The organism is Streptococcus sp. 400_SSPC (assembly GCF_001072745.1).
Taxonomy (GTDB): domain Bacteria; phylum Bacillota; class Bacilli; order Lactobacillales; family Streptococcaceae; genus Streptococcus; species Streptococcus xiaochunlingii.
In genome coordinates this window covers 1-57,671 of sequence record NZ_JVIQ01000007.1, presented here as the reverse complement: position 1 = coordinate 57,671, position 57,671 = coordinate 1, and the positions used below count along the sequence as shown (strand labels likewise).

The 57,671-nt window shown below is 41.3% G+C and carries 53 protein-coding genes, 2 pseudogenes and 1 riboswitch (1 of these 56 running past the window's edge); of the genes and pseudogenes, 19 read left to right on the top strand and 36 right to left on the bottom strand.

Annotated features, from left to right (window positions below; translation table 11 throughout):
* Positions 1–74 carry the 5' portion of a hypothetical protein gene (locus ADH49_RS10320; protein ID WP_001845478.1) on the bottom strand. 178 nt of this gene lie to the left of the window's left edge, so 74 of the gene's 252 nt are visible here — the first part of the coding sequence; it begins with the start codon at positions 72–74; the stop codon falls past the left edge of the window.
* On the opposite strand from ADH49_RS10320, the gene ADH49_RS01600 reads away from it, so the two are divergent.
* Both ADH49_RS01600 and ADH49_RS01595 read left to right on the top strand, forming a co-directional pair.
* A complete protein-coding gene (locus tag ADH49_RS01600; RefSeq protein WP_000814511.1) occupies positions 58–261 on the top strand; it encodes an excisionase in 204 nt (67 codons plus the stop codon). The genes ADH49_RS10320 and ADH49_RS01600 overlap by 17 nt on opposite strands.
* 81 nt (positions 262–342) lie before the next feature.
* Complete coding sequence (locus ADH49_RS01595) at positions 343–1,560, top strand: tyrosine-type recombinase/integrase (RefSeq protein WP_001291561.1); 1,218 nt, start codon at positions 343–345, stop codon at positions 1,558–1,560.
* 322 nt (positions 1,561–1,882) lie between these two features.
* Here the strand turns inward: ADH49_RS01595 and ADH49_RS01590 are convergent, their stop codons facing one another.
* The 4 genes from ADH49_RS01590 to ADH49_RS01575 all read right to left on the bottom strand — a co-directional run bounded on the left by ADH49_RS01590 (position 1,883) and on the right by ADH49_RS01575 (position 9,039).
* Positions 1,883–2,629 carry a hypothetical protein gene (locus ADH49_RS01590; protein ID WP_048688532.1) on the bottom strand — a complete coding sequence of 249 codons (747 nt, stop codon included), beginning with the start codon at positions 2,627–2,629 and terminating at the stop codon, positions 1,883–1,885.
* Positions 2,630–2,646: 17 nt separating this feature from the next.
* On the bottom strand, positions 2,647–3,288 hold the full coding sequence (locus ADH49_RS01585) for a hypothetical protein (RefSeq protein WP_048688529.1): 642 nt from the start codon (positions 3,286–3,288) through the stop codon (positions 2,647–2,649).
* Positions 3,289–3,292: 4 nt separating this feature from the next.
* On the bottom strand, positions 3,293–4,489 hold the full coding sequence (locus tag ADH49_RS01580) for a hypothetical protein (protein WP_048688526.1): 1,197 nt from the start codon (positions 4,487–4,489) through the stop codon (positions 3,293–3,295).
* A 104-nt stretch (positions 4,490–4,593) separates the two neighbouring features.
* On the bottom strand, positions 4,594–9,039 hold the full coding sequence (locus ADH49_RS01575; protein WP_048688522.1) for an SEC10/PgrA surface exclusion domain-containing protein: 4,446 nt from the start codon (positions 9,037–9,039) through the stop codon (positions 4,594–4,596).
* Positions 9,040–9,220: 181 nt separating this feature from the next.
* Between ADH49_RS01575 and ADH49_RS01570 the strand changes: the two genes are divergently transcribed.
* From ADH49_RS01570 to ADH49_RS01555, 4 genes are all read left to right on the top strand, one after another.
* Positions 9,221–9,529: a helix-turn-helix domain-containing protein gene (locus ADH49_RS01570; RefSeq protein ID WP_048688519.1), complete on the top strand. Its 309-nt coding sequence runs from the start codon at positions 9,221–9,223 to the stop codon at positions 9,527–9,529.
* Positions 9,530–9,954: 425 nt separating this feature from the next.
* The gene (locus ADH49_RS01565) at positions 9,955–11,310 is read left to right on the top strand and encodes a hypothetical protein (RefSeq protein ID WP_048688515.1); all 1,356 of its coding nucleotides are present in this window, start codon (positions 9,955–9,957) and stop codon (positions 11,308–11,310) included.
* Positions 11,311–11,448: 138 nt separating this feature from the next.
* Positions 11,449–11,709, top strand: a complete 261-nt coding sequence (locus tag ADH49_RS01560) for a helix-turn-helix domain-containing protein (protein WP_001048148.1) — start codon at positions 11,449–11,451, stop codon at positions 11,707–11,709.
* A 67-nt stretch (positions 11,710–11,776) separates the two neighbouring features.
* Positions 11,777–12,994 (top strand): tyrosine-type recombinase/integrase, encoded by a 1,218-nt coding sequence (locus tag ADH49_RS01555; protein WP_048688509.1) that lies wholly within the window; start codon positions 11,777–11,779, stop codon positions 12,992–12,994.
* Positions 12,995–13,104: 110 nt separating this feature from the next.
* Here ADH49_RS01555 and rpsI read toward each other — a convergent pair whose 3' ends face one another.
* From rpsI to rlmB, 5 genes are all read right to left on the bottom strand, one after another.
* On the bottom strand, positions 13,105–13,497 hold the full coding sequence (gene rpsI / locus ADH49_RS01550) for a 30S ribosomal protein S9 (protein ID WP_000075969.1): 393 nt from the start codon (positions 13,495–13,497) through the stop codon (positions 13,105–13,107).
* Positions 13,498–13,515: 18 nt separating this feature from the next.
* Entirely contained in the window at positions 13,516–13,962 is a 447-nt protein-coding gene (rplM, locus tag ADH49_RS01545; protein ID WP_002876943.1) for a 50S ribosomal protein L13, read from the bottom strand.
* Between the two features lie 153 nt (positions 13,963–14,115).
* Positions 14,116–14,979 carry a DegV family protein gene (locus ADH49_RS01540; protein ID WP_048688501.1) on the bottom strand — a complete coding sequence of 288 codons (864 nt, stop codon included), beginning with the start codon at positions 14,977–14,979 and terminating at the stop codon, positions 14,116–14,118.
* Entirely contained in the window at positions 14,976–15,491 is a 516-nt protein-coding gene (locus ADH49_RS01535; RefSeq protein ID WP_048688498.1) for an NYN domain-containing protein, read from the bottom strand. The genes ADH49_RS01540 and ADH49_RS01535 overlap by 4 nt, the downstream gene beginning before the upstream one ends.
* A gap of 29 nt (positions 15,492–15,520) precedes the next feature.
* On the bottom strand, positions 15,521–16,249 hold the full coding sequence (gene rlmB / locus ADH49_RS01530; protein WP_048688495.1) for a 23S rRNA (guanosine(2251)-2'-O)-methyltransferase RlmB: 729 nt from the start codon (positions 16,247–16,249) through the stop codon (positions 15,521–15,523).
* A 104-nt stretch (positions 16,250–16,353) separates the two neighbouring features.
* Between rlmB and ADH49_RS01525 the strand changes: the two genes are divergently transcribed.
* Positions 16,354–17,319: an aromatic acid exporter family protein gene (locus ADH49_RS01525; RefSeq protein WP_048688492.1), complete on the top strand. Its 966-nt coding sequence runs from the start codon at positions 16,354–16,356 to the stop codon at positions 17,317–17,319.
* A 170-nt stretch (positions 17,320–17,489) separates the two neighbouring features.
* Here the strand turns inward: ADH49_RS01525 and ADH49_RS01520 are convergent, their stop codons facing one another.
* The 15 genes and pseudogenes from ADH49_RS01520 to ADH49_RS01460 all read right to left on the bottom strand — a co-directional run bounded on the left by ADH49_RS01520 (position 17,490) and on the right by ADH49_RS01460 (position 32,520).
* Positions 17,490–19,157: an alpha-glucosidase gene (locus tag ADH49_RS01520; protein WP_048688489.1), complete on the bottom strand. Its 1,668-nt coding sequence runs from the start codon at positions 19,155–19,157 to the stop codon at positions 17,490–17,492.
* Positions 19,158–19,223: 66 nt separating this feature from the next.
* On the bottom strand, positions 19,224–20,354 hold the full coding sequence (locus tag ADH49_RS01515) for an ABC transporter ATP-binding protein (RefSeq protein ID WP_006595597.1): 1,131 nt from the start codon (positions 20,352–20,354) through the stop codon (positions 19,224–19,226).
* Between the two features lie 123 nt (positions 20,355–20,477).
* Positions 20,478–21,338 (bottom strand): helix-turn-helix domain-containing protein, encoded by an 861-nt coding sequence (locus ADH49_RS01510; RefSeq protein WP_048688485.1) that lies wholly within the window; start codon positions 21,336–21,338, stop codon positions 20,478–20,480.
* Complete coding sequence (locus ADH49_RS01505; RefSeq protein WP_048688481.1) at positions 21,338–21,733, bottom strand: Mini-ribonuclease 3; 396 nt, start codon at positions 21,731–21,733, stop codon at positions 21,338–21,340. The genes ADH49_RS01510 and ADH49_RS01505 overlap by 1 nt, the downstream gene beginning before the upstream one ends.
* Positions 21,726–23,069 carry a cysteine--tRNA ligase gene (cysS, locus tag ADH49_RS01500; protein ID WP_048688478.1) on the bottom strand — a complete coding sequence of 448 codons (1,344 nt, stop codon included), beginning with the start codon at positions 23,067–23,069 and terminating at the stop codon, positions 21,726–21,728. Before cysS ends, ADH49_RS01505 begins: the two co-directional genes overlap by 8 nt.
* A gap of 17 nt (positions 23,070–23,086) precedes the next feature.
* Positions 23,087–23,608 (bottom strand): dihydrofolate reductase family protein, encoded by a 522-nt coding sequence (locus ADH49_RS01495; RefSeq protein ID WP_048688474.1) that lies wholly within the window; start codon positions 23,606–23,608, stop codon positions 23,087–23,089.
* An 8-nt stretch (positions 23,609–23,616) separates the two neighbouring features.
* A pseudogene (locus tag ADH49_RS09635) lies at positions 23,617–23,781 on the bottom strand (phosphorylase); the annotation flags it as partial.
* Positions 23,759–23,854, bottom strand: a pseudogene (locus ADH49_RS10445) (bacteriocin); the annotation flags it as partial. The pseudogenes ADH49_RS10445 and ADH49_RS09635, both read right to left, overlap by 23 nt.
* Before the next feature lie 30 nt (positions 23,855–23,884).
* A complete protein-coding gene (gene cysE, locus ADH49_RS01485) occupies positions 23,885–24,502 on the bottom strand; it encodes a serine O-acetyltransferase (protein ID WP_048688470.1) in 618 nt (205 codons plus the stop codon).
* A 24-nt stretch (positions 24,503–24,526) separates the two neighbouring features.
* A complete protein-coding gene (gene pnp, locus ADH49_RS01480; RefSeq protein ID WP_048688466.1) occupies positions 24,527–26,743 on the bottom strand; it encodes a polyribonucleotide nucleotidyltransferase in 2,217 nt (738 codons plus the stop codon).
* A 380-nt stretch (positions 26,744–27,123) separates the two neighbouring features.
* Complete coding sequence (locus ADH49_RS10315) at positions 27,124–27,528, bottom strand: hypothetical protein (RefSeq protein ID WP_239681808.1); 405 nt, start codon at positions 27,526–27,528, stop codon at positions 27,124–27,126.
* Positions 27,529–27,588: 60 nt separating this feature from the next.
* Positions 27,589–27,714 (bottom strand): hypothetical protein, encoded by a 126-nt coding sequence (locus ADH49_RS10410; RefSeq protein ID WP_275043226.1) that lies wholly within the window; start codon positions 27,712–27,714, stop codon positions 27,589–27,591.
* Positions 27,715–27,972: 258 nt separating this feature from the next.
* Positions 27,973–30,564, bottom strand: coding sequence for an SEC10/PgrA surface exclusion domain-containing protein (locus tag ADH49_RS01470; RefSeq protein ID WP_048688462.1), 2,592 nt, complete (start codon positions 30,562–30,564; stop codon positions 27,973–27,975).
* A 65-nt stretch (positions 30,565–30,629) separates the two neighbouring features.
* Positions 30,630–31,520, bottom strand: a complete 891-nt coding sequence (locus ADH49_RS01465) for a hypothetical protein (RefSeq protein ID WP_048688459.1) — start codon at positions 31,518–31,520, stop codon at positions 30,630–30,632.
* 34 nt (positions 31,521–31,554) lie between these two features.
* Complete coding sequence (locus ADH49_RS01460) at positions 31,555–32,520, bottom strand: hypothetical protein (RefSeq protein WP_048688457.1); 966 nt, start codon at positions 32,518–32,520, stop codon at positions 31,555–31,557.
* Between the two features lie 357 nt (positions 32,521–32,877).
* Between ADH49_RS01460 and pepF the strand changes: the two genes are divergently transcribed.
* The gene (gene pepF, locus ADH49_RS01455; protein WP_048688455.1) at positions 32,878–34,674 is read left to right on the top strand and encodes an oligoendopeptidase F; all 1,797 of its coding nucleotides are present in this window, start codon (positions 32,878–32,880) and stop codon (positions 34,672–34,674) included.
* Between the two features lie 54 nt (positions 34,675–34,728).
* Entirely contained in the window at positions 34,729–35,520 is a 792-nt protein-coding gene (locus ADH49_RS01450; protein WP_048688452.1) for a DUF2785 domain-containing protein, read from the top strand.
* A 72-nt stretch (positions 35,521–35,592) separates the two neighbouring features.
* Here ADH49_RS01450 and trxA read toward each other — a convergent pair whose 3' ends face one another.
* From trxA to ADH49_RS01430, 4 genes are all read right to left on the bottom strand, one after another.
* Complete coding sequence (trxA, locus tag ADH49_RS01445; RefSeq protein ID WP_048688449.1) at positions 35,593–35,907, bottom strand: thioredoxin; 315 nt, start codon at positions 35,905–35,907, stop codon at positions 35,593–35,595.
* A 12-nt stretch (positions 35,908–35,919) separates the two neighbouring features.
* Positions 35,920–36,144, bottom strand: a complete 225-nt coding sequence (locus tag ADH49_RS01440) for a DUF4649 family protein (RefSeq protein ID WP_003010037.1) — start codon at positions 36,142–36,144, stop codon at positions 35,920–35,922.
* 515 nt (positions 36,145–36,659) lie between these two features.
* A complete protein-coding gene (gene rpsO / locus ADH49_RS01435; RefSeq protein WP_004193424.1) occupies positions 36,660–36,929 on the bottom strand; it encodes a 30S ribosomal protein S15 in 270 nt (89 codons plus the stop codon).
* A 175-nt stretch (positions 36,930–37,104) separates the two neighbouring features.
* Entirely contained in the window at positions 37,105–37,833 is a 729-nt protein-coding gene (locus ADH49_RS01430) for a pseudouridine synthase (RefSeq protein WP_048688444.1), read from the bottom strand.
* 171 nt (positions 37,834–38,004) lie between these two features.
* Here ADH49_RS01430 and def point away from each other — a divergent pair, with 171 nt between their 5' ends.
* On the top strand, positions 38,005–38,619 hold the full coding sequence (def, locus tag ADH49_RS01425; protein ID WP_048688441.1) for a peptide deformylase: 615 nt from the start codon (positions 38,005–38,007) through the stop codon (positions 38,617–38,619).
* A 27-nt stretch (positions 38,620–38,646) separates the two neighbouring features.
* Here def and ADH49_RS01420 read toward each other — a convergent pair whose 3' ends face one another.
* A complete protein-coding gene (locus ADH49_RS01420) occupies positions 38,647–39,498 on the bottom strand; it encodes a mechanosensitive ion channel family protein (RefSeq protein WP_048688438.1) in 852 nt (283 codons plus the stop codon).
* A gap of 149 nt (positions 39,499–39,647) precedes the next feature.
* On the opposite strand from ADH49_RS01420, the gene sstT reads away from it, so the two are divergent.
* Positions 39,648–40,865: a serine/threonine transporter SstT gene (gene sstT, locus ADH49_RS01415; RefSeq protein ID WP_048688436.1), complete on the top strand. Its 1,218-nt coding sequence runs from the start codon at positions 39,648–39,650 to the stop codon at positions 40,863–40,865.
* A 29-nt stretch (positions 40,866–40,894) separates the two neighbouring features.
* Here sstT and ADH49_RS01410 read toward each other — a convergent pair whose 3' ends face one another.
* From ADH49_RS01410 to zapA, 5 genes are all read right to left on the bottom strand, one after another.
* Positions 40,895–42,235: an alanine/glycine:cation symporter family protein gene (locus tag ADH49_RS01410; RefSeq protein ID WP_048688433.1), complete on the bottom strand. Its 1,341-nt coding sequence runs from the start codon at positions 42,233–42,235 to the stop codon at positions 40,895–40,897.
* Positions 42,236–42,391: 156 nt separating this feature from the next.
* Positions 42,392–42,482: riboswitch (glycine riboswitch) on the bottom strand.
* 136 nt (positions 42,483–42,618) lie between these two features.
* Positions 42,619–44,037, bottom strand: a complete 1,419-nt coding sequence (locus ADH49_RS01405) for a C69 family dipeptidase (RefSeq protein WP_048688430.1) — start codon at positions 44,035–44,037, stop codon at positions 42,619–42,621.
* Between the two features lie 80 nt (positions 44,038–44,117).
* Positions 44,118–46,454: an endonuclease MutS2 gene (locus tag ADH49_RS01400; protein ID WP_048688427.1), complete on the bottom strand. Its 2,337-nt coding sequence runs from the start codon at positions 46,452–46,454 to the stop codon at positions 44,118–44,120.
* A gap of 96 nt (positions 46,455–46,550) precedes the next feature.
* Positions 46,551–47,105, bottom strand: a complete 555-nt coding sequence (locus ADH49_RS01395) for a CvpA family protein (protein WP_048688423.1) — start codon at positions 47,103–47,105, stop codon at positions 46,551–46,553.
* A 10-nt stretch (positions 47,106–47,115) separates the two neighbouring features.
* Positions 47,116–47,406, bottom strand: coding sequence for a cell division protein ZapA (gene zapA, locus ADH49_RS01390; RefSeq protein ID WP_023024429.1), 291 nt, complete (start codon positions 47,404–47,406; stop codon positions 47,116–47,118).
* A 152-nt stretch (positions 47,407–47,558) separates the two neighbouring features.
* Between zapA and ADH49_RS01385 the strand changes: the two genes are divergently transcribed.
* The 4 genes from ADH49_RS01385 to ADH49_RS01370 all read left to right on the top strand — a co-directional run bounded on the left by ADH49_RS01385 (position 47,559) and on the right by ADH49_RS01370 (position 52,155).
* Complete coding sequence (locus ADH49_RS01385; protein WP_048688419.1) at positions 47,559–48,038, top strand: glutathione peroxidase; 480 nt, start codon at positions 47,559–47,561, stop codon at positions 48,036–48,038.
* Between the two features lie 55 nt (positions 48,039–48,093).
* Positions 48,094–48,984, top strand: a complete 891-nt coding sequence (gene rnhC / locus ADH49_RS01380) for a ribonuclease HIII (RefSeq protein ID WP_048688416.1) — start codon at positions 48,094–48,096, stop codon at positions 48,982–48,984.
* Positions 48,985–48,987: 3 nt separating this feature from the next.
* Entirely contained in the window at positions 48,988–49,626 is a 639-nt protein-coding gene (gene lepB / locus ADH49_RS01375; protein ID WP_048688413.1) for a signal peptidase I, read from the top strand.
* 93 nt (positions 49,627–49,719) lie between these two features.
* Complete coding sequence (locus tag ADH49_RS01370; RefSeq protein ID WP_048688409.1) at positions 49,720–52,155, top strand: ATP-dependent RecD-like DNA helicase; 2,436 nt, start codon at positions 49,720–49,722, stop codon at positions 52,153–52,155.
* A 28-nt stretch (positions 52,156–52,183) separates the two neighbouring features.
* Here the strand turns inward: ADH49_RS01370 and dinB are convergent, their stop codons facing one another.
* Positions 52,184–53,296: a DNA polymerase IV gene (dinB, locus tag ADH49_RS01365; RefSeq protein ID WP_048688406.1), complete on the bottom strand. Its 1,113-nt coding sequence runs from the start codon at positions 53,294–53,296 to the stop codon at positions 52,184–52,186.
* A 225-nt stretch (positions 53,297–53,521) separates the two neighbouring features.
* Here dinB and pflB point away from each other — a divergent pair, with 225 nt between their 5' ends.
* The 4 genes from pflB (at position 53,522) to ADH49_RS01345 (ending at position 57,545) form a co-directional block, all read left to right on the top strand.
* Entirely contained in the window at positions 53,522–55,837 is a 2,316-nt protein-coding gene (gene pflB / locus ADH49_RS01360) for a formate C-acetyltransferase (protein ID WP_048688403.1), read from the top strand.
* 140 nt (positions 55,838–55,977) lie between these two features.
* A complete protein-coding gene (locus ADH49_RS01355) occupies positions 55,978–56,736 on the top strand; it encodes a threonine/serine exporter family protein (protein WP_048688400.1) in 759 nt (252 codons plus the stop codon).
* A gap of 4 nt (positions 56,737–56,740) precedes the next feature.
* On the top strand, positions 56,741–57,208 hold the full coding sequence (locus ADH49_RS01350; protein WP_048688397.1) for a threonine/serine exporter family protein: 468 nt from the start codon (positions 56,741–56,743) through the stop codon (positions 57,206–57,208).
* 106 nt (positions 57,209–57,314) lie between these two features.
* A complete protein-coding gene (locus ADH49_RS01345) occupies positions 57,315–57,545 on the top strand; it encodes a hypothetical protein (RefSeq protein ID WP_048688394.1) in 231 nt (76 codons plus the stop codon).
* The last annotated feature ends 126 nt before the right edge of the window (positions 57,546–57,671 follow it).

Genomic DNA, 57,671 nt, shown 5'->3' with positions numbered 1-57,671 from the left:
TTGCTGGTAAAACAACTTTTATGAAATCCAAATAAGTGATTTGGAAAGGAGGATTTTATGAAGCAGACTGACATTCCTATTTGGGAACGTTATACCCTAACCATTGAAGAAGCGTCAAAATATTTTCGTATTGGCGAAAACAAGCTACGACGCTTGGCAGAGGAAAATAAAAATGCAAATTGGCTGATTATGAATGGCAATCGTATTCAGATTAAACGAAAACAATTTGAAAAAATTATAGATACATTGGACGCAATCTAGCGTCGCCAAAGGGTCTTGTATATGATAAAATAGTATTAAGTCGTATCAAGGCTCTTTCCATAAAGGAAAGGAGCAAATGCCATGTCAGAAAAAAGACGTGACAATAAAGGTCGAATCTTAAAGACTGGAGAGAGCCAACGAAAAGACGGAAGATACTTATACAAATATATAGATTCATTTGGAGAACCGCAATTTGTTTACTCGTGGAAACTTGTGGCTACAGACCGAGTACCAGCAGGAAAGCGTGATTGTATCTCACTTAGAGAGAAAATCGCAGAGTTACAGAAAGACATTCATGATGGTATTGATGTTGTAGGAAAGAAAATGACACTCTGCCAGCTTTACGCAAAACAGAACGCTCAAAGACCAAAGGTTAGAAAAAACACTGAAACTGGACGCAAATATCTTATGGATATTTTGAAGAAAGACAAGTTAGGTGTAAGAAGTATTGACAGTATTAAGCCATCAGACGCTAAAGAATGGGCTATTAGAATGAGTGAAAATGGTTATGCTTATCAAACCATCAATAACTACAAACGTTCTTTAAAGGCTTCATTCTATATTGCTATACAAGATGATTGTGTTCGGAAGAATCCATTTGACTTTCAACTGAAAGCAGTTCTTGATGATGATACTGTCCCTAAGACCGTACTAACAGAAGAACAGGAAGAAAAACTGTTAGCCTTTGCAAAAGCTGATAAAACCTACAGCAAAAATTATGATGAAATTCTGATACTCTTAAAAACAGGTCTTCGTATTTCAGAGTTTGGTGGTTTGACACTTCCAGATTTAGATTTTGAGAATCGTCTTGTCAATATAGACCATCAGCTATTGAGAGATACTGAAATTGGGTACTACATTGAAACACCAAAGACCAAAAGTGGCGAACGTCAAGTTCCTATGGTTGAAGAAGCCTATCAAGCATTTAAGCGAGTGTTAGCGAATCGAAAGAATGATAAGCGTGTTGAGATTGATGGATATAGTGATTTCCTCTTTCTTAATAGAAAGAACTATCCAAAAGTGGCAAGTGATTACAACGGCATGATGAAAGGTCTTGTTAAGAAATACAATAAGTATAACGAGGATAAATTGCCACACATCACTCCACATAGTTTGCGACATACATTCTGTACCAACTATGCAAATGCAGGAATGAATCCAAAGGCATTACAGTACATTATGGGACATGCTAATATAGCCATGACGCTGAACTATTACGCACATGCAACATTCGATTCTGCAATGGCAGAAATGAAACGCTTGAATAAAGAGAAGCAACAGGAGCGTCTTGTTGCTTAGTAGTACAAATGAATTTACTACTTATTTACCACTTCTGACAGCTAAGACATGAGGAAATATGCAAAGAAACGTGAAGTATCTTCCTACAGTAAAAATACTCGAAAGCACATAGAATAAGGCTTTACGAGCATTTAAGAAAATATAAAAAGATAATTAGAAATTTATACTTTGTTTAAAGATAAAAAAATAGTTCTATAACTTCTACACTTGATAAATTAAATGTAGAAATTATAGAACTTTTTATTTCAAACAAAATGGTTCATATAAACATAATACAATACTTTAAGAAATCTCTTATATAATACCTATTTAAAGGAAAAACTTAAGTATTTTTATTCTTTTTTAGAAATTTGATAATAACAACTACAGATAACAAAACGATTGAAACTATAGAAATAATGATTTTAATTTCATTGGATAGTTTTTTGTTACTATAATCATGTTCTTCAGTTTTATCAATTTCCTCTAAATCTGCCTTACTCTCTTTTGGGTCCGTTTCTTTATTTGTTATATTTTCTGTAGTTTCTAGTACTGTAGTAATAGTATTTTCTTTGTTGGAACCGAACATACCAGTCTGAGTGCCTATAGCTTCCTGGTAAAACTTATCCAGTTCATCATTAGTATAATTTCCCTTTAAGTAGCTTCCGTCTTTTCTCTGAAAATCAACTAGACCATAATAAGTAGATATAAATTTCTTATCTCCCTCTATAACAACAAAACAAGGTTTTTCATGTACTGAAGGATTCTTTATAACTTTTTTAACCATATATGTTGCCTTAAGTTGTGTTATTGATCTAGCAACTAAGCCTTCACCGTATACTCTCATTTTATATTCGCCTAGTGGAACATTAGTCTCTTGAACCCAATTATTATTTTTATTGATTTTTAGAGTTTTTACGACTTCCTCTGTATCTGATTTTACTAAAAGTACTGTAATCTCTTGCGTGTAATTTTCTTGAACAATTGCTTGCACTACCACAGGGCCAGTTTCGTCAGCGTATACATTAGAAATATTGATAGCAAAGAATATACTCAAAAAGGTTATGAACATCTTAAAAAAAAATTTCATTCTGTTAATCTTTCTCTTTAATCGAAATCTCTCAATTGTTCTATAGAAATATCAATTTTATGTATTTCTTCAATTAGTTCTGCAAAAGGATCATCTAATCTAGTTTCTCTACTATTATAATATGCATCGCCCAATGCTAATAAGAGTTTTTGCCGTTTCTTATTTTCTGTATAAATCTGTGTATTTGCTTGTAACGATTTAGTTAATTCTTTGGTCTTTTTTCCAGCTATAGAACTAACTGTGAATAACTTTTCTGAAACATCTGATATAAAGGAATTCATAGTGCTAGAATTATTAACTCTAGAACCACAAGAAACACAGTAATCGCTTATTCTAAAATTCGGTTTACCACATTTGACACAAAAAATCTTATCTTCTTCTATTACTTTTTTATGTTCTTGCACATATTCCTCGTTAACAGTGATATTTTCAGAATCAGTTTTCTCTAAATCTTTTTTATCAAGATAAGTTTCGGATAACTTTATCTCACTATCAAGTGCATCTACTGATATGGAAGAAGATCCGACATTATTATACTCTATGTCTTTACTATTTTCTATATTAAACTCATTATTCTTCTTTGCTGCAATAAACTCTGCCGGACTTGGCTTTCTATTGTATTTCTCTTCAAACTGAGATAGCCATTCTTCTTTATTCATAACCTCACACCCCTGTATATCTTACATGATAATTATTTTGTAAAATACTAATTCGTTTATCTTTTGACGGGTATCCTAACTCACAAAATCCTTTAGCCAATGACCCATCTTGTTCAGATATGGTATCGATATAATAACAATGAATTTCGCCACATCCAATCGTAGCCATATACTGGTCTGAAAGATATACATCACGTTTTACAACCGATTTTACAAACATTAAAAAGAAACTTATTAATGCAACTATTAATATTATAGAACCATAAAATAGAATAGCTCCCTCTTTTGCTTCTGAACTTCCTGACCAAAATGAGTTTCTGCTGTCTCCATAATTTTTTTTAAAGCCTCCAAATAGTGTTGTTATTAATAAAATTAGTAAAACAAAAATTAAAATAAAATTTGAACCAACTAGTACAGGTAAAAGATTTGGAGCCATATTATGGATTCGATGGAGCTCAAACATAATTTTTGGTTCTAAAAAATATGGATTTTCCAGTAAACTATCAGTAACGATAATTTTGTTCATTCCTATAGCGTAAGCAGCAGGAACATCATTATGAATCATGCGAATTTCAATATTATCCGGTAAGTTTAAACCTTTTTGACGCGCCTTTTGAATAATCTCATTGACAGGTTGTTGAACTTTTTCTTGATAATCACTTCTTTCTATCCTCTTCGCTCCAATAATCCAACAAATTAATGATTGACCGGTATTTGATAATAAAAATACTGTAAATAATACAAATATTAGACCACCCAGTCCATTACCATAAATTGTTTCAAACAATATTACTATAGTGAAATAAATTATAATTCCCCATCTCTGAGTATCAAAACAGTGTTTTAGATATCTAAATAAACTATTATTTTTAAATGTAGAGTATAAAACATTGTCATTTGTCTGTTTTGAAGCTTTTTTACAATTCGTACATCGTTCATCATTAACAGAATTCTTTGTTCCGCATGAACTGCAAAAAGTATAATCATTACTGAACTCTTGTTTATCTTGTACATCTTCAACTCTTTGAGATAAATCTTCATCTCTTCTCGTTTGAGAGTCATATTGTGTAGATTCAAAAGAATTATCTATTTTTTCTGATTCTGTAATTTCTCCTTCCTGAAATCCAGCTTGTATCTCTTCTTCTGTTGGTACACGGCCATTAATTTCTGTAAATATTTCAATCCATTGCTCTTTATCCATCGTATACTCCTATTTTTATTATTAAATTAAAAGGCTGAAGTAGATTACCTTAAAAGGTTCTATTTCCTCCAGCCTATAAATTTATTTATAGATTACTCTTAATATTACTCACTTTTTCTGCGTAATTTTATTCCAGATAATCCCATGAGCATCGCTCCTAAGCCAATCAAGAACGAACTATTCTCTGAACCTGTATTTGGTAAAGTCGTATTGACACCATATCTAGGTTTATTTCCAACATAGATATAAGCTGGATTACTTTGAGCAGTTCTAAGTTTGTCTGTTACCAGTTTATGATCTAGATTCTCAACCTTAGAATCATGTCTATGGTTCAATGATTCTTGAGGTTTATTATACGCCTTCTGATATGCAAGTAGAACAGCCTCATACTGAGCTTTGGCATCCAATTGATTTTGGAGAAGAGCGTTTAGTTTCGCTTGTTCTGCTTCAAGAGTTTGAAGAGCTAGGCGGTGAGCCTCAAGAGCTTGGTCATAAGCTTCTTTTGCGATTTCGTAGTTCTCAGAAGCATGGATTAGACTATCAAGGAGAGTTTCCATCTCTTTGATGCTGTCTTCGATTTTAGCAATCTCTGCACGAACTGCCTCTTCTTGAGCTTTCAAGTCGTCTAATTGAGCTTGGATAGTTGCTAGAACTTCTTCCTCTTGGGCTTGTTTTGCCTTGAGTCCTTGAAGGACAAGCTCTTCTTGTGCAAGTTCAGCTTGTGCTTGTGCCAAAGCTTCTTGTTTAGTCTTGACATCAGCAGTTAGGTTCTCAACAGCTACTTTAGCATCTGACAAGCGTTTTTCTGCAAGTTTTTCAGCTTCAAGAGCTTGGTCATAAGCTTCTTGAGCATCAGGAGTTAAGTCCTTAGTTGCTTCTAGTGTCGCAATCACTTTACGAGTAGCTGTAAGTTCCTCGTCAGCTTTTTTGTAAGTAGCTTGTGCTACTTCCAATTCAGCTTGTGTTGTTTTAGCAAGACTTTCAGCATCTTTCAACGCTTTTACGGCAATTACCAAAGCTTGGCGTTTTACTGCAAGGTCAGCGTTTAGGTTAGTAACGGCTGTTTCTGCATTTTCTAAGCGAGTTTTAGCTGTCTTGTAAGCTAGTTCTGCTTGGTCAAATGTAGCTTGAGCTTCAGGAGTCAAGTCTTTAATCGCTTTTACTTTAGCTAGAGCATCCTTATCTTGTTCTAATGCTTTAGAAGCATTGTTCTTAGCAGAAATTGCTCTTGCAAGATTAGATTTTGCAGTTTTATCATCTTTTTCAGCCTGACTCAGTTCTGACTTAGCTTGTGCAAGCTTGTTGCTATTTGTGTTGATCTCGTTATTAAGGTCAACCAAAGCTTTCTCAGCTTTTTCATATCGTGTTTTGGCAGTTTGGTGTTCTGCTTTTGCAGTATCAAACTTAGCTTGTGCATCAGTAGTTAAGTCTTTAATGGCTTTTGTGCGTTTGATAACATCCTTAATGCTATTTAGCTTATCAACAGCATTGTTATGTGCAGTAGTCGCATCAGCAAGCGTCTTTTGAGCAACCGTATTTGCGATGGTTGCTTTAGACAAGGCATCTTTTGCCTGTTCGTGAGTTGCACGTTTTGCTTTAATCTCTTTTGTAAGATTTGTAAAAGCAGTACTTGCGTTTGTATTGCGCAATTCAGCTTTGTTTAATTCTGACTTAGCATTATCAAGAACACGTTGCGCATTAGGTGTCAAGTCTTGTGTATTAAGCAAGTTATTGAGACGATTTGTGGTTGTAGCAAGATTAGATTTTGCAGTTTCATCAGCACGTTTAGCAGAAGCCAAACGATTTTGAGCATTGTTGTTTGTCGCAACGGCAGAAACTTGAGTTTTCTTAGCTTGCGCCAAGTCTTTTTCAATTTTGCTGGTGTCAAATGGAGTTGGGAGTGGTTTTGCAATACCTTTGTCATAGTAGTCGTCAATGTAAACAGAAGTACGTTCCCCTGTTACATAATTAATGGTTGTTTCTGTATGAGCGTTTTCCCCTGCAAATTTAACAAAGTGTATCCGACCTGTATTGTCTTTTGTATAACTAACGTTGCCACCAACTGCGCTTGGATAAGTTGGTTTAACACGTCCTACCATTCCTTTCATGTGTCCAAAGTTGGCATGAATATCATTGGTCATAAAGGCAATGACAGCATCATAAACCTCACGATAGAGCTGGGACATGGTTGCTTTATGAGTTTTTTCTGTGTCAATAGCTTTTTCATAAGGAGATGTACTGCTTAATGTATTTGTGTAGTTAAGAACTTCTCCATCCCATGATACACTATCCACACCATCATTTTCTAAGGCTGGATGACTATGCCCGGTATTGTATGGTTTATTTTCGTTGGCGTAATTCTTAGCAATGTTTTTAATTCCTTGAACAGACTCTTTAGTAACGATAAAGTTATGCGTTCCCCAAACTTGGTCTTGGAGATTATTTGCTAAAAGAACGTAATAATGGCTTAAAGCTTTGATTTGTTCGTCTGTTGGGTTGTCAAGATTCACAACTGTGTCATCAATTGGTAGGACTATATTCTTATTCGTCCAACCTTTAAAAACAAGTTCTTGCCCGTCACTGGACCATCCAAATTGACGAGTCCCAAAATCGTACTTCCCATCCTTGTACCATGCCTGAATAGCATTGTTCAAAGCGTGTTTATTCGCTTCACTATCATCATTCAAGTAAGTCTTGTATGCCGCAATGACATTTTGTGGCAATTGAGGGATGGTCAAGTTCTTAATGGCAGAGATTTGTTTTTCAAGTGTGTCAACAGCTTTATCTACTTGTTTTTTAGCATCTTCAGCATTTTTAGCGGCAGATGTCGCGTCAGACAATTCTTGAGTTGTTGAGCGAATAGTGCTTTCTTGTTGACCTTTTAGAGTCTTCAGGTCTTGAATATCAGAACGTTTTTTAGCATCTGTATTTTTAGCATCCTCTAATTTACGTTCAGCATCATCTTTTTTAGATTGCTTAGTAGCTAAGTCAGCTTTGGCATCGTCACGTTCACTTGTAACTCCTGACAAACGATTTTCAGATGAAGCAAGACTGTCTTTTGCCTCTTTTTCAGCTTTAGTTGCTTCTGTAAGTTTTGTTGAAGCTTGTCTTGCGCCACCTTGGGCTTTCGTTTGAGCATTTGCGGTTTTAGATTCTTCAGCTTCAGCTTGAGTTTTTGCTTCATTTAGCAAGTCAAGCTGTTCTGCTTTTTTAGCATCTGCTGTTTTGGCATCAGCCAACTTTTTCGTAGCATTCCCAAGAGTCGCTTCTTTAGTAGCTAAGTCAGACTTGGCGTTGTTGCGTTCATTTGTGACACCAGCTACTTTCCCTTTAGAAACATCCAAGGTTGATTGAGCTGTCTGTTCCGCTTTTTTCTTCTTCTTCAAGTCATCAGAAGCTTGGTTTGCGGCAGTTTGAGCGTCAGACAAGTTACTTTCTGCTTGCTTCAGCGTAGCAGTAGCTTGGTCCAAGTTAGTTGTGGCTTGTTCCAATTGCTCTGCTTTTTGAGCATCTGCACGTTTAGCAGCGTTTAAAGCTTCAGTCGCATTTTTAAGAGTCGCTTCTTTAGTAGCTAAGTCAGATTTGGCACTGTCACGCTCATCCAAGATGGCTTTTTCACCAGTTCCATCCAAAACAGTTTGAGCATTGTCTTTGTTTTGTTTAGCAACTTTAAGTTGAGACGTAGCTTCATTGTGAGCGTGCGTTGCTTTTGAAAGAGTATCAGTGGCTTGGTCAAAAGTGTTTTTTTGTCCTGCTTCAAGTTCTTTTGCATCACTCAACTTACGAGCTTTTGTAGCGTCTGCATTTTGTGATTGTTCAAGAACTTTCTTAGCATCTTTCACAATAGCTTGTTTAGCTTCTAAGTCTTTCTTAGCATTTTTTTCTTCTTTGATAACTTTATCAGCACCAGTTCCATTCAAAACATCTTGAGCGTTCTGAACTTTCTTCTTAGCATCAGCAACTTTTCCAGCTTGGATGTTTGTAGCTTCCGTAGCATCTTTAACAACAGCTTCTTGTGCATTTTTCTTTTCTTGCACTTGATTTTGTTGTTCTTTTAAAGAATCAATTTTTTCTGTTTGCGTAGTCACTTCTTTCTTAGAAGCGTCAATCGCATTTTTTGTCCCTTCAATTGCTTCAGGAGTTGCACCATTTTTCTTCTGTTCAGCTTCTTCAAGCGCTTGTTTGGCATTACTTTCTTTTTCAGAAGTTGTAGCTTCTTGTTTCTTAGCATCTTCAACAACAGGAGTTTGAGCTTCAACAACTTGGTCAGCTTGTTCTTTGATTCCTTTTGCTTGTCCAACAACTTCTTCAGTTGGTGTTTTCGTTACAAGAGCAGTTCCATTTGAAACTTCAACACCCTCAACTTGAGTGATAGATGTTGTAGGCGAATTTTGTAGATGTTTTTCTTCAGCTACTGTATTATCTGTTGGTTTTACATCAACCTGTTCATCTGCTTTTACAGATAGTGTTGAAAAACTTGTTAAAGCAACTCCTGCCGCTAAAGCAAGAGTTATTTTTTTCTTATTATTTTTACTTTTTCTTGATTTCATTTTTACCCACATAAACTTAAAGCGTATCTGCCCTAAATCCAAGTCCTTCACATAATATTACAAACGCTCTCATTATACCATTTTTATTTACTATTGTAAATGAATACGTATATTTCAAATACTATTGTTTATATAAATATCAACAAAAAATATATACAATAATTAAAAGGAGAATTTGTAAATGAAGATTGGAGAATTAGTCAGGGAATATCGACTAAGTAAAAAGCTAACACAACAAGAGCTTGCCGAAAAAAGTGATCTTAGCTTGCCTTTTATTAATTTAATTGAAAACAATAGAAGAAACTTATCTGTCGATACTCTACTAAAAATTTTATCTGCTATGGATATAGATCCTTCTGATTTTTTTAGACCACTTTCTGAAACTTCAGATAATAATCTTCAACTTTTAATCGAAAAAATTCAACTAAATAAAAATCGTACTGAAATTATTGATCTTTTTCTCAACATCCTAAATTTAAATGAAAAATAAAAAAATTTTTTTTAAAAATAAATAAAGTAGATAAAAACTTACTTTTTCCTTCAAAACCTTGTCACATCAATAAAAGATCGTACTGAAAGTATTGATTTCTTTCTTAACATTCTTGTTCTAAACTAAAAAAATTAAATTAGGTAAGAACCTAATTTTTTTCTTCAAAACCTTGTTACGACGCGTTTTTAAAGCACTCATAATTGAGTGTTTTTTTATTTTTAAAAATTTTTTCCATTTTTTAATTTATTTTTCCTAAAAATGGGCGATTTCTTAAAAATTTGTGGCATACTTTTAATACGCGAAAAAATGAATATGTAAATTGAATTACAAATGCGGTTAAAATAATTTAACTGCTTTTTTTCAATCTCTAATACTTCCTAACATAATTCGTATCAAAAATAATAGTAAAAAGGAAACGTTAAATCATGAAAAGTCAAACTAAAGTTTCTACTGAACAGATGCATTTAAATGAGAAAGAAATTCAATCTTGTTTTACTTTAATGAATTCCTTCTGGGGGTTTGATCGTATGGTTTTTAACTTAGGTGAAAATCTAATTGTTGACATTGAAAAACTGATAGAATTCAAACAAAAGAATCCTGATAAAGTTAAAAAATTTAATTACAATTCAAATCAGATAGAAGATTTAATTATCCAATCAAGGGAATTCGGAAGACTTGAAATTGGAAAAATTTATAAAAAAGAAAGCGGAGATACTGTTAATTATTGCTTACTCCAGCTGAATCATGGAGGTCTAAATTTTGAAACTCTCTCTATTTCAGCAATACGAAAGAGACTTATAAATGTTATAACAGGAATCAAACAGCAAACTGGTATTTGGATTATCCCAACTATTATTAGGGTTCTTGAAATGGAAATCGCATTTACATTTGCTACTGATTCGATTATTCATTTTCAAACAAGAAATTTATTGTTGAGGAGTCTATCTAAAACATCTCAAGTAGATAAAAAAGTTTATACAAAAAGTTCAACTCCTGAAGATCATCATATTCTTTCAAGTAAAAAAAATGAAAACTTGTTGCATGTTCTTTACGATAAAATAGCAAAAGCTGAACATAGTAGACAGATCGAATTAAACGTATCTCGTAAATACCACATCTATAGATACGAAATGACACTGAATGAAAAAAAAATTAAAAGTGAATTCAAGACTACTGACTTAGATAAACTACACAATGATCAGCTCTCTTCATTTGTGTATAGTGTGATTAAGAAAGGAATATCCAACTTTAAGATAATTGCTCAAACTTCAGTAAGAGATACCCAAAATAAGTTAAAAGCATTGTACGTGGAAAAAGGTAAAGATGGATATATAAAAACATTTTTTGAAACTCAACTAAATCATGCTATGGATTACTTATATCCATTAACATTGGATGAATCTATTTTCTTGTTTATTGATGTGTCTGAATTTGTAAATCCAAAAAACTCTGCAAGAACTAAGAATAATCTTATTAAAGAAAGTAGAGGGAATGACTTAAAAAATGAAAGTTATTTTCTTTCTATTATGATTACATGGCAAGTACTATATCTCTTTTGCTTAATGCTAAATACTCTATATCTTGTTACTTTCCTTGATTTTGGTTGCTACAAAGATAACCAAAATAATGAACTCTTTTCTTTTAAAATCCCTAGTTTTACAAATGAAGAAAAAAATCCATTTTTTAATGAAATTATTCAAAGCAAGGATAAAGACATAGGTTCATTCCTAGATTCTTTTTTTAATAGAATTTGGAAAAATATTTATACCATTTTAATATAAATTCTGATTAAAAAATTGAAAAAGTATTAATACAGCAACGTTTTCCTGTTTTTTAAGTCTTCAACCCTTGAAGACTTAAAAAATAAAATACAAACTAATAAAATTTAAATCTAATAGAAAGAAATAACGGGACTATTTATGAATTTATTTATTCCAGACGAAGTGATTCGGCAATTTAAATTACTAATATCAGATACTGTTAAGAAAGAACTGGATAAATTTTTGGATATTAATGAAAATACCAACCAATTTTTAAATAAAAAGCAGACTTGTGAATACTTGAATATATCCAACAATACTTTAGACAACTGGATTAAGCAAGGCTTACCTTGCATTAAGGTTGGAAAAACTGTTCGCTTTAGCAAAACAGAAATCAATCGCTGGTTACAAAAGCAGTAGAAATTCTATGGTGGTTTGTTATAATGTAACCATGGTATTTTCTAGCTCAATTCAAAAGGAGAATACTATGTCTATTACAAAAACTAAAAACGGAACCTATCGCTTACGTGTTTATATTCGTGAGGAGGTTAAATCTTCGTTAGGTATTGATAAGAAAGTGATTGAAAAACGGTTCAAATCAAGGGATGAAGCAAAAAGATACGAACGAGAACTTCAAAATAAGATTGATAAAATTCTTAGTGGCGGATCTGCTTCATTAGAGAATAGCGGTTCTATTCTCTTTTCGGATTTCTATCAAAACGTTTGGTGGGAATCCTACAAAGCAGGTCAGACTACTTCTACTGCTAAACCACCTTCTCAAGCAACTATAGTTGGAACAGAAATTGCTTTTAGAAAACACATCTTACCCTTACTTGGGAATTATTCAATAGACTTTCTTAATCAAAATAAACAAGTTGTACTAAATCTATTGACTCAAAAGGCTGAAGAATATGCAAATTTCAAAGTTATCAGGAGCTACGTTAACTCTATCTTTGACTGGGCAGAAGAGTTAGAGTATATCGAAACTAATCGCCTATCAAAAACGATAAGCCGTATCAAAGCCACTAAGAACATCAAGCTACAGGAATCAAAAAAATATGAAGATTTATCTCTATCTCAAGAAGAACTTCAAGCATGGTTTACAGCTTTTGAAAAAGATTTAGAGACTGAAAAGATTCTATTCAAAGACTATGTTTTATTCTATACTACTTTTTTCTTGGGAGATAGAAAATCAGAGAGTTACGCTTTGCAATGGAAGCATATCAATACACAGGAACAAGAAATTCAGTTAGTCCAAGCTTTAGATAAATACAAAAATCCAAAGTCTACCAAAGGAAATAAGAAGACAACTTTTCGAATTCCTAATGAGTTAACTAACTTACTTCAGGAATGGAAAAAACAACAAAAAATTGAACTGACTAAATTCAATATTATCCAAACTCCTGATCAGTATGTATTTACGTATATTGATACAAAGGGAAATGTAAACAGTTGTCTCCATGCTGATTATCTTAACAACAAGATGAAATCTGTTAAGCGTCGTCATCCAGAACTTGCACATGCAACCCCTCATAAATTACGACATACAGGAGCCACGCTCGCTAAGAAAGCTGGAACCTCTATGGAAGCTATTTCTGAAGCACTCACTCACAGTGATACGATTACAACTAAGACTTATGTCAACACTTCAAATGTAATTCCAATGGCTGTTGGAGAAATTGCCTTTCGTAATCTTAAAAAATAATGGTGTGAATTTGGTGTGAAAAGTGGTGTGAATTTTGCTAAAAATAATCAAAAAAACACCCCATGGTGTGAACCATGAAGTGTTTCGAAACGTTGATATAATCGTGTTGATTAACGTTTTGAGAATTGTGATGCTTTACGAGCTTTCTTAAGACCTGGTTTCTTACGTTCAACTTTACGTGAGTCACGTGTAAGAAGTCCTGCGCGTTTCAATGAATCGCGGAAGTCTGGGTCTACTTGAAGAAGGGCACGAGCGATACCATGACGGATAGCTCCTGCTTGACCAGCGTATCCACCACCTACAACGTTAACGAAAACGTCGTATGAACCTACAGTTGAAGTAACTGCGAATGGTTGGTTGATTACAAGACGAAGGTCAGCGTGTGGGATGTACTCTTCAACATCTTTTTTGTTAACAGTGATTTTACCAGTTCCTGGAACAAGGCGAACGCGTGCAACAGCGTTTTTACGACGTCCAGTACCTGCATATTGTGCTTGTGACATACTTTATTGTTCCTTTCCTTAGATAAGTCCTGAAATATCAAGAACTTCTGGTTGTTGTGCAGCGTGAGTGTGCTCAGCTCCAACGAATACTTTCAATTTCATACCTTGAGCGCGGCCAAGAGTATTGTGTGGAAGCATACCTTTAACTGATTTCTCGATCAAACGAACTGCATTTTTAGAACGAAGTTCACCAGCAGAGATTGATTTCAATCCACCTGGGTGGTTTGAGTGAGTGTAGTAGATCTTATCAGTTGCTTTTTTACCAGTCAATTTAACTTTTTCAGCATTGATAACGATTACGAAGTCACCTGTATCAGTGTGAGGTGTGAATGTTGGTTTGTTTTTTCCGCGAAGCACGCTTGCAACAACTGCTGAAAGGCGTCCAAGAGGTACATCAGTTGCGTCAACAACGTACCATTTGCGTTCTACTTGGCCTGGTTTAGCCATGAATGTAGTTTTGTTCATGATTTCTCCTATTATGAATATCGTTTTTGTTTACAGGGCGGATGTTCCGGTCCGCGAGTTATTTGAAAGGTTCCGGGGCCTTACAAATGGGGTAAACAATACCGCCTACTATTGTATCAAATTTTTTAAATAAAAGTCAACCGATTTGAAAAATTATTTGCGATTTTCTTTTCCGATAACAAAGCCGATGAGAGAATTAGGACCGACGTGGGCAGCAATGACGGGACCTAGTGGCATAATCAAGACTTGAGAGATAGCTGGATTCTCCAACAATTGAGCCTTGAGCTCTTCTGCTCCTGCCAAATCATCTGTATAGGATACCAAGGCTGTGCTGTGGCCGATATCTTCCTGGATCAGAGAAAGCATTTCCCGCATAGCTTTTTTACGTCCACGTACCTTAGCGATAGGAGCTAACTTGCCTTCTTCATCAATCCAAAGAAGGGGTTTGATATTGACCAAACTTCCGACGATGGCTGAACTCTTAGAAAGGCGTCCCCCGCGCATAAGATGGTAGAGATCATCCACCAAGAAATAGGTCCGCAACTTAGGAGCCACTTCCATCAGTTCTTCCTTAACTTGATCCAAACTCTTGCCGGCATCACGCGCCTCAACTGCTAGCATAGACAAGTAGCCTTCTCCAATCCCTGCTGCTTTTGGATTGATGATTTCAATCACAGCTTCTGGGTAGTCTTCAAGGACCAAGTCTCTTGCCATAACCGCACTCTGGTAGGTCCCTGACAAGACTGAAGAAAAGGCGATATAAAGGAGATCTTCCTTGCGTTGAGCGTAGCCTTTGAAAATCTCTTGGAACTGTCCAACATTGACCTGACTGGTCGTTGGTTTAGCACCCTTTTGCATCTCTGCTAATAATTGGGGGCTGGTGAGTTTGTCTGGACCTACTGTCTCATAATGAGTCCCATCAATTTGGATCGACAAACCGACGATCTCTACATCATGCTCCTTTGCCCATGTTTCATCTAAATCTGCAGTTGAATCTGTTAAAATTTTAAAGGTCATTTACTTGCTCCCATCTCTTTTTGTAGTTGACGTAGGCCCTCTTGGTCAAAAGGCCGTATCGGTGGTTTTTGATCGTTGACGGCTCCTCGCGCCTGGTTCAAGTCGGCTTTGACAACAGCAACCCGTTTCTCCAACTCCCGCGCTGAAACACGGAGCGCTCCTTGAGCAAAGACCGTCCATTGCTCATTCAAGTCACTCGTCGCGACTGATACTTGGTGGAGGGGTGTATTGAGCTCTGCTGCCAACCGTTCAATGTAGTCATCGGCGGTCTCCTCCTCTGCAGTGAAGACCACTTGGACCTGAAATTCTTCATAGGTCTGGCGAATCCCTGGCATGTATTGGGCATCAAAGACACAAATCACGCGAATGTCTTCAAAGCTAGCATAGTGACTTAGCTTCTCTAGGAGGATCGTTCGTGCAGCATCGAGCTCACTTTTCTTAAAGAGCTGTCGGGTCTCCTGCCAGAAGGCAATCATGTTGTAGCCGTCCACTAACAAAATCTTTTCTTTCATGGATTGCCCCCTTCCTTTGATTTCTTCTATTATAATTTATTGCGAAAGACCTCATACATAAGGATCGCTGCTGCGACACTGGCATTCAGACTTTGGACATGGCCCTGCATGGGAATAGTAATCATTTCATCCACTTGCTTTTTAATATTGGCCGAAATGCCCTTGCCTTCGTTGCCAATAATGAGGGCTAGCTTCCCACTGGTATTCCATTTGTGAGAGGGCGTTCCATTCATATCGGTTCCAAAGATCCAAAAACCTGCTTCTTTAAGCTTGTCCAAGGTTTGGCTAAGGTTGGTCACTCGAGCAATAGGGACATGCTCCACTGCCCCAGTTGAGGTCTTGGCAACAACAGGGGTCACCCCAACAGCACGGTGCTTGGGAATGATGACTCCTGCTACCTGAGTAGCATCGGCTGTTCGCAGGATGGATCCCAAGTTATGCGGATCGGTCAAGCCATCCAAAATCAAGAGCAAGGGATTGTCTTGATTAGCTACCTGGGTCAAGATCTCAGTCAAGTCCGTATAGGCAAATTCTGAAACCCGTAAGACAAAACCTTGGTGGACAGCTCCTTCTGTCATTTCTTGCAAGGTCTTCTTAGGGGTCCAAGAAATGGAGACCTTTTTTTCCGCTGCTAGATCTTTGATTTTTTCTACATTTTTTCCACGCAAATCATCCTGGATATACAATTTATTTCCTGTATTTGCGACTAGTGCTTCTGTAACGGCATGAACGCCATAAACAATATCGTTTTTTTCCATGAAACTAGTATAACACAATTGCCATATCTGGTGAAACATTTGAAGTAGGGCACTTTGCTTGTGGTATAATGAAACTAGTTTAGAAAAAGGAAAGAATCAGCATTATGCCACTTATTCACCGAACCATCAAGATGGTTCTCGCCACCTGTTTAGCCATCTTGCTTGCAGAGTTTTTGGGTCTGTCCTACGCCACCTCTGCGGGGATCATTGCCATCCTCAGTATTAGCGATACCCGTCGAAGCACCGCCAAACTAGCCTATAATCGCTTTATGTCCATGCTTCTTGCCCTCCTCCTTGGAAGCTTAGCCTTTCAGATTCTCGGCTTCAATCTCTGGGCCCTTGGTTTTTATCTGGTCACCTATGTCCCCCTTGCCTTCCTACAAGGCTGGGAAATTGGCATCACGCCCAGCTCTGTCCTGGTTACCCATCTCCTGCTAGAAAAATCCACTTCCCTTTCTTTATTGGGAAATGAAGTAGCTATTTTCCTAATCGGAACCAGCTTTGCCCTCCTAGCCAATCTCTATATGCCTTCTCGACAGGAAGAAATTGATCGCTATCATGAAATTGTCGAGGAGCAACTCAAGAAGATTCTCTATCGCTTTGCAGAGTTTCTAGGAAAAGGAGATGGGAGCAACGATGCCAGCTTGATTCGTGAGCTAGATACCATCTTAAAAGAAGCTCTCGATCTAGTCTATTTAGACCATTCCAACCACCTCTTCCATCAGACCAACTACCATATCCACTATTTTGAGATGCGCAAGCGCCAAAATAATATCCTGCGGGACATGGCCAATAATGTAAACAACTGCCAATTAGCTGCGAGCGAGAGTCTTATTTTGGCCCAACTCTTTGCTAAAACAGCCAGCCAGCTCAGTCAGGAAAATCCAGCTCAATTCCTACTTGACGAAATCAACCGCTATCTAGCAGTCTTTCGTGAGCGACCTCTCCCTCGATCTCGTCAAGAATTTGAAACCCGAGCGACCCTTCTGCAACTCCTCCGTGATCTTGAAACCTTCATCTCCATTAAGGTGGAATTCTATCAAACCTACCAGAAGGAACTTCAAGCATAAACCCTTCTTTAGAGACTGGGAAGATTTTCCCAGCTCTTTTTCTTTGCCATCAATCTGTAACGAATTTCAAGAGAAAAACTTCCTCCTCTTGAAAAAGAAAGAAGTTGAGTAAGTTCCAGGTGTAGACTTGGATGACATGAAAAGAACCTTCGCAGACGCGAAGGTTCTTTCTATTCTGCTAATTCTAGCACGATAGTTTGGTAAGGGGCCAATTCTAATACTTGGTCTCCTTCTTGGAATAATCCTACAGTATTATTTAAAATAACCGTTTTAATCAGAGCTGGCAACTCCAAGGTGGCCTGGCGATTTTGGAAATTGCTGATCACCAAGAGACGCTTGTCCCCACGACGTTCAAAGGCGATGATGTTCTCACGGTCTCGATAAGCTGGAATCATATCTCCAAACCGGATGGTATTTCCGTAGAGGTGATGGCGATACAAGGCCGTCAACTGGCGGTAATAATTCAAGATGGAATTTGGATCCTTTTCCTGGTCTTCCACATTGATAGCAACATCTGGTTTAGGACTGATCAACCAGGCTGGCCCATCACTAAAGCCCAGACCTGGCTCTGCTGACCATTGCATGGGCGTCCGCGCATTGTCTCGACTGTAATTAGCTATCGCCGCCAAGGCTTCTTCCTCGCTCAAACCAGCTTCTTTAGCCACATGGTAGCCATTGATGGTTGCGATATCATCAAAGTCCTCCACTGATTCGAAGACTTGGTTTTCCATCCCAATTTCTTGGCCTTGGTAGATAAAAGGAATTCCCTTACGCAAAACCTGAATGGTTCCTAGGGCTTTTTTACTGGTATCGTTTACTGGACCTTCTGCAATATAATGGGACACCCCACGAGGCTCATCGTGATTTTCGATAATGGTCGAGAGGACCCCAATACTATCTGCACGCTCATGGGCTTGGAAAATACTTTCCTTGAGTTCATCTGCTGTCGGAAGACTATGGTCAAACCAGCCTTTTCCTTCTTGCCCCAGCATGGTTTGTTTGAAGTCAAAGATGGAAGAGAAGACGCCATCTTTTCCAATGAAGAAATGCAGTTCATCATCGGTTTCATTGAAAACTTCCCCTACTGTGAAGGCATTGTACTTGGCAAAAGTCCGCTCCTTCAACTCTTGCAAGAAAGGTTCAATCGGTTGGGCATTGACCAGCGATTCCGGCACTGGGACCAGGCCATTGTCACGATCGGACGGAAGCGAACGCCATTCTAGGTCTTTTTTGATATTGATGATAGCGTCAATCCGGAATCCCGCAATTCCCTTGTCCAACCACCAGTTGATCATCTTATAAATCTCTTCGCGCAAGACAGGATTTTGCCAATTGAGGTCTGGCTGATCCTTGTGGAAAGAATGGAGATAGTATTTGTTGGTGCCAGGAACAGGTTCCCAGACACTGCCTCCAAAGTAACTTTCCCAGTTGTTGGGTTCCTTGTCGCTTTCGATGAAGTAAAAGTAGTCCGCATAAGGGCCATCTGGATCCGCTAGAGCCTTTTGGAACCACTCGTGATGACTGGAGCAATGATTGACCACCAAGTCCATGATGATGGCAATGCCCCGCTTCTTGCCCTCCGCGATCAGCTCTTCCATATCTTCCATGGTCCCAAAGAGAGGATCAATGGCATAATAGTCAGAAATATCATATCCCTGGTCAATAAACGGACTCTTGTAAACAGGAGATAGCCAGAGAATATCAATCCCTAAGTCTTGAAGGTAATCGAGTTTCTCCGTGATTCCTTTTATGTCCCCAACACCATCTCCATTGCTGTCTTTGAAGCTTTTTGGGTAGATCTGATAAGCGACCTTCCCCTTCCACCAGTCTTTTTCCATGTTTTGTCTCCTTAAAATGAAAGAGACCGAGACACATTGTCTCAGTCTCTAAAGCGTCAGTAGATATTAGTATACTGTCTTTTCAGTTTCTTTGTCGAAGAAGTGAGCTTTGTTCAAGTCAAATCCAAGCTCGATGGTTTCACCAGTTCCAAGATAGTCACGCGCATCCACTTTTGCGATGAATTCGTTGTCACCAACTTGGCAGTACAAGTGAGATTCTGAACCGAGCAACTCAGATACAGAGATGGTAGCTTTTACGACTGATTCTGGGAAAGTTTCAAGGAAAGCAGCTTCTGTATTCACGTCTTCTGGGCGGATACCAAAGATCAATTCTTTACCATCATAGCCTTTTTCTTTCAAGACTTTCAAAGCACCTTCAGGAACTTTCAAATTCAATCCATTGGCAACGATGTGTCCACCTTCCAACTTCACGTTAATGAAGTTCATAGCAGGGCTTCCGATAAATCCAGCTACGAATTTGTTAACTGGGTTTTTGTACACTTCTTGCGGAGAACCAATTTGTTCCACACGTCCAATTGTACCAGTACCAGCTGGGTTTTTAGTAGCAGACATGATAACGATACGGTCAGCCAATGTCATCGCTTCTGTTTGGTCGTGAGTTACGTAGATGGTTGTAGCTCCGATACGGCGGTGGATTTTCGCGATTTCAGCACGCATGGATACACGAAGTTTAGCATCCAAGTTTGACAAAGGTTCGTCCATCAAGAACACTTTTGCATCACGGACAATGGCACGTCCCATAGCCACACGTTGACGTTGACCACCAGAAAGGTCAGCTGGTTTACGATCCAAGAATTCCTTCAAGCCAAGGATTTCAGCTGCTTCTTGTACACGTTTGTCGATATCTTCCTTGCTGTATTTACGCAATTTCAAACCAAAGGCCATGTTATCGTACACAGTCATGTGTGGGTAAAGAGCGTAGTTTTGGAATACCATGGCGATGTCACGGTCTTTAGGTGCTACGTTATTTACAACAGTACCATCGATTGAACATTCACCTTCTGTGATATCTTCGAGACCAGCGATCATACGAAGAGTTGTTGATTTACCACATCCTGAAGGACCTACGAAAACGATAAATTCTTTGTCTTTGATGTCCAAGTTGAAATCTTCAACTGAATAGTGTTCGCTGTTTGGATATTTTTTGTAAATATTTTTAAGATTTAATTCTACCATGATGGTACTCCTTTGATTTTTATAGTTCTATTGTAAATGAAAACGCTTTATAAATCTATGTCAGATCTCACAAAAAAGAAAAAGAGTTTTGTGCAAGTTGCACAAAACTCTCAATTCATTCCGTTAAATCACATCCTGTAGAACCAAATGGTAACAAAGGGCTAGATCCGTCAGATTCTTTAACTGGAGACCCGTTAGCTCTTCCCACTTGTCAATCTTGTATTGAAGGGAATTACGATGGAGATAAAGTTGCTGGGCTGCCTTGGTTACAACTGCCCCGTTGTCCCAGAGGGCGACAATGATATCCTGCAACTGGTCTTGACTTCCAATTAACTGATGCAAGGCTTCTTTGATAGGATGGAGATCCAAATTTGCCTGCTCGATTCCCCACAGGTAGAGTTGAGAAAAGCGGCAAACACCTTGATGGCCTTCTCGGATCCAAGATCGAAAGGCTGCCCGTTCTGCTCGGATGACCGGGGATACTTTCCCAGCTTTTGACTCGGTCCATACCTGCCCGACCATGATGGATAAACGAATGTTAAAATCATACTCCATGGCAGAAACGGTATCTTTTAAGATATCAGCCACTGCCAGTGACTTCTCTTGGTCTAGAATGAGTACGTAGTCCTGTCCACTCAGCTGCAAGACTGCCCGAAAGTTGGGCAAAAGCGTCTGCATCATCTCTAACCAGGAAGCCGTTCCTTCCGCTGTCGAGTGCGAGAGGTGGCAATAGACAAGTTGCATTTTTTTGATGACTTGAGGGGCTTCTCCCTTTCCATCAATCAAGTATTGGTACCAAGGATTGGGGTCAAAATCTTCCTCACTGCCCAACCAGGAAATCAATTGTTTCTCTCGCTCGGTTAGCTCTTCTTCCTTCAGTAGCAACCATTGCTGGGCCTGCAGGGGAATAGCTACATAACCAGCTGGTGGTTTGGGGTGATCCGTCACCTCTGCCTGAGGGAACCACTCTCTGATATTTTTCACTATTTTGTTCCTTCTTCCACTTTTTGGATACACCAAGCTACCATTTCCTCTAAGCGGCTGATTTCATCCGTCAGATGCAGGTAACCCATGACCGCTTCAAAACCCGTCGACATGCGATAGGTCACGACATCTGCATTTTTTGCCTTGGTATGGCTATTGGTATTGCGACCGCGCTTATAGATCTCGACTTCTTTCTCTGTCAAAAACTCATCTTCTAACATCATCGCAATCAGATTAGCCTGGGCCTTGGCAGAGACGTAGCGGGTAGCTGCCTGATGAAGTTTATTGGGCTTGGTCATCCCTTGCAAAATCAGGTGCTTGCGAATATACATAGAATAAACCGCATCTCCCTCAAAGGCCAGGGCAATCCCATTGATTAGATTGACATCAATCACGTGTCCACCTTACACCTTCTTTTGTATCCAAGAGCTTGATTCCTTGCGCAGCTAATTCATCGCGAATGGCATCTGCTCGCGCAAAATCTTTATTAGCCCGCGCTTCCTGACGTTCAGCGATCAAGGCTTCAATGTCCGCATCCAAGACTTCTTCGACAAAGACCACTCCAAAGACTTCTAACATCTTGGTCAAGGCATCCTTGACGTCTTGGTTGTAGTGACCTGAATTGATCCATTTAGCCAATTCAAAGACGACAGTGATGCCGTTTGCCGCATTGATATCTTCATCCATAGCCGCGATAAATTTGTCCACAAAGCCTTGCAAGTCTGCTGGATACACTTCTCCTGTGAACGGTTGCTCATAGGTATTTTTCAAATACTTGAGGTTGGTCTCCGCATCGCGCACCGCTTTTTCTGTGAAGTTAATGGGCTTGCGATAGTGCTGGGTTGCAAAGAAGAAGCGAAGCACTTGGCCGTCAATAGTCTTCAATGCATCATGCACAGTGATAAAGTTGCCTAAGGACTTGGACATCTTGACATTATCAATATTGACAAAGCCATTGTGCATCCAGTAATTGGCAAAAGTCTTGCCTGTTTTAGCTTCAGACTGAGCAATTTCATTAGTATGGTGTGGAAACTCAAGATCGGCCCCACCACCGTGGATATCAATAGTATCCCCTAAAATCCCCGTTGACATGACCGAACACTCAATGTGCCAGCCAGGACGACCAGGTCCCCAAGGGCTGTCCCAAGAAACTTCACCCGGCTTCGCAGCTTTCCAAAGGGCAAAGTCGACTGGATTTTCCTTGCGAGTTGTTTCTTCATCTGTACGACCTGAAGCTCCTAGCTCTAAGTCTTCCAGGGTTTTATTAGCCAATTTAGCATAGTTCTGGGATTTTTCCACACGGAAATAAACATCCCCTTGGCTCTCGTAGGCATAGCCTTTTTCGATTAAATCAGCGACAAAACGGATGATGTCGTCCATAAACTCGACCACACGAGGGTGGCGGGTTGCAGGTTTCACGCCGAGAGCCGTCACATCCTCACGAAAGGCCGCAATGTACTTGTCTGCCACTTCCTGAGGAGTAATACCTTCTTCTTTGGCACGGTTGATAATCTTATCATCCACATCCGTAAAGTTGGAAATGTAGTTAACCTCATAGCCGCGATACTCAAAATAGCGACGAATCGTGTCAAAGGCTACCGTTGAACGGGCATTCCCCACGTGGATATAGTTGTAAACTGTTGGCCCACAAACATACATGCGGACCTTTCCTTCTTCGATGGGGACAAATTCTCGCAAATCACGAGACATGGTGTCATAAATTTTAATCATGCGGTCCACTCCCTTCTCTATTTCTGACTTTTTCGACTGAAAACCAGCTCTGCAAAAGGGCCAAATTGTCTGAGGCTATCCAGTTGGTAAAAGCGCTGCCCTTCCTCTTGGGTAAAGAGGGGAACCCCCTTTCCTAGGATAAGGGGCGCTATCTGAATAATGAGGTGGTCGAAAAGATCCGCATCCAAGAGCGGTCCTACCAAGGAATTACCACCAATCACAAAGACATTTTTGCCTTTGTCAATCTGGCGAACAAAGTCCACCACATCCCCAGCTACTGGCTGGTAATTGCTGACAGGCAGGTGCCTATCATGCGTAAAGACATAGTTTTCCGTAGCTTGATAAAAACTTTCTACATCTTGCAAATCTTGGATTTCCTCAAAGGTCCGCTTGCCCATGATAGTGATATCCATTTGCCTGTAAAAGTCATCATAGCCTGTATCCTCTACAGAACCAAGCTGATGCAGCCAGTCTATCCTGTGCTGGCTGTCTGCCAAGTAGCCATCCATGGTGGTACAGCCGTAAAAATATACTGCCATTCTTGTAGTTACCTTTCTAGTTCCTTTGCTATTGTCAAAGCGATAGTGAAAAAAGTCATGGCATCAGCTGTCCGCTCTTCATGGCGGGTATCCCAGGTTCGGTTATGATGATCCACATAGTCAGCTGTGTAGAAGAACTGATAGACTTTACTCTTGCGAAATTGACTCCAAGCCTTCTTTCAGTTCAAGGACTACCTGGTTCAAAATAGCATCTGATAAATCTGACAGGTCGGTTCCTCCTGTCATATTTCACTTCGATAACTTTGCCAACCTTTTCTAAAGACTTGATGAATGGTGACTGGCTTCCTTGGCGTGCTCCATCTTATTCACGTAGTATTCACGCTTTTCTTCTTCCTGGTGAATGATTGGCTCATCCTTCTTACCGTGAACACGAACAATCTTGGCAGGGACTCCGACAACAGTCACATCACTCGGTACATCTGAGACCACGACAGCCCCTGCTCCTACTTTGGCCTTGGCCCCAATCTCAATCGGGCCGATGACCTGAGCATGAGCGGAGACCAAAGCTCCTTCACGAACCGTTGGATGGCGCTTCCCTGCATCCTTTCCAGTTCCACCGAGCGTCACCCCGTGGTAGAGCATAACCCCTTTTTCAATAATAGCTGTTTCCCCAATAACGAGGCCTGCTCCATGGTCGATAAAGACACCCGAAGCAATGGTCGCACCTGGATGGATTTCGATCTGGGTCCAAAAACGCCAGAACTGACTGTGCATCCGAGCTAGAAGCTTAAAGCCATGATTCCACAAAAAGTGAGAAACACGGTGAGCAGCTAACGCTTTAACGCCTGGATAGGTCAAGAGGACCTCCAGCGAGGTACGTGCTGCTGGGTCATTTTCTTTTACAATATCAATGGTTTCACGCCACCATCCCATACCGTGCTCCTTTCTTTTAAATGCTTATTCTTTCGTTGCTTCGCCTGCATCTTTGGCAAAATCTTTTCTAGGTTTGTGGTGACGAGGACGGTCGCCATGACGAGGACCCTTTTCACCTTTTTCTTCTGCATGTTCCGGTTTTGGCGGACGTGGCAAGAGTGCCTTCATTGAAGCATCTACACGACCTTTTTCGTCAATCTTGATAATCTTCACATCGACTTCATCACCGATGGCTACCAGGTCTTCGACACGGTTGGTGCGAGTCCAAGCCATTTCAGAGATGTGAACAAGGGCTTCTGTCTTGTCAAAGAGGTTGACAAAGGCACCAAATTTCTCGATCCGAACCACTTTGGCATGGTAGACTTCATCCACCTTGGCTTCACGCACCAAACCAGCAATGATTTCTTTAGCGCGGTTAATGGCAGCTTGGTCACTCGAGTAGATAGACACATTTCCTTCTTCGTCGATATCAATCTTAACGCCTGTTTCAGCGATGATCTTATCGATGGTTTCTCCACCCTTACCGATGACAATCTTGATCTTGTCCACATCAATCTTGATGGTATCAATTTTCGGAGCAGTTGGAGCCAATTCTGGACGAACTTCTGGAATCGTTGCTTCAATCACGTCAAGGATTTCAAAACGAGCTTTCTTGGCTTGAGCAAGCGCTTCAGTCAAGATTTCTGCAGTAATCCCTTGGATCTTGATATCCATCTGAAGGGCTGTAATCCCGTCACGCGTACCTGCAACCTTGAAGTCCATATCTCCAAAGTGGTCTTCCAAACCTTGGATATCTGTCAATACTGTGTAGTTGTTTCCATCTGAGATGAGACCCATGGCAATACCTGCTACTGGCGCCTTGATTGGCACACCACCAGCCATAAGGGCAAGTGTTCCCGCACAGATAGATGCTTGAGAAGATGAACCATTTGATTCCAAGACTTCTGCTACCAAACGAATCGCATATGGGAATTCTTCTAAGCTTGGCAATACTTGAGCAAGAGCACGCTCACCAAGAGCACCGTGACCAATTTCACGACGACCAGGCGCACCGTAACGACCTGTTTCCCCTACAGAATATTGTGGGAAGTTGTAGTGGTGCATAAAGCGTTTCTTGTACTCTGGATCCAAACCATCGATGATTTGCGTTTCACCCATTGGCGCCAAAGTCAAGACAGAAAGGGCTTGCGTTTGTCCACGAGTGAAGAGACCTGAACCGTGTACACGAGGAAGGTAGTCCACTTGCGCATCCAAAGGACGAATTTCGTCGACCTTACGGCCATCCGGACGAACCTTATCTTCTGTGATCAAACGGCGCACTTCTGCATGTTCCATTTGTTCCAAGATTTCAGCCACGTCGCGCATGACGCGTTCAAACTCTTCGTGGTCTGCATATTTTTCTTCGTAAACAGCCGTTACTTGGTCTTTCACTGCTTGAGTCGCAGCTTCACGCGCCAATTTTTCTTCAACTTGAACAGCTTTTTGAAGGTCGCTGTTGTAGGCTGCGATGATTTCAGCTTGCAAGTCAGCATCTACATGAAGCAATTCTACTTCTGCTTTTTCTTTACCAACTGCCGCTACGATTTCTTCTTGGAAGGCAATCAATTCTTTAACAGCTTCGTGTCCTTTAAGAAGGGCTTCCAACATGATTTCTTCTGACAATTCTTTAGCACCAGACTCTACCATGTTGATAGCATGCTTCGTACCAGCTACTGTCAATTCAAGAAGAGAGCGCTCAGCTTGTTCTTGCGTTGGGTTGATGATGATTTGGCCATCCACATAACCTACTTGTACCCCAGCGATTGGTCCGTCAAATGGAATATCTGAGATAGACAAGGCTAATGATGAACCAAACATAGCTGCCATTGGTGCAGATGCATTTTCATCATAAGAAAGAACTGTGTTGATCACTTGCACTTCGTTACGGAAACCTTCCGCAAACATGGGACGGATCGGTCGGTCAATCAAACGCGCTGTCAAGGTCGCATCTGTTGAAGGACGACCTTCTCGTTTCATAAAGCCACCAGGAAATTTCCCAGCCGCATACATTTTTTCTTCGTAGTTGACTTGAAGTGGGAAGAAATCCCCAGTTGCCATCTTCTTAGACATAACGGCAGCCGTCAAGACAGTTGACTCACCGTAACGTACCACAACAGAGCCATTTGCTTGCTTAGCAACCTGACCAGTCTCTACGATCAACTCACGACCCGCAAAAGTCGTTTGAAACACTTGTTTTGTCATTGTAATCCCCTTTGGATTGATAAAATTATACGACTTGCCTACAAAGATCAAGATATTTTGGACGATTCGGCTTGCCGAACATTTCTGTAGAAAAATAGAAAGGTGACGTCGCACTCGATGAGTGCTAGGAAGCTTATCTTTTTTCCTAAGAAATGAGGCCAAAATTCAATTACTCAAGATACTACGGCCTCCAACTCAAAGAGATAGGAATTGCAAGAGCCTTTCTATATGTTATATCCTCATCTTTGTATCCAAGCACGTATACCTTTTATTTTAACATATTCAAGCCCAAAAGAAAAAGGATTTGAGGGCCTTTTTCTTTGAATCTTCAGCAAGTTCTATATAAAAATTTTAGAGCTAGATATAGCTTCTGATTATTTTTACAATTTCACTAATTCTGTGCTGTCCACATAAAAGCGTGTTTTGTAGGCTCCTCCCTTGTAGTTCTTGTTGTTGCGTTTCAAAACAAAGCGTCTGTGAGGTTCAGAAGTCCCTTGGATGGTCGTTGTCACTTCAACCGAATCTTCATTGATCACCCATTCATCGGGTAAAGGGATTTCCATCGGTGGCATCGCTCCGCCACGACCACCAGGAACAACTTCGTAGAAGGCCTTTTCTTTTGTCGAATAGATCCAGCCGTCTTTCTTTTCATTTGTGAGCTGAATCAGCTTGTCTTTTGAAAGACTGCAGATTGAGTTCGATGTTTCTTCTGCGTCCAATTTTTCAATAATATCTTGTAAATTATAAATTTCCGGCGTGTAGGTATTGTAGTAATCAATGAACAAGTCTTGTGAGTATCCTTCAACTGCACTATGATCATTGTTCAACTTCAGTAAGCGAGTCGGTTACACCTGAAGGGAATAGGTCAAAGATGTACTATTTTCAATGATCGAATAGATATCCTCTTCGTCCGCTTTTGACAAGGTCCCAATGGCTTCTTTGTCATTTTCATCTGACTTAACTTCTTCCATCTTCTCTTTTTCTTGGGCCTCACCAGATGACTTTTAGACTGATGAAGACCCTACTGGGCCATGCTTACGCTCATACCGCTTCGGAGTACAAGCTACTAAAGAAAGCAAGAGGGTTGTAGCTAGTAGATAGGTTCCAATTTTTTCATGTTTGTCTCCTTATAAAACTTCTCAATATTATACTAAACCTGATCTAATTTAAAAAGCAAACATTTTTACATGTTTGCTTTAACTAAATTATAATGATTTTTCCTTATTTTATTATTTTGATTCGCGTTTGCGTTTCAATCCAGCAAGACCTAGAGCCATCATTGCTACGCCCATAATTCCAAGTGCACTAGTAGATTCACCAGTTGATGGCAATTCTTTAGTGTTTGCTTGATTAACTTGAGGTGCGACTGGTGTGATTGCACCAGGTGTTACTGTTGTAGTTGGAGTCGTTGTTTTAGTCACTTTGTTTTTAGTTGATTCACGACGAGTTTCTTCTTCGTGTTTGATGCGTTCTTGTTCACGACGAATTGCTTCTTCCAATTGTTTTGCTTTGACGAGTTTTTGATAAGCTTCGAAGACACGAGTGTAATCTTCTTGAGCCGCTTTAGCTTTCAATTTCAAAGCTTCGAGTTTTGCGATTTCTGTTTCAAGAGTTGCTTTAGCCTCAGCTGTTTTAGCCTTTGCTTCAGTCAATGCTTTTTCAGCTTCAGCAAGTTTTACAGGTGCGTTCTTGAGCAATTCAAGATAATCTTTTGCGTCTTGTACAGCTTGTTTAACGCGTTCAACTTGAGCTTTAGCTTCAGTAGTTGCAAGACCTTTTGCTTTCAAATCGTTTTCAGCATCGATTGCTGTTTTAAGAGCAACTTTAAGAGCTTCTTCTTGAGCAATCAATTTAGCTTTAGCATCTTTCAATTCATATTCGCGTTGTGCACGAACTTGTTGCAAGTTTGCAAGATTTGATTGAGCTGTCGCGAGTTCTGCTTTAGCTGTTTCAAGAGCCTTTTCAGTTTCGGCAACTTTGGCTTGAGCTGCAGGAGTTTGTTCTTTGACCGCAAGTGCGTCGTCGTAAGCTTTTTGAGCTTTAGCAATAGAGTTTTGAGCGGCATTCAATTTTGTTTGAGCGTCAACTTGAGCTGTTTTTGCAGAAGCAAGGTCGTTTTCAGCAGATTTAACCGTTTGGTCAGCAGTTGCTTTCTTAGCTTTAGCTACTTGAAGAACTTGTTCTGCTTTTTCAACAGATGATGTCAAAGATGCTTTGTATTCAGCGTCTGTGCTGATGTAATCACCTTTGTCTTGGTTTGTTGGAAGGCTTGTTGACAAGATGTGAACAGAACCTGAACTTACGCTAAATCCGATACCTGTACCTTCAAGCGAAATCAAGTGTTTAGTGTGACCGTTAGCTTGTTTTCCATCAGCGAACATCATTTTACGGATGTTTTGAGCGATATCTTGTTTTAAGTTCAACATAGTGTAACCGCCAAAGTTTTCTTTATGCCATTCAGGCAAAAGTCCACCGAGTGATTCGGATGCATAATATGGATTAAGCACTGCGTGTTGGTGTCCCCAGTTTCTGTTTGGATCGAATCCAAATTTATCAGGGGTTCCGCCTGTTTCATTGTAATATTTAGTGTATCCCCGCGCGATAGCATCCGCAAACTCTTGACCACCAACTGTCAATTGGATTGGAGTGATGGTTTTACCAGGTTCACGTTGAGACCAATATTGTTGGTTAAGGTCATTCAACATTTGAGATACGAATTCAGCGATTTCTTTACGTTGAGCGTTAGTGAGGTTTGCTAAGTCGAGGATTTCACCATTTACACCGATGCCTTTTTGACTATATGCATCCCAGTCGATTTCGGGTTGCAATTTCATGTATTCATCTTGATGAGCGATAAACCAAGTATAGTCAGTAATATCGTGTTTTGCGTATTCAGCGGGAACGACGATTTTACGGAGGGCTTCATCTTGTTTCAACTTAGCAACTTTTTCTTGATAAGCCGCGTTTGCTTTATCAAGAGCATTTTGAGCCTCATCAACTTCAGCTTGAGCGACACCTGCTTTAGCTTTTGTTTCAGCGAGAGCTTTTTCTTTTGCTTCTACGTTAGCTTTTGCATCAGCGAGACCTTGTTCGAGAGCAGGAACGTTCTTTTCAGTGCGTTCTTTATCGAGAGCTGATTTTGTTTCATCAATTTTTGCTTGACGAGATGCGTCGAATTCTTTTGCTCGAGTTAATTCGTCTTGAGCTGCTTTGTCAGTTGATTCCGCATCTTTTAACTTATTCCCTGCAATAGCTACTGTCTCTTGTGCTTTGGTTAATGTTGTTTCACTTAAAGCTTGCTCAGCTTTTTTAACTTCATCCTTGGCTAATGCGACTTTGGTTTTTTCATCTTCTACTTGTTTAGTAGTCTCTTCATAAGTTTTTTCTGATTCAGATTCCGCTGTTTCAGCAGATTTCACACCTTCTTCAGCTGTTTTCACTTCAGCTTCTTTTGCTTTGATAGTTTCTTCTGCTTTTGCGATTGTTTCAGGTGTTGCTTTTTCAGCAGCTTCTTTTGTTTTTTCATAGGTTTCAGCAGCCGTTTTTTCAGTAGCTTCAGCTTCCTTAGCTTTTTGATCAGCTGCACTGACAACCTTTTCTTGTTCAGCTACTGAATTAGCCGCTTCATCAGCTTTCTCTCTTGCTGTATCGACTACCTCTTTTGTAACCTCAGCAGTCTTATCGATATGTGAAGTAGTTACCGGTGTTTCTGTATGCGGTTGAGCAACTGTCGTTTCCTCAGCTTGTACAACTGAAGTTACAGCAGTTGCAGCAATAATAGTAGCACCGATAGCAATACTTCTCTTTGTTGATTTATTCATTTCTATATCCCTTCTAATGATTTTTCTATATATTTATATTGTCTCCAACATAAAATGATAGAAGATCAACCTTTCTCCGTAACATTTTTTGTACCAATTTTATCAAGGTCAAATCTTATATTTTTATTTACAAGTTGTCTACTCAATAACATGTCCTCAGTTCTAATACCAATCCATTGCTCCCCAGAAATGGTGTATGGCATGCTCTCATATATTGGTGTTGCTTCAAAATTCGTATCAACAGCATCAGAGTATTTCACCTCATTTTCAAGAGCTTCTTTTGTCCATTCGAAATCAACACTTAAATCCAGCATATCTACATAAGGTATATGTATCAAATTTTCTTGGGAGACATAATTTCCCGATGAATCAGTCCATACATCTGCTTTCAACTTAATATCTGAATTTGGTTTTCTAAATTGTTTATATGTTAGATTTGAGTAAAATTCTTTTGCTGCTTTATAATTTTCAAGAGAACTTTGTCCATAGTCTTCACTTTCATTACCAGAACTTATATTTTCCTCTGATTGTTTTATACCTTCATTTGCTGCGTTTATTTTTTTCTCTTTTCTCTGTTCAAAATATTCTTCATCATACTTTTTAGCGATTTTTAAAATTTCTTCATCAGATTTTGATTTTAAATCCGATAATGTATTACCTTTATATCCTTTCAGAATATATCTTGTCATTTTTCCTTTTTCAATTACGTATACTGCTTTAACCTCAGAATTTTTATTGACATCACTTCCTGAAATTCCATATAAAATTGTTTTAGGTGTACTATTAAAAAAATCAATTACTCCTACACCTTCATTCTCGTTCATTAGTTCTGTACCAGTCTTTTTTTCTGAAACTTTTGTGTTATCTTGTGATAAAGGGTGATTTCTTTGATTAAATGTACACCCACCAATAACTAGTAAACTAGAACACATCAACAAATATACTGCCTTTTTCATATTACTTTCCTTCCTAATAAACATCCTACATTTGTTATCTTCCATAACGAATATTCTCAAGTTCACTTGCTACCGCACGTGATGCAGCAGCTGCTTCTTGTGTTTCTGCAATTTGTCTTGCACTTAAAATATTTGCATGTTCTTGAAGCTTGATCATCCGTTCTTGATTAATAATCTGCTCTTTCTCAAGTTCGATCATCTCTGCCTCAAACGCTCGACGTGCTGCTCGGTCTAAATATGTATCGTATAAATTAATTGCTTCTTTTATGTTATCTGCTTTAAAGTTATTAAACGCGTGAATTAGATAATTCACTGCATCTAGTGCGTAATAATCCTTAGGGTACCATCCTTGACCAATTGCTACAGCTTGATTCCGGAAATTTTCCATCAAACGTCCCTCTTGCTGATAGGCCAATTCTAATCGTTGGTTTTCTGAAACTATTGCTTGGTAATCTCTTAAATGCTGTTCATTTTTACTACGAATACCTTTATTCACAAACGCGATCATTAATTCAAGCTTATTTTGAATAATAAAATAGGTAGCTATAATTGAGACTCCAAGTAAAATTAATGTTATAGGATTTGGGGTCAAAAGTAAGCGCAAAGGGAATAAAAGTAAGATTCCTCCCATAATCAGTGTTGCTGGATAAATCCACTTATCCTTTGATCCGTTCATTCTACGGTACAAAAGGAATAGAAATCCAGATAAGAATAAAACTTCAAAGAGGAGATCACTAATTAATCGATCCACTGCACCGAGTAATATAACATACAATAGATCCCCTAATAGTATTGCTATACTTGAAAATACCATAACTGAAAATGCAATTTTTAAAGATTTATGAGATATTGTGTCATCTTGATATTCTTCTTGTTGAATCAATTTTGCAGTTCGCATTTGATTGACAAGAAAAACCTGTCGTGAACGCGCCTGAATAAATCCTAAAATATTCTCTCGAATTAATTCCAATTTTGAAACAATTTCTTCTCTTGTTTCCATATTTTACCTCCCTATCACTAATTAGCAGTTTTTAACTAAAATTAAGAATATAAATGTCGATAAATAGTAGTTTATACAACGCTATATCCTTTAATGCTATTAGTGTTGAGTATTGCATAGAATGCAATACTCTGATGTACTTAGTATATCAGCAAAATTTCATTCATCTTCCTACCTAAATATAGTTTTAAATCTTGAATATTTATAAAAGTTGTCCATAATTATTAATTTCATTATGAATATCAAAAATTAAAGTTATTTCAAACATTTTTTACACAATCCTCTTCCCTCTTCTCTAGGTTTCTCCCCTATTTTCTGCTATACTGAGTATAGTTATTTGATCAAAAGGAGAACACTATGGAATTAAAAAAACGTTCTGAATTTCCTGAGAATGAACTCTGGGACCTCACAGCCCTCTACCAAGACCAGGAAGACTTCTTGCGCGCCATTGAAAAAACACGTGAAGAAATCAATGAATTTGTCCGCAACTACAAGGGCAAGCTCCACACTTTTGAAGACTTTGAAGCTGCCTTTGCTATCTTCGAACAAATTCAGATTCAACTCAGCCACATTGGCAACTACAGCTTTATGCCCCAAACGACGGACTTTGGCGATGAAGCTTTTGCGGAAATTGCCCAAGCGGGGATGGATTTCGAAACTTGGGCAAGCGTCGAACTTTCCTTCTTTGACGATGCTTTGGTAGAAGCGGATGAAGATGTCCTCGAACGCCTGGGGCAACTCCCTCACCTCACTTATGCTATTCGCCAAGCCAAAATCAAAAAAGCCCACTACTTAGGAGCTGACGTGGAAAAAACTTTGACCAACCTTGGTGAAGTCTTCTACGGACCGCAAGACATCTATACCAAGATGCGGGCAGGTGACTTTGAAATGGCTGATTTTGAAGTGGATGGAAAAGTCTACAAAAATAGTTTTGTTACTTATGAAAACTTCTACCAAAACCATGAGAATGCGGAAGTCCGTGAAAAAGCCTTTCGCTCCTTCTCAGAGGGTCTTCGCAAGCACCAAAACACGGCTGCTGCTACCTATCTAGCCCAAGTTAAGTCTGAAAAGCTGATTGCAGATATGCGGGGCTACGACTCTGTCTTTGACTATCTCCTAGCTGAGCAGGAAGTGGATCGTTCTATGTTTGACCGTCAGATTGACCTGATCATGAAGAGCTTCGCTCCAGTCGCTCAAAAATTCCTCAAACACGTAGCCAAGGTCAACGGTCTTGAGAAAATGACCTTTGCTGATTGGAAGTTGGACTTGGACAGTGCGCTCAACCCAGATGTTACTATTGATGACGCTTATGACTTGGTCATGAAATCTGTGGCACCCCTTGGAGAAGAATACTCCCGCGAAATTGCTCGCTACCAAACCGAACGCTGGGTCGACTTTGCGGCCAATGAAGGCAAGGATTCCGGTGGTTATGCGGCTGACCCTTACCGTGTCCATCCTTATGTCCTCATGAGTTGGACAGGACGCATGAGCGATGTCTACACCCTGATCCACGAAATCGGACACTCTGGTCAATTCATCTTCTCAGATAACAACCAAAGCTACTTCAACGCCCACATGTCGACCTACTATGTGGAAGCTCCTTCTACCTTTAACGAGCTCCTCCTCAGCGACTACTTGGAACACCAGTTTGACGACCCTCGTCAAAAACGCTTTGCCCTAGCTCACCGTTTGACTGACACCTACTTCCACAACTTCATCACCCACTTGTTGGAAGCAGCCTTCCAACGCAAGGTCTACACCCTGATTGAAGAAGGTGGTACCTTCGGCGCTAGCAAGCTCAACAGCATCATGAAGGAAGTCTTGACCGAATTCTGGGGAGACGCCGTTGAAATCGATGACGATGCAGCGTTGACCTGGATGCGCCAAAGCCACTACTACATGGGGCTATACAGCTACACCTACTCAGCTGGCTTGGTTATCTCAACAGCGGGATACTTGCATTTGAAGAACTCCGAAAACGGAGCTAAAGATTGGCTAGACCTCCTCAAATCAGGTGGCAGCAAGACCCCACTTGAGTCAGCCATGATCATCGGAGCAGATATCTCGACTGACAAACCACTTCGCGACACCATCCAATTCCTTTCAGACACAGTGGATCAAATTATTGCTTACAGTGCAGAATTGGGAGAATAAACTCCTCTACAGCTAACTCTAAAATAAGCTAGTAAAAATGCAGAGGTGCTAAGGATGTATCAAGAATTACAAAGTAAAGTGACAGAAGAAAAACCAAGCTATAACCGAGAAGAAATCCAGTGGTTGCTGGAACATTTAGGAGATCCCTCACCAGAAATTCGCGATGATCTTGTTTTTACAAGCTTGGCTAGAGGGATTCAAGAAGAACTCTTCACACAAGAACAGTTTCATTTCATTTCTGAGACGATTATATCCGATGAAGGAGTAGAAAAAGAGATTGACAAGATTGGACTATCGACACTTGATCGTTCTTTTAGAGCACTGATTTATGCCAATCTCTTGTCTGCAGATGCCAACCAACAATCGATTTTTTATCAAAGATTAAAAGCTGATATAAGATATATTTTACTGGATCAAGGCTTACACTATCTTTTAAAAGAAAAGGATACAACAGGTTTTTCCAGCCAGTATGGTTGGGTTCACGCTTTTGCGCATGGAGCTGATCTTTTAACAGAAGTAGTTTGTCATCCAGACCTTCCTAATAACAAAGTTCACGAAGGATTGAACATACTTGGCCAAGTCTTTAAAAGAATTTCAATTCGTTTTACCGATGATGAGGATTGGCGTTTAGCTAGAGTGCTCTATGAACCTATTTTGCAAGGGAAAATCGAGCAAGAACAAGTAGCTTCTTGGATAAAAACGCTTGACTTTCCAATAGAAGAAAGGGAAGATTTTTATAAATTTTCCAACCTTAGATCCTGTCTGTTAGAAGTCTATATTCAACTTGATCAGAGAGACTTTTTACAAGATGAGTTGAAAGAGGCTATTCAGTCTTTTCAATACTAACTGTTGCACTTATTCTTGCAATTTATCATATAAAAAAGCACTCCCATTTTATTAATGGGAGTGCTTATGCTTTTAACCCAACTCAGCCACAATAGCCTTGATTTGTTCTGCAGTGTGAACACCAGCAACTTGTTTAACCACTTGTCCATCTTTTTTGAAAAGAAGAGTAGGGATAGACATAATGCCGAAAGCACGCGCTGTATTTGGATTTTCATCAACGTCCATTTTAACGATTTTCAAGACATCTTCTGAAAGTTCTTCAGACAATTTATCCAAGATTGGACCTTGCATACGACATGGACCACACCAGGTCGCCCAGAAGTCTACCAAGACCAATCCTTCTTTTGTTTCTGCTTCAAATGTTGCGTCTGTAATTGCTTTTGCCATTGTTTTTCTCCTTTAGTTTTTGTATTGATCGAGGTCTTGCTTCATCAAATAGAAGAAAACATCTCCGTAAGTTCCATGGTAATCGAGTTCGTGCCCATTATAGGTCAATTTTTGTACGGGATAGTAATCCGCTACACCGATCAAGCAGGTCTGTTGGGAGCGCTCAAATTCTTCATAGGAATCAAAATGCATGACTCTTTCTTGTTTTGCACCATCTAGATATGTAATATCAATCATATCGATAACCTCTATTTCTTAAGATGTGTCTATTGTAACTCTGTTAATTACATCTGTCAAACAAAACGACTTACTCAGAATAATGAATCTTGTCCAAAAAAAGATAACAAAAAAGCCCTCTGAATTCAGAGGGCTCCATTCTTGCTGTATAAAACGTTTCTAGACAAGGCGACGAACCGAAGATTGTACTAGATTTCTTCTGAAAACAAAAAATCTCCCCGAAAGGAGATAAATCTGGTCTATTTTACCTCATGATGCTAGGAACCGCAGCCGGAGATTATACTATAATTCTAGTGAAAAAGAAAAGCTACTCTACAAATAGAGTAACTTAACTTTTTTGAATTCAATTGAACACGGCCTAAGCACTTGGCAAAAAATAACAGCCCTCTGAATTCAGAGAGCTGTTTTGAGCTCGGGCTAAAATCCTAGTGAAAAAGATGAAACTCCTTGTGTTCATCGAACACTGTGTCGTTTCCCTATTTTCATACGGATTTTTGGCGCCCTTAGCATCATGATTAACGACGAAGTCCAAGAGAGTTGATCAACTCACGGTAACGGTTAACGTCGTTCTTACGAAGGTAAGCCAACAAGTTACGACGGCGACCGATTTTCTTCATCAAACCACGGTAAGTAGCGTGGTCTTTTTTGTGTTGTTTGATGTGGTCGTTCAAGTGGTTGATTTCCCAAGTAAGGACAGCAACTTGTACTTCTACTGAACCAGTGTCACCTTCGTGACGTGCGTATTGTGCAATGATTTCATTTTTTTTCTCTTTTGAGATTGCCATGATAAGCTCCTTTTCTTTATGCTCTATCCGAGTGGCAGGTTTGGCATAGCCTGCTACCAAGAAAGAGTTAGTTGTCTATTCGACCTATTCATTCTACCAAGATTTCATCTTTCTGTCAAACACTTCTGCTTTTTCCAACAGAGTTCTTCAAACCCAAGACTACAATGACTTCTCATTATAGGTTGACCCGAAAGTCAGTTAAGAGCTTTATTTCTTCTGCTGTCAATCTACGCCACTCCCCTAATTCGAGACTAGGATCCAAGCTCAATGGCCCCATGGAAATCCGCTCGAGATCGGTGACTTCTTTGCCACAAGCTGCGACCATGCGCTTGACCTGATGGAATTTTCCTTCAGCGATGCGGATCTGAACCAAGCAACTATTAGCTTCTTGATCGACCTCCAATATTTCCAACTCCGCTGGCAGGGTGGTGAAATCCTTCAATTCTATTCCTTCTTTGAAGCGGTCGATATCTTCCTGGGTCATGATTCCAGCTACTTGAGCACGGTAGACCTTGTCCACATGCTTCTTAGGCGATAGCATGGCATGAGCCAGCTTACCATTATTGGTCAAGAGGAGTAAACCATGGGTATCAATATCCAATCGTCCAACTGGAAAGACTTCCTTGTGTCTGGCCGTGTCATCCAACAAATCTAAGACTGTTTGATGGCGGTCATCTTCCGTTGCTGAAATGACCCCTTTGGGTTTATTGAGCAGATAGTAAACAAACTCTTCATGGAATAAACTTTCTCCCAGATAGGTCACTTGATCCTTATCTGGATCAATATGAACCTTGGCAGAGGTTTCCACCTTTCCATTGACCTGAATCTTTTTTTGCTTGAGGACTTGCTTGACTTCTGTTCGGCTTCCCACTCCACAGTCCACTAAATATTTATCTAGACGCATGCTTGTCTCCTTCATTCTTCTTATCATTATACCATGAACCGGACTAGGATTCTTTCCTTTTCTAATTTACGGTCCGTCTGGTCCATTAGCACCCATCAATCAATTGGCAAACTTTCATTCTAAAAGGATTTATGATATGATGGTTTCTAGAAAAAAGGAGTGAATGAGAACATGTCTGCAATCGAAACCATTACAAAAGCTGCCCATCTAATTGATATGAATGATATTATCCGCGAAGGCCACCCAACTTTACGTGCTATCGCTGAAGAGGTCACTTTCCCACTGTCAGATCAAGACATCATCCTAGGGGAAAAAATGATGCAGTTCTTGCACCATTCGCAGGATCCTGTCATGGCGGAAAAATTGGGTCTCCGAGGTGGAGTTGGACTCGCTGCCCCTCAGTTGGACATTTCTAAGCGCATCATTGCCGTTCTCGTCCCAAATCCAGAGGACGAAGAAGGAAATCCTCCAAAAGAAGCCTACTCCATCCAAGAAGTCATGTACAATCCTAAAATTGTCTCCCACTCAGTCCAAGATGCGGCTCTAGGAGATGGGGAAGGGTGTCTCTCTGTAGACCGCAACGTTCCTGGTTATGTGGTTCGTCACGCACGTGTAACGGTAGACTACTATGACAAAACCGGAGAAAAGCACCGTATCAAACTCAAAGGCTACAACTCCATTGTGGTCCAACACGAAATCGATCACATCAATGGCGTTATGTTCTACGATCGGATCAATCCGAAAGATCCTTTCGCTGTCAAAGATGGCATGCTTATTTTAGAATAAGAAAAAAGACCAATAGGTCTTTTTTTGTTAGGGTGTGACAGAGAAAGTGGTTGGAATCTCGATGCCATTTTGTAAGAGGGCATCATGATAGAGTTTGTAATAAAGATGGTAAATGGCCACTTGGCTTCCCGACTGGACCATCATGGCGACGCGGAAGGAATAACGGCCTGTCCCCTTTTCGATTTGAGGGCCTAAAATCGTCGGACCATCTAAGATTTCTGGATGCTTTTGGGCTTGTTCATCGTTGACTTGCTGGAAGATTTGATAAATCTTGTCTAGGTCAGTTTGAGCTGAAATTGGCATATCGATGAGGACGCGCTGGTTCCCCCGAGAGAGATTGCTGACAACCATAATATTGCGATTGGGTACATAATGCAAGGTCCCATCTGCGTCTCGCACCTGAGTCGTCCGAATGCCCACACTAGAGACGGTTCCAGCGATGGTAATCGGACCATTGGTCAAACGAACGGTATCTCCGACGTCTATCTGACGTTCCAGAAGAATAAAGAACCCATTGACCAAGTCTGATAGGAAGCCCTGTGCTCCTAACCCAATGGCAACTCCGGCAATTCCTGCACCTGCTAAGAGACTGGAGACTGGTAAGCCCAAGATAGAAAGAATCCAGTAGATCAGGATAAAATAGAGGCAGTAATTCAACAGACTCTCTACCAGCCTTAAAATAGTATTCTTACGCGCTTCGTCTTGGCCTACATAATTCAGAGAAGGCTTCAAGATGCGTTTCACCAAACTATGGATTAGTTTTTTTGCAAGAAAAAATAAAACAAATAAAATAGCTAACGAAATCAATTTTGAAACCAATTCATCCATGATCTTGGTCCAATCAAACTGACTGACATAGCGGGAAAAAATATTCTTCATACCTTCTATCAATCTCCTTCTCTTTTTCTAATGGTTTGATTATATCAGATTTTAACCTTTAGAACCACTAACCTCCTCTTATGCTCACCTTGATTTTAAGACTTATCTATCGTATAATGGACGGTAAACTTTCAATAAAGGAGGTCCTTATGGTCAAACGACTCATTCAAACTTGGAACAAAACCAACCTGATGAAGCGGATTGCAATCGGAATCTTCGTTGGAGCCCTTTTAGCTCTGCTACTTCCTAAAGCATCTGCAATTGGTCTATTAGGGGAAATCTTTGTAGGAGGTTTGCGGGCTATTGCTCCTCTTCTAGTCTTCGCCCTTGTCGCTAACGCCCTCTCCCAGCACCAAAAGGGAACCCAAACCAATATGAAATCAGTCATTGTCCTCTACCTCCTGGGAACTTTTGCGGCAGCCTTGGTAGCGGTCCTGGTGAACTATCTCTTTCCTATTACCATTTCTTTAACAGGAACTAGTGCTGAAGGAACTTCTCCCGATGGACTAGGGGAAGTCATCAGCAACCTTCTCTTAAAAATCGTGGACAACCCGCTCAATGCCCTTATTCAGGCCAATTATATCGGGATTCTATCCTGGGCCGTCGTCTTTGGTGTTGCTATGAGAGAAGCGAGTGAGCACAGCAAGGACCTCCTTCAAACCCTGGCAGATATCACTTCCAAGATTGTCGAATGGATCATTAACCTTGCGCCATTTGGGATTCTTGGCTTGGTCTATACAACGATTGCAGGACAAGGATTTGATGGACTTAAGAGCTATGGCCTCCTCTTACTTCTCTTGGTTGGCACCATGTTCTTCGTCGCTCTAGTCATCAACCCGATTTTTGTCTACATCATGATTCGCAAAAATCCTTATCCGCTCGTCTTCAAATGTCTACGAGTCAGTGGACTGACTGCCTTCTTTACTAGAAGCTCTGCTGCTAACATCCCTGTCAATATGAAGCTCTGTAAGGAACTAGGTCTCAACCCTGATACTTACTCGGTCTCTATCCCTCTGGGATCTACTATTAATATGGCCGGAGCTGCCGTTACCATTAATACCTTGACCCTAGCTGCTGTCAACACCTTAGGCATTCAAGTCGATTTTGGGACTGCCCTGGTCCTCAGTATCGTTGCAGCTGTTTCAGCCTGTGGGGCTTCTGGAGTAGCTGGTGGTTCCCTCCTCTTGATTCCTGTCGCCTGCAGCCTCTTTGGTATCGACAATGATATCGCTATGCAAGTGGTTAGTGTAGGCTTCATTATCGGCGTTATCCAAGATTCTTGTGAAACAGCCCTCAACTCATCAACAGACGTCCTCTTTACAGCCATTTCTGAAATGAAAGATTGGCCCAAAGAAAAACGCTATTAAGACAGAAAGACCAGATCACACGATTTGGTCTATTTCTTTTTCTTAAAATATCGTTTGCTTTCCTTTAGAACAATAGGCGATAAGGCTAACAAGGCGATGAGATTCGGCAAGGCCATCAGTCCATTCACAATATCGGCAATGATCCAGACTAACTCCAACTGAAGAAAGCCTCCTACCCCCACCATCAGGATAAACAGAAGACGGTAATAGGGAATGAGTTTGACACCCGCCAAAAATTCGACACAGCGTTCACCATAATAAGACCAACCCAAAATGGTCGTCGTCGCAAACAGGACCAAACAAAGGGTCAGAATGATCCCACCGATGTGGCCAAAGGTCGAAATAAAGACCTGTTGGGTCAAATCACTCCCAACTTGCCCCACTGTTGTCCACTGGCCAGATACTAAAATAGCTAGACCAGTTAGGCTACAAATAATAATGGTATCGATGAAGGTCCCAGTCATAGAAATCAAACCTTGCTCCACTGGCTCTTCCGTCTTCGCTGCGGCTGCTGCAATCGGCGCAGATCCCAGTCCTGACTCATTGGAGAAAACTCCACGCGCCACCCCTTTTTGAACTGCCTCTTTCACCAAGGCTCCAGAAAAACCACCGATAGCCGCGGTTCTTGTAAAAGCACCTTGGAAAACTTGGGATAGAACGGTCGGCACTTGGTCCATATTCAAGACAATAATATAAACTGTCGCAAAGATATAGGCTGCAGCCATAAAAGGAACCACCTTTTCTGAAACCTTGGAAATCCAATGAATTCCCCCAAATATGACAGCCGATACAATTCCTGCAATGACCAGACTAGCGACTTGAGGAGAAAGTTGAAAACTAGTCTTCAAAGCGCCCGTAATGGCATTCACCTGGGTCATGGTTCCAATCCCAAAGAGAGCCACCAAGACACCTGTTAGGGCAAAGAAGATGGCAAGGGGACGCCACTTCTCTCCCATCCCGTGAAGAATGTAGTACATCGGACCACCAGAAATGTGACCATTGTCATCCTTGGTTCGGTAGCGAATGGCCAACAAACCTTCTGCATACTTGGTCGCCATTCCAAAGAAGGCTGCCATCCACATCCAAAAGAGGGCACCTGGGCCACCTGTCTGAATCGCTGTCGCTACTCCGACAATATTTCCTGTCCCAACTGTCGCCGCCAAGGCTGTTGCCAAGGCTCCGAAGCTAGAGATATCCCCTTCTCCTTGATCTTCTGTAAAAATGAGCCGAAAGGCTTGGGGTAAACGAAAAACTTGAAGCAAGCCCAAGCGTAAGCTCAGATAAATCCCAGTCCCCACCAAGAGGATCAAAAGGGGAGCCCCCCAGACCACATTATCTACTTGTTTAAAAAACGCCAACCAATTTGTCATCCTTATCTATTTCTCCTTTTATCATTTGTCTAGCTTTAGAAAGGGATAGCCATCCACTTCCTCCACATCATCCAAGCAATCATCCAAAGAGAAAAAGAAAGAGCACATGTCAAAACATGTACTCTGGTGCTCCAAATAAAAACCAAAAAGGCTTCTATCTTTTGCTCTGTCCTTTTACCTGAGAGTTTGAGTAGAATGCTCTACCTTGCCCCTTCGGTGCCTTTACGGTCTCTCCAGAGTTCCGTCCATTTCACAGTCATAGGAAGGCCCTACTTCTGAAAAACTTCATCCGGTATGATGTTCAATTTGTTCTATTTTAGCATAATTTGAAAAGAAAATCAATATTTTCAGAAACTATCATGAAATAGTACAACTTGGTCCAACTAGTCACTCAAAGAGAAATGGTTGGTCATCAGGTTACTAGCATCCAACAAGACCTTATCCAATAAGCAATCCGTCGCTTCTTGAATCTGATCACTCATTTCCTGATTTTCTCTTTCGAAATCAACGGTTTGTCCTGCTGCCAAGGCTTGATCCACTCGTCCAATCCGGGCATGCCCAAGGGCCATAGTGCTTTCTTGGTAATCTTCTAAATCTCCAACATGATGACTATAGTGGGCATCTGCCAGACCAGCAATGATTCGATTGGTCCAATAGAAGGAATCTGTCGTCACTTTTTCTGTCGTATTGGCAAAATAATCCGGTGTCGTATCGACCTGGGTAAAGAAAGGAACGGCCGTATTGAAAGGCATTGACCCATAGCAAAGCCATTGAATCCCGGTTGTCTCTTGAGGACGATTTGGCCGCAACTGGAGAATGGCCGTCTGGCTGGTCCGGTTAATGCCAATGGTACGGAAGGTCCGACGACTATGACTATCCCCTTCTAAAGCGTAAGGATCATAGGCTGAATCCTGGTAGTGACTGCTGAGGACATATTTGACATCTTCAATCGTAATCTTGCGGTAAGGTTTTTGACACCAAGGAAGGAAGAAGGAACGAGGATCTTGCTCCACTTCTGGGTTGAGGAATCGTTGAATATCCCAAGCCCGTGGCGTGTTGTAATGGCGGTCCTTATCTCGTTGGCTCCCAAAAGCATAACGAGGGTTAAAAGACGAACCGTCAAAATCCAAGGCCAGGTGATGGCGTTCCACAAAATCTTTCAAGTCTGGGTCACATAAAAACTCTTCCGGGCGATCAAACTCAAAGCGATCACTTCCCAATTGATTGGGATTGGTCACATAGGCATCGTCTGGCACACGGCGGGCCATCCAGTGATGACCACCGATGGTTTCCAACCACCAGATCTCATTGACATCGCTGATAGCTACTCCGTTAGACTCATAGGTTCCGTATTCTTCTAGGATTTTCCCCAAGCGAAGCACTCCTTCTCGGGCAGTCTGGACATAAGGAAGGACCAAGGTCAGCATGTCTTCCTCCCCAATTCCACTTTCCACCAGAGGGTCCGCCCCCAAGACTCGGCTATTGGTCGTAATGGTCTCTGTCTCACTCATAGCCACATTGTACCGATTGATCCCCGCTTCTCCCCAGATACCATCTTTTGGAATGGCATCTGGAACAGCTGTGTAACGAACAGGGTTATCTGGCAGGTCTATCTCAAAAGGAGATAGGACCGACCGATAATGACGGGGTTGATCCTCTGGCTGAACAACGATAAATTTCTTAGGAGTAAACACTCCGTTTTGAGAGTCTTCCGTGCGAGCTACAATGGTTGAACCATCATAACTGGCATCTTTTCCGACAAGTATGGTAGTACAAGAATCGGACGAACGATTAGGGGTCATATGCTTTCCTTCTTTCCGTTTAAACTGACTGTATTATAGCAAAAAGCGTGCCTGATTAAAAGGCACGACTGACTCTTTGCTTATTTAAAGGTCACAATTGTCGCTCCGCTTCCTCCTGCATTTTGAGGAGCGTACTCGAAGCTTTTGACATGCTTATTGCGACGGAGGTACTTGGTAACTCCTTCCCGGATGACCCCAGTTCCGATACCGTGGATGATATCGACTTGGGCCATATTATTGAGAAGGGCTTGGTCGATAAAGCTGTCCAATTCTTCCATGGCTTCCTCATACCGTTTGCCACGAAGGTCCAAGCGAGCCCGAGGTCCATTGGCATTGGAACGTTTGACTACGTGGACCTGGCGTTTTTTCGGTTGAGAAGCATCTTTTTCAGCTTTCAACAGATTAAATTCTTTTTCTTCCAAGGTCATCTTGATCAGTCCCACTTGGGCTTCCCAACGACCATCCTTGAGCTGCTTGGTAAGACTTCCTCTTTGTCCATAGCTGATGACCAAGATCTCGTCTCCGACTTTTGGAGCACGGGCTTTCTTAGCCTGTTTCAAGACCTTGTTTTTCGATAGATCGACTGTTTCTGGGGCCAATTTTTTCAACTGAGACTTGGCTTCAATAATTTCATGGGGCTTGAGTTGCGATTTGGCATGAAGACCTTGCAAAATCTGATCGCTTTCTGCTAGAGCAAGATCCACAATTTCTTGCGCTTCTTTACGCGCCTTGTTGAGCTCTGTTTCCCGCTCTCGGGTCAACTCATTGTACAATTTCTTGAGGACGCGGTTGAATTTCAGATTTTCCTGTTCAACATCTCGGATGGACTCGAGTCGTTTGCGACTTTCTAGGGTCTGAGCTTCCAACTTTTCAATGATGCGGTTGACATCCCGATCCTGATTGGTCAACCCCTGCGCTTGACGAACAATCACTTCTGACAAGCCTAGACGACGCGCGATTTCAAAGGCATTGGAACGTCCTGGTACCCCCTGCATAAACCGATAGGTCGGACGCAGGCTGTCCGTATCAAATTCCATGCTGGCATTTTGAACACCAAGTGTCTCAATCCCATAGGCCTTAAGTTCTGGATAGTGGGTGGTCGCCATGGTCTTGATCCCTCGTAAGCGGAGATCTTCTAGGATGGCGATCGCCAGTGAAGCCCCTTCCTGAGGATCCGTTCCAGCTCCCAACTCATCCAGCAAGACCAAGGATTCCTCATCGACCTGCTCCAAAATAGAGACAATATTGGTCATGTGACTGGAGAAGGTAGACAGGCTCTGCTCGATCGACTGCTCATCCCCGATATCAGAGAAGATTTGCGTGAAGACAGCTACCTTACTCCCAGCATCTGCTAGGATTGGCAAGCCCGACTGGGCCATTAATTGGGCTAGTCCCAGGGTCTTGAGCATGATGGTCTTCCCACCCGTATTCGGTCCGGTAATCACAATCTCTGTGAGGTCTTTGCCAAAGTGGATATCATTAGGAACAGCCTTCTCAATCAAGGGATGGCGAACCTGCAAGAGCTGAATCTCCCCTTGATCTGACAAGGTTGGAATAGTTCCTTTTCGGTCCTGTAAAAAGCGATGTTTGGCCCGAACGAGGTCAATATGACCGATCAGCCAAGCATTGTTTCGGATTTCCCCCGCATGAGGACGAAGGAGGTTTGAAATTTCTTCCAAGATCCGGAGCATCTCGAAGCGTTCATCTGCACGATGGTTGGCAATATCTTCATTAAGATTGACGACCGCTCGAGGTTCGATATAGACGGTATTTCCACTGGCTGAAATATCGTGCACCACACCGGCAATCCGATTGCGGTAGGTGTTTTTGACTGGCAAGACATTTCGTCCATTCCGACTCGCTACGACCTGATCAGCCAGCATTTCGGACTTGGTCTTCAACAATTCTTGTAAAATGTCTCGCACTTGGTGTTCATTCTCTTGAATCCGTCGACGAATTTTTGCCAAGGTTTCACTGGCAAAGTTTTCAATAAATCCTGCCTCATTAATGGCATGGAGACTTCCCTGCAACTGTGGAAGGTCGACTAGATTTTCAAATATCCGATCCAGTTTTTCCAAGCGGACATTTTCTAATTCATCATAAAAATTTCGCAATTCATGGGTCACGCGCAGGACTTTCTTGACCGCTAACAATTCATCGATATTGAGCGATGTTTCTAGTTCTAAACGCTTGGTCACTGGACGAATTTCTTGGATGGTGGGCACGCTAAAATGCGGATGCTCCACAAATATCTGAGCCATATCCGCCATTTCAAGAAAGGCGGTTTCAATTGCTTCTTTTTTTGTAAGTGGGGCTAATTCCTGCAACTCCACTTCGCCCTGCTCCGTTTGCAAATAGGGCTCTACTAAGTTTTTGACTTTTTGAAACTCTAAGGTTTCGAGAATTTTTTGATTCATGTTTCTCCACAACAGAAAAGGAGGCTGATTTTGGTTTGAGCCTCCCCTTCCTTTCTATAATAACTCTCATGAACTGTTAGACATGATGAGAAGTGATTACGCACCTAAGATTTTTACAACCCAAAGTTGTTTCAAGAGGCCTGCTGTAAGGGGGCTATGCTGCACCATAAATCGAATGAGGAAACTTCCATGAAGTCGATCTTGAATGGCTGCCATGGGGATGGTTGACAAAATCGTGAATCCCATTTGCAGAACAAAGTAGGTTACTAGGACAGCTAGCACACCACTGGCAATCTGAAACGGATACTCCTCCCATTTTTCAGGCGTTGGAATCAAGGGAATAAAGAGTCCAATCACTCGACCTATCGCATAGACTAAAACAAACAAGATGAAGTAAGCCAAACCAGCGTAAAAAACTTTGTCTAAGTGAAAGAGTTGGTCTGCACCATAAAAATAGCTTTTTGAAGCTTGTGTTGCACTCGAAAATGGAATCCATAGACTAATGGTTTTTGCCAAGGACTGATAGCCTGATCCTGCGACCAACATGGCCACAATCATGGTTAAAAAATAATATCCTTGAAGCAAAATCCCTCGTGAATACCCAATATAAAAACTCCAAGCTAGGATGAATAAAATCAGGATTGAAAACATGCAACTCCCCTTAATTAGATGATCTACCGACTAGGCCATCTAGGGCCTTGCGACGAAAATCTTCCAATTCTTTTTCCTTATCGTCAAACTCAATCTCACGACTCAATTGTGTTGACAAACTATTGATTGCTAGTAAAATGGCCAGGGTCTCATCATCAGCAGCTGGCATTTGTTCTTTAATCGCTTCATATTTTTCTTTCGCGACCCGTTCAACCTCTTCCATAAAGAGATTATCATGATTAGTTGTAAGAGTCAGCGATTTATTACCGAAAGTAAATTTGTATCTATTTAAGCTGGACATAAAAATCACCTCACGATATTATATCAAAATCTAGCCCGCTTGTCAGTAGGAAAATCCCCTTCCCATAGGAAATACCGAAGCACTAGGACCACGGTTTAACTTTTTTCGACTCAAGCGTGATACAATAGAGAAAGTAGGAAAGGACGTGTAAAATGACTATCTATGATTTCACTGTAATGGCCCAAGATGGGAGCCCCTTCTCCCTCGAAGCATACCGAGGCCAAGTACTCCTCATCGTCAATACTGCAACAGGTTGCGGTCTGACTCCTCAATACCAGGGATTGCAAGAGCTCTATGAGCGCTACCATGATCAAGGATTTGAAATCCTTGACTTTCCATGCAATCAATTTATGGGCCAAGCACCGGGAAGTGCGGAGGAGATTAATCAATTTTGTAGCCTCCATTACCGAACCAGCTTCCCACGTTTCGCAAAAATAAAAGTCAATGGGAAAGAAGCCAGCCCCCTCTACCAATGGTTAAAAGAACAAGCTAGTGGTCCCTTGGGCTCCCGCATTGAATGGAATTTCGCCAAATTCTTGATCAATCGCCAAGGCCAAGTCATCCACCGCTTCTCTTCAAAAACTGATCCTCAAGCAATTGAAGCTAGCCTAAAAGAAGTTCTTTCAGACTAAATTTGACTGGTCTTTTTCTGGCCTTTCATCTAGCTTTTATGATACAATAAGGGTTATGGAAACAATTACATTGTCCCCTCAAAACGAGGACATCCAAGCATTTGTTGGTCAGCACCAAGACCACCTGCTACCTTCAAAAAATCCATATATCCGATATTTTTTTAAGGCTCCTGGTGCAACCATTTCGATTTACACATCAGGAAAGGTTGTCCTACAAGGTAATCAGGCCACGCGCTATGCTGCCTTCTTCGGTTACCAACAAGATCCGATAGACCAAGCACTTGCTGGACAAGACTTCCCCTTAATCGGAACGGATGAAGTTGGGAACGGTTCTTACTTTGGAGGGCTTGCCGTCGTGGCTTCACTGGTCAGCCCGGAGCAACATGCCCGCTTAAAAAGTCTAGGAGTTGGGGATTCTAAAACCTTAGATGATCGAAAAATTCGAGCTCTCGCACCGATCCTCAAACAAGAAATCCCGCATCAGGCCTTACTGCTGACACCTAAAAAATACAATCAGGTCATCGCCTCTGGCTACAATGCGGTATCTGTCAAGGTTGCTCTTCACAATCAAGCCATTTTTTTGCTCTTGCAACAAGGGGCAAAAGCTCAAAAGATTGTAGTCGATGCCTTTACGACCAAGAAAAACTATGATCGCTATGTTCAAGCAGAAGCGAATCAGGTCCCACAAGTCGTCACCCTAGAAGAGAAGGCCGAAGGAAAATACTTGGCAGTAGCTGTGAGTTCCATTATTGCCCGTGACCTCTTCCTCCAAAATCTGGAAGATTTGAGTCAAGAACTCGGCTACACCCTTCCTAGTGGGGCTGGTGCGCCCTCAGACAAGGTAGCTGCTCAACTATTAAAGGCCTATGGCATTCAAGCCCTTGACTACAGTGCCAAACTTCATTTTAAAAATACAGAAAAAGCAAAAAAATTGATAGAAAGATAAAGCATGAAACGTTCAAAAAAATCAAATAATCCAGTCCGTTCTTTCCTGAAAGAATGGGCGCTCTTCGGCCTCATTATTGGAGGCATTATTCTCTCTCGTATTTATCTGTGGACGCCTGTCCGTGTCGATGGCCATTCTATGGATCCGACCTTGGCAGATAGTGAATACCTTCTCGTTATCAATAAACTGCCTATCGACCGTTTTGATATCGTGGTCGCTAGTGAAACAGAAAATGGAAAAACCAAAGAAATCGTTAAACGGGTCATTGGACTCCCTGGTGAGACCATCGAGTACAAAAACGATGTCCTCTATATCAACGGCAAAGAAACTGACGAGCCTTACTTGAAAGACTACATTCAAAAATTTAAAGAAGATAAATTGCAATCAACCTATTCTGGAAAAGGGTTCGAAGAAAATGGAGAACTCTTCCGCCAAATGGCACAGATTGCCGAAGCTTTCACCGTTGATAGAGATGGAAGTGCGACCTTCACGAAAAAGCTCTTGGATGATGAGTATCTACTCCTTGGTGATGATCGAATCGTTTCAAAAGATAGCCGCCAGGTGGGGGCTTTCAAGAAGGAACAAATCAAAGGGGAAGCCGTCCTTCGCCTCTGGCCACTCCTTCCATTCCAGACTTATTAACCCATGATGAGGTTGGGACTCTTGTTCCAATCTCTTTCAATATCTTCATGAGAGATAAGCTCTCTCAGACCATTACTTAAAAGGAAACTCTGCATGGAATACTATTTCTCAGGAACCATTGAGCGGGTCATTTTTGAAAATCAAAGTAGTTTTTTCCGTATCTTATTGTTGGATATCAATGATACAGATGCAGAGGACTATGATGACTTTGACATTATCGTCACTGGAACGATGGCAGATATCGTCGAAGGAGAAGATTATACCTTCTGGGGAGAACTGGTCCATCATCCGAAATATGGCCAACAGTTGCAAATGAATCGCTATGAACGAGCCAAACCCACTAGCAAAGGCTTGGTGAAATACTTTTCTAGCGACCATTTTAAAGGGATCGGACTCAAAACGGCCCAAAAAATCGTGGATCTCTATGGCGAGGATACCATTGATAAAATTCTGCAAGCACCTGAAAAACTGGCCTCTATCTCCGGACTTTCTAAAAAGAATCGCGAGGCCTTTGTCGAAAAACTACAGCTCAACTATGGTACGGAACGGGTCCTCGCCCAACTTGCTAACTATGGCATCCCTAATAAACTAGCCTTCCAAATCCAGGATTTCTACAAGGAAGAAACCTTGCAAATCGTCGAATCAGCTCCTTATCAACTGGTCGAAGATATTCAAGGAATGGGCTTTAAAATTGCCGACCAATTAGCAGAAGAATTAGGGATTGCCAGTGATGCACCTGAACGCTTCCGAGCAGGACTGGTTCATAGTCTTTTAACCCTCTCCTTAGAAACAGGGGACACCTACGTTGAAGCCAAAGAATTGCTCCAAGCCACCATCCAACTCTTAGAAGCATCTCGTCCAGTCGAGCTCGATCCAGCCAGCGTCGCCCAAGAATTGGCCAGTCTCATCGAAGAAGACAAGGTGCAAAACATTGACACTAAGATTTTCAACAACAGCCTCTTCTTTGCAGAAGAAGGGATCCGAAGCCATATCGGTCGCCTGTTAGAAAAAGGAAAGCAAGAATCTTTCGAAGCAGAAAAAATCGAACAAACGATCGATGACATTGAAGAAGATCTCCATATCCACTACGATCCCATCCAACGGAAGGCTATCCGGGAAGCCATCCAGCAAAAGGTCTTCGTGCTAACAGGTGGACCAGGAACAGGGAAAACAACCGTTATCAATGGAATTATCGGAACCTATGCCCGCCTGCACCAATTGGATCTTCGGAAAAAATCTCAATTACCAATCCTCTTAGCTGCTCCAACCGGTCGAGCAGCCCGTCGAATGAGTGAACTGACAGGTCTTCCGAGCGCCACCATTCATCGTCACTTAGGAATGACGGGAGACGACGACACGAGCCACTTGGATGATTATCTCGATGCGGATTTTGTCATTGTCGATGAATTCTCTATGGTGGATACTTGGCTGGCCAATCAGCTTCTCAGCAATATCTCCTCCAATACCAAACTCTTAATCGTTGGAGATGCCGATCAGCTTCCTTCTGTGAGTCCTGGGCAAGTCTTGTCCGATCTCCTACAGATCCCCAGCATCCCTCAAGTCAAACTGGAACACATCTTCCGTCAAAGTGAAGATTCGACTATCGTCACTTTGGCCAGTCAGATTCGCAAAGGCCAACTGCCTCCTGATTTCACAGAGAAAAAACCTGATCGTTCCTACTTTGAAGCACCGAGTGAGCTCATCGCTCCCATGATTGAAAAAATTACCAGCGCTGCTCTTCGCAACGGCATTCCGGCTCGAGACATCCAGGTCCTCGCTCCGATGTATCGAGGTTCTGCAGGCATTGACCAGATTAACAGTCTCATGCAAGAGCTCCTCAATCCATTAGAAACGGGTGCTCTATTCTTTCAAACACTGGATTGCCAGTATCGAAATGGTGACAAGGTCATCCACCTGGTCAATGATGCCGAAAGCAATGTCTTTAACGGTGATATTGGCTACATCACCGACCTCTTGCCAGCTAAGTATACCGAATCCAAGCAAGATGAACTCACCATCCAATTTGATGGCAATGAATTGGTCTACCCCCGCAATGAATGGTACAAGATTCGCCTGGCTTATGCCATGAGCATCCACAAGTCACAGGGAAGCGAATTTCCTGTGGTCATCCTTCCTCTGACCAATCAGAGCCACCGCATGCTCCAACGCAATCTGATCTACACAGCCATTACCCGTTCGAAAAGCAAACTCATCCTCCTGGGAGAATACACTGCATTTGACTTTGCGACAAAGAATACCGGAACCGCTCGCAAAACCTATCTGATTGAGCGTTTTTCGGATGGGGTTCCTCAACGTAGAGACTCTGCCTCACAGAGCCCTGTCCACCTGGAAGAGCCCATAAAAAAAACAGAGCCCCAAAGGGAGCTCTTCTCAGTTGAAAACCGCTCTGACTCACCTGCTTCCCAAGCTTCTCAACAAGGCTATCGATTAACAGAGGACAATTACTTAAGCATTGATCCCATGATTGGCCTCACCGAGGAAGAGATTCAACAGTTCTTCAAAAACTAGCTAAAAATTCCCCGTAGGTCAAGTATACCTACGGGGTTTCTTCTATTAGAGATCCTTCATGGGTTTCCCGAGACTCGGAAGAAAAATTAGTGAGGGTCACCCCTAAAAGGCGAATACCTAAGGAGTTACTTTCTAGGCTTTGGTAGAGCTCCTGGGCCAGTCTCTGAATGGCTTCAGGGTCTCTAGTTGCTTCCTCTAAACTTCGTCTCTTGGTCAAGGTCGTAAAATCGGCATAACGAATCTTTAGCACCAAGGTCTTACCAATTTTCTGATGCTTGGCCAAACTGCTCGCTACCTTTTCAGATAGGTTGGTTAATTCTTTTAGCACATCATCCTCGGCCACCAGCAATTTTCGATAGGTGCGTTCCTTCCCAATGGACTTGCGAATGCGATTGCTCTTAACCGGACTATTATGAATCCCCCGAGCCTTTCGATAGAGATCAAAACCAAAACGACCGAAGTGATCGATGAGAGTCATTTCCGGCACTTCTAAGAGATCTGCACCAGTATAAATTCCCAAATCATGAAGTCGCTCCACTGTCCGTTTCCCCACACCATGAAACTTAGCAACATCCAGCTGACTTAAAAAGTCTTGAGCTTGCTCGGGTAAAATGACGGTCAGTCCCTGAGGCTTCTGGTAATCACTGGCAATTTTTGCTAGAAACTTATTGTAGGAAACTCCGGCAGAAGCAGTTAGGTGCAATTCATTCCAAATAGCATGCTGAATCAAGCGAGCTACCTTGACAGCAGACTGAAGACCAAGCTTATTGTTGGTCACATCCAGATAGGCTTCATCAATGCTCATAGGCTCAATCAGATCGGTGTAGCGTTTAAATATTTCTCTGACTTGGAGACCGACTGCCTGGTACTTCTCGTAGTTTCCAGGGATGAAAACTGCCTGAGGACACCGTTCATAGGCCTCTTTGGAACTCATAGCCGAATGGACACCATATTTTCTGGCTTCGTAATTACAAGTCGACACCACTCCTCTTCCGCCAGACAAACGGGGATCATGGCCAATAATGACAGGCTTTCCCTTCAATTCAGGATGGTCACGCTCTTCAACGGACGCAAAAAAGGCATCCATATCGATATGAATGATTTTACGGCTCGTATCATTGACTAAAGGAAATATGAGCATGGGCAACCTCCTCTTTCATTATATCCCTATCAACGATTTTTTCCTACTAATTTTCACTTCTCCCAAGACAAAAATATAATACAGTTTATCCATATATCCCCTTCTGTATTATAAAAGAATCCAAAATCTTTTTGCTATTCCCTTTGTGAAACCGATTTCCATATGGTATACTACTATTGTAAGTGCAACAGATTTGTTGCTAGAAAGACAAAAGAGGATTTAAACATGGTTGTTAAAACAGTTGTTGAAGCACAAGACATTTTTGACAAAGCCTGGGAAGGCTTCCAAGGTGAAGACTGGAAAGAAAGAGCCAGTGTCTCACGCTTTGTACAAGCTAACTACACTCCATATGATGGAGACGAAAGCTTCCTAGCTGGCCCAACAGAACGTTCACTTCACATCAAGAAGATTGTTGAAGAAACAAAAGCACACTACGAAGAAACTCGTTTCCCATACGATACTCGTCCAACTTCTATCGCTGATATCGCAGCTGGATACATCGACAAAGAAAACGAAGTGATCTTCGGTATCCAAAACGATGAATTGTTCAAATTGAACTTCATGCCTCGTGGTGGTATCCGTATGGCGGAAACTACTTTGAAAGAAAATGGATATGAGCCAGATCCAGCTGTGCATGAAATCTTCACTAAATATGTAACAACAGTTAACGACGGTATCTTCCGTGCTTATACTACAAACATCCGTCGTGCACGTCACGCTCACACAGTAACTGGTCTTCCAGATGCATACTCACGTGGACGTATCATCGGGGTTTATGCTCGTTTGGCCCTTTACGGAGCTGACTACTTGATGGCTGAAAAAGCAAACGACTGGAACGCGATTACTGAAATCGATGAAGAATCAATCCGTCTTCGTGAAGAAGTAAACCTTCAATACCAAGCACTTCAAGAAGTTGTTAAATTGGGTGACCTTTATGGTGTAGACGTACGTCGTCCTGCCTTCGATACAAAAGAAGCAATCCAATGGACAAACATCGCCTTCATGGCTGTCTGCCGTGTGATCAACGGTGCTGCTACTTCTCTTGGACGTGTGCCAATCGTTTTGGATATCTACGCTGAACGTGACTTGGCTCGTGGTACTTACACTGAATCTGAAATCCAAGAATTCGTTGACGATTTCGTTATGAAATTGCGTACTGTTAAATTTGCTCGTACAAAAGCTTACGACCAATTGTACTCAGGTGACCCAACCTTCATCACAACTTCTATGGCTGGTATGGGTAACGACGGACGTCACCGTGTTACGAAGATGGACTTCCGTTTCTTGAACACGTTGGACAACATCGGTAACTCTCCAGAACCAAACTTGACAGTTCTTTGGACTGACAAATTACCATACAGCTTCCGTCGCTACTGTATGCACATGAGCCACAAACACTCTTCTATCCAATACGAAGGTGTAACTACTATGGCTAAAGACGGATACGGTGAAATGAGCTGTATCTCATGTTGTGTATCTCCACTTGACCCAGAAAACGAAGAACAACGCCACAACATCCAATACTTTGGTGCTCGTGTAAACGTTCTTAAAGCTCTTCTTACTGGTTTGAACGGTGGTTACGACGACGTTCATAAAGACTACAAAGTATTTGACATCGATCCTATCCGTGACGAAGTTCTTGAATTCGAATCTGTTAAAGCAAACTTCGAAAAATCACTTGACTGGTTGACTGACACTTACGTAGATGCTTTGAACATCATCCACTACATGACTGATAAGTACAACTACGAAGCTGTTCAAATGGCCTTCTTGCCAACTCACCAACGCGCTAACATGGGATTCGGTATCTGTGGATTCGCTAACACTGTTGATACTTTGTCAGCAATCAAATACGCTACTGTTAAACCAATCCGTGACGAAGATGGCTACATCTACGATTACGAAACAATCGGTGAATACCCACGTTGGGGTGAAGATGACCCACGTTCTAACGAATTGGCAGAATGGTTGATCGAAGCTTACACTACTCGTCTTCGCAGCCACAAACTTTACAAGAATGCAGAAGCTACAGTTTCACTTTTGACTATCACTTCTAACGTTGCTTACTCTAAACAAACTGGTAACTCACCAGTCCACAAAGGGGTATACCTCAACGAAGATGGTTCTGTGAACACAAGCAAATTGGAATTCTTCTCACCAGGTGCTAACCCATCTAACAAAGCGAAAGGTGGATGGTTGCAAAACTTGAACTCACTTGCTAGCCTTGACTTTGGTTACGCAGCTGACGGTATCTCACTCACTACTCAAGTGTCACCTCGTGCTCTTGGTAAAACTCGTGACGAACAAGTAGACAACTTGGTAACTATCCTTGATGGATACTTCGAAAACGGTGGACAACACGTTAACTTGAACGTTATGGACTTGTCAGACGTTTACGAAAAGATCATGAGCGGTGAAGACGTTATCGTTCGTATCTCTGGATACTGTGTAAACACTAAATACCTCACTCCAGAACAAAAAACTGAATTGACACAACGTGTCTTCCACGAAGTTCTTTCTATGGATGATGCATTGAGCTAAGATTCAAATAGATTTTTCAAACCAGTCGGAAACGGCTGGTTTTTTCTTGTCCTGTCTTGACTAAATCCGTGGTAACACTAGTACAAATCAGTGAAATTTTGATATAATGGAAGCAATCTATTAACAGAACAGGAAGAACAATGGAAGCGTCTAAAGATATGGACCGCGTGATTGATGTCCTCATGTTGGCAGGAACCCTCCTTTTAGAGAGTGGTTCTGAAATCCATCGGGTGGAGGATACCATGATCCGGATTGCTCATTCTCAAGGAATCGATGATTGCAATGCCTTAGCGATGCCAGTCGCTATTTTCTTTTCAATCGAAAATGCCAATATCACGCGGATGAAGCGGATCCTGCGGACCAATTACAATATCGAGAAGGTCTGTGATGTCAATCAGATTTCTCGCCAATTAGTCTCTGGGCACATCAATCTCGAAGAAGCCTACCAAGCCTTGATCCAATTGAAGCAGAAGGCAGTGCCTTATACCAATCTACAGTTAACCATTGCGGCTACTCTAAGTGCTCCTTTTTTCTCCATTATGTTTGGCGGGAATTTTTATGATGCGATAGGAGCAGGTATTGCGACTGTCTTTGCCTATGCTTTCTCTCTAGTAGTTGAGAAATACGTGCGCATCCCTTTTGCCACTGCTTTTGCGGCAGCCTTTGTCTTTGGCTTTTTGGCCCATATTTGGGCCCGCTATAGTGGTTTTCCTTCCAATACCGATCTCATAATTGCTGGTTGTGTCATGCCTTTCGTTCCTGGGATTGCCATGACCAATGCCGTCAGGGATCTGATGAACAACCACCTCAACTCTGGGATGAGTAAACTCTTTGAGACCCTGCTCATTACTCTTGCCCTTGGTGCCGGAACGACCGTCGCTCTTGTCCTTATGAAATAGAATCATGAATCTAATCGAATTTTTAATCCAAGCCGTGGCGAGTTTGATTGCCATCATTACCTTTTTAATCGTCCTCAACGTGCAACGTTCCATGCTACTCCCTGGAGGAATTTTAGGGATGGCTATTTGGTTGCTCTACTATATCTTGAAAGGACCTACCAATGTTATCATTGCGACTTTTATCGCCGCCATTGTCGGTTCTTGTATCAGTCAAATTTTAAGTATCATCTACAAGACGCCTGTCGTTGTCTTTATGCTAGCTATTCTCGCTCCTTTGGTTCCTGGATATATTTCCTATCGGACCACCTCCTTCTTTGTTAGTGGCCAATATCAGCAAGCCGTGACCAGTGTGACCCTAGTTGTTATTCTGGCCTTGGTTATCTCTATCGGGATGGCTAGCGGGTCTGTCGTCTTGAAACTCTACCATTCTTACCAACGCCATCAAAAAAGAAAAATGACCAATGCCAACTAGCATTGGTTTTTCAAAACTTATCTATGTAATCGCTTGCATTTTTGTTTAAAAGGAGTACAATGATAGTGAAAAAACAAATCCTTTAAAGTATGTGAGGTACTGTATGATGGTAAACAAGTATATCAAGTATCTTCCTTGGGTGATTCTAGGAGCCTTCTCCTCCTATCTATCAGCGACTTACTATGCCCGCAGTTCATTTGACTTGTTCTATCTGACTTTGATCTTTCTGATTGCGGACATCGCTATACTCGTCTTCTACGAAAAAGTTCTAAGAGACAAATGCAAAGAACTCTTCATACGGGTTATGAGTAACCCTAAGAAAGATAAGCAAGCATAAGAGTTGAAAAGGCTGGGACAAAAGTCCTAGCCTCTCAATTGTTTTTGGATTGTCGAGCAAGATGCAGTGGTTGAGTGGGCTCTACTACGCTGATTTCATCAGCTTTTACAGCCCTACTCAACTGTG

What these genes read in the sequence shown, in the direction of transcription:
- ADH49_RS01600 (WP_000814511.1), top strand. Translation starts at nt 58, where the DNA reads ATGAAGCAGACTGACATTCCTATTTGGGAACGTTATACCCTAACCATT.
- ADH49_RS01595 (WP_001291561.1), top strand. Translation starts at nt 343, where the DNA reads ATGTCAGAAAAAAGACGTGACAATAAAGGTCGAATCTTAAAGACTGGA.
- ADH49_RS01590 (WP_048688532.1), bottom strand. Translation starts at nt 2,629, where the DNA reads ATGAAATTTTTTTTTAAGATGTTCATAACCTTTTTGAGTATATTCTTT.
- ADH49_RS01585 (WP_048688529.1), bottom strand. Translation starts at nt 3,288, where the DNA reads ATGAATAAAGAAGAATGGCTATCTCAGTTTGAAGAGAAATACAATAGA.
- ADH49_RS01580 (WP_048688526.1), bottom strand. Translation starts at nt 4,489, where the DNA reads ATGGATAAAGAGCAATGGATTGAAATATTTACAGAAATTAATGGCCGT.
- ADH49_RS01575 (WP_048688522.1), bottom strand. Translation starts at nt 9,039, where the DNA reads ATGAAATCAAGAAAAAGTAAAAATAATAAGAAAAAAATAACTCTTGCT.
- ADH49_RS01570 (WP_048688519.1), top strand. Translation starts at nt 9,221, where the DNA reads ATGAAGATTGGAGAATTAGTCAGGGAATATCGACTAAGTAAAAAGCTA.
- ADH49_RS01565 (WP_048688515.1), top strand. Translation starts at nt 9,955, where the DNA reads ATGAAAAGTCAAACTAAAGTTTCTACTGAACAGATGCATTTAAATGAG.
- ADH49_RS01560 (WP_001048148.1), top strand. Translation starts at nt 11,449, where the DNA reads ATGAATTTATTTATTCCAGACGAAGTGATTCGGCAATTTAAATTACTA.
- ADH49_RS01555 (WP_048688509.1), top strand. Translation starts at nt 11,777, where the DNA reads ATGTCTATTACAAAAACTAAAAACGGAACCTATCGCTTACGTGTTTAT.
- rpsI (WP_000075969.1), bottom strand. Translation starts at nt 13,497, where the DNA reads ATGTCACAAGCACAATATGCAGGTACTGGACGTCGTAAAAACGCTGTT.
- rplM (WP_002876943.1), bottom strand. Translation starts at nt 13,962, where the DNA reads ATGAACAAAACTACATTCATGGCTAAACCAGGCCAAGTAGAACGCAAA.
- ADH49_RS01540 (WP_048688501.1), bottom strand. Translation starts at nt 14,979, where the DNA reads ATGACCTTTAAAATTTTAACAGATTCAACTGCAGATTTAGATGAAACA.
- ADH49_RS01535 (WP_048688498.1), bottom strand. Translation starts at nt 15,491, where the DNA reads ATGAAAGAAAAGATTTTGTTAGTGGACGGCTACAACATGATTGCCTTC.
- rlmB (WP_048688495.1), bottom strand. Translation starts at nt 16,249, where the DNA reads ATGGAAAAAAACGATATTGTTTATGGCGTTCATGCCGTTACAGAAGCA.
- ADH49_RS01525 (WP_048688492.1), top strand. Translation starts at nt 16,354, where the DNA reads ATGCCACTTATTCACCGAACCATCAAGATGGTTCTCGCCACCTGTTTA.
- ADH49_RS01520 (WP_048688489.1), bottom strand. Translation starts at nt 19,157, where the DNA reads ATGGAAAAAGACTGGTGGAAGGGGAAGGTCGCTTATCAGATCTACCCA.
- ADH49_RS01515 (WP_006595597.1), bottom strand. Translation starts at nt 20,354, where the DNA reads ATGGTAGAATTAAATCTTAAAAATATTTACAAAAAATATCCAAACAGC.
- cysS (WP_048688478.1), bottom strand. Translation starts at nt 23,069, where the DNA reads ATGATTAAAATTTATGACACCATGTCTCGTGATTTGCGAGAATTTGTC.
- ADH49_RS01495 (WP_048688474.1), bottom strand. Translation starts at nt 23,608, where the DNA reads ATGGCAGTATATTTTTACGGCTGTACCACCATGGATGGCTACTTGGCA.
- cysE (WP_048688470.1), bottom strand. Translation starts at nt 24,502, where the DNA reads ATGGGATGGTGGCGTGAAACCATTGATATTGTAAAAGAAAATGACCCA.
- pnp (WP_048688466.1), bottom strand. Translation starts at nt 26,743, where the DNA reads ATGACAAAACAAGTGTTTCAAACGACTTTTGCGGGTCGTGAGTTGATC.
- ADH49_RS10410 (WP_275043226.1), bottom strand. Translation starts at nt 27,714, where the DNA reads ATGGAAGAAGTTAAGTCAGATGAAAATGACAAAGAAGCCATTGGGACC.
- ADH49_RS01470 (WP_048688462.1), bottom strand. Translation starts at nt 30,564, where the DNA reads ATGAATAAATCAACAAAGAGAAGTATTGCTATCGGTGCTACTATTATT.
- ADH49_RS01465 (WP_048688459.1), bottom strand. Translation starts at nt 31,520, where the DNA reads ATGAAAAAGGCAGTATATTTGTTGATGTGTTCTAGTTTACTAGTTATT.
- ADH49_RS01460 (WP_048688457.1), bottom strand. Translation starts at nt 32,520, where the DNA reads ATGGAAACAAGAGAAGAAATTGTTTCAAAATTGGAATTAATTCGAGAG.
- pepF (WP_048688455.1), top strand. Translation starts at nt 32,878, where the DNA reads ATGGAATTAAAAAAACGTTCTGAATTTCCTGAGAATGAACTCTGGGAC.
- ADH49_RS01450 (WP_048688452.1), top strand. Translation starts at nt 34,729, where the DNA reads ATGTATCAAGAATTACAAAGTAAAGTGACAGAAGAAAAACCAAGCTAT.
- trxA (WP_048688449.1), bottom strand. Translation starts at nt 35,907, where the DNA reads ATGGCAAAAGCAATTACAGACGCAACATTTGAAGCAGAAACAAAAGAA.
- ADH49_RS01440 (WP_003010037.1), bottom strand. Translation starts at nt 36,144, where the DNA reads ATGATTGATATTACATATCTAGATGGTGCAAAACAAGAAAGAGTCATG.
- rpsO (WP_004193424.1), bottom strand. Translation starts at nt 36,929, where the DNA reads ATGGCAATCTCAAAAGAGAAAAAAAATGAAATCATTGCACAATACGCA.
- ADH49_RS01430 (WP_048688444.1), bottom strand. Translation starts at nt 37,833, where the DNA reads ATGCGTCTAGATAAATATTTAGTGGACTGTGGAGTGGGAAGCCGAACA.
- def (WP_048688441.1), top strand. Translation starts at nt 38,005, where the DNA reads ATGTCTGCAATCGAAACCATTACAAAAGCTGCCCATCTAATTGATATG.
- ADH49_RS01420 (WP_048688438.1), bottom strand. Translation starts at nt 39,498, where the DNA reads ATGAAGAATATTTTTTCCCGCTATGTCAGTCAGTTTGATTGGACCAAG.
- sstT (WP_048688436.1), top strand. Translation starts at nt 39,648, where the DNA reads ATGGTCAAACGACTCATTCAAACTTGGAACAAAACCAACCTGATGAAG.
- ADH49_RS01410 (WP_048688433.1), bottom strand. Translation starts at nt 42,235, where the DNA reads ATGACAAATTGGTTGGCGTTTTTTAAACAAGTAGATAATGTGGTCTGG.
- ADH49_RS01405 (WP_048688430.1), bottom strand. Translation starts at nt 44,037, where the DNA reads ATGACCCCTAATCGTTCGTCCGATTCTTGTACTACCATACTTGTCGGA.
- ADH49_RS01400 (WP_048688427.1), bottom strand. Translation starts at nt 46,454, where the DNA reads ATGAATCAAAAAATTCTCGAAACCTTAGAGTTTCAAAAAGTCAAAAAC.
- ADH49_RS01395 (WP_048688423.1), bottom strand. Translation starts at nt 47,105, where the DNA reads ATGTTTTCAATCCTGATTTTATTCATCCTAGCTTGGAGTTTTTATATT.
- zapA (WP_023024429.1), bottom strand. Translation starts at nt 47,406, where the DNA reads ATGTCCAGCTTAAATAGATACAAATTTACTTTCGGTAATAAATCGCTG.
- ADH49_RS01385 (WP_048688419.1), top strand. Translation starts at nt 47,559, where the DNA reads ATGACTATCTATGATTTCACTGTAATGGCCCAAGATGGGAGCCCCTTC.
- rnhC (WP_048688416.1), top strand. Translation starts at nt 48,094, where the DNA reads ATGGAAACAATTACATTGTCCCCTCAAAACGAGGACATCCAAGCATTT.
- lepB (WP_048688413.1), top strand. Translation starts at nt 48,988, where the DNA reads ATGAAACGTTCAAAAAAATCAAATAATCCAGTCCGTTCTTTCCTGAAA.
- ADH49_RS01370 (WP_048688409.1), top strand. Translation starts at nt 49,720, where the DNA reads ATGGAATACTATTTCTCAGGAACCATTGAGCGGGTCATTTTTGAAAAT.
- dinB (WP_048688406.1), bottom strand. Translation starts at nt 53,296, where the DNA reads ATGCTCATATTTCCTTTAGTCAATGATACGAGCCGTAAAATCATTCAT.
- pflB (WP_048688403.1), top strand. Translation starts at nt 53,522, where the DNA reads ATGGTTGTTAAAACAGTTGTTGAAGCACAAGACATTTTTGACAAAGCC.
- ADH49_RS01355 (WP_048688400.1), top strand. Translation starts at nt 55,978, where the DNA reads ATGGAAGCGTCTAAAGATATGGACCGCGTGATTGATGTCCTCATGTTG.
- ADH49_RS01350 (WP_048688397.1), top strand. Translation starts at nt 56,741, where the DNA reads ATGAATCTAATCGAATTTTTAATCCAAGCCGTGGCGAGTTTGATTGCC.
- ADH49_RS01345 (WP_048688394.1), top strand. Translation starts at nt 57,315, where the DNA reads ATGGTAAACAAGTATATCAAGTATCTTCCTTGGGTGATTCTAGGAGCC.